Annotated in this window: 54 protein-coding genes (1 of these 54 cut by a window edge); 26 read left to right on the top strand and 28 right to left on the bottom strand. The window is 68.8% G+C overall.

Annotation, left to right across the window (positions count from 1 at the left end; genetic code table 11):
• The 3 genes in view from recC to recD are tightly spaced (each overlapping or abutting the next) and all read left to right on the top strand, a layout consistent with a single transcriptional unit that may run on beyond the window.
• A protein-coding gene (gene recC, locus N2M23_RS00270; protein ID WP_265442463.1) for an exodeoxyribonuclease V subunit gamma crosses the window boundary here: on the top strand, nt 1–2,700 show its 3' portion. 690 nt of this gene lie to the left of the window's left edge; 2,700 of the gene's 3,390 nt are visible here — the last part of the coding sequence; its start codon lies beyond the left edge, outside the window; its stop codon occupies nt 2,698–2,700.
• Nucleotides 2,697–6,065, top strand: coding sequence for a UvrD-helicase domain-containing protein (locus tag N2M23_RS00265; RefSeq protein WP_265442462.1), 3,369 nt, complete (start codon nt 2,697–2,699; stop codon nt 6,063–6,065). Before recC ends, N2M23_RS00265 begins: the two co-directional genes overlap by 4 nt.
• Nucleotides 6,062–7,858, top strand: a complete 1,797-nt coding sequence (gene recD / locus N2M23_RS00260) for an exodeoxyribonuclease V subunit alpha (protein WP_265442461.1) — start codon at nt 6,062–6,064, stop codon at nt 7,856–7,858. The genes N2M23_RS00265 and recD overlap by 4 nt, the downstream gene beginning before the upstream one ends.
• A gap of 4 nt (nt 7,859–7,862) precedes the next feature.
• Here recD and N2M23_RS00255 read toward each other — a convergent pair whose 3' ends face one another.
• From N2M23_RS00255 to N2M23_RS00240, 4 genes are all read right to left on the bottom strand, one after another.
• Nucleotides 7,863–9,134, bottom strand: a complete 1,272-nt coding sequence (locus N2M23_RS00255; protein ID WP_265442460.1) for a threonine--tRNA ligase — start codon at nt 9,132–9,134, stop codon at nt 7,863–7,865.
• Nucleotides 9,135–9,283: 149 nt separating this feature from the next.
• On the bottom strand, nt 9,284–9,598 hold the full coding sequence (locus tag N2M23_RS00250; protein WP_265442459.1) for a hypothetical protein: 315 nt from the start codon (nt 9,596–9,598) through the stop codon (nt 9,284–9,286).
• 58 nt (nt 9,599–9,656) lie between these two features.
• Nucleotides 9,657–10,364, bottom strand: a complete 708-nt coding sequence (locus N2M23_RS00245) for a hypothetical protein (RefSeq protein WP_265442458.1) — start codon at nt 10,362–10,364, stop codon at nt 9,657–9,659.
• Nucleotides 10,365–10,473: 109 nt separating this feature from the next.
• Entirely contained in the window at nt 10,474–11,586 is a 1,113-nt protein-coding gene (locus N2M23_RS00240) for a hypothetical protein (RefSeq protein WP_265442457.1), read from the bottom strand.
• Between the two features lie 48 nt (nt 11,587–11,634).
• Here N2M23_RS00240 and rfbC point away from each other — a divergent pair, with 48 nt between their 5' ends.
• On the top strand, nt 11,635–12,183 hold the full coding sequence (gene rfbC / locus N2M23_RS00235) for a dTDP-4-dehydrorhamnose 3,5-epimerase (protein ID WP_265442456.1): 549 nt from the start codon (nt 11,635–11,637) through the stop codon (nt 12,181–12,183).
• On the opposite strand, the gene N2M23_RS00230 is transcribed toward rfbC, so the two are convergent.
• From N2M23_RS00230 to N2M23_RS00215, 4 genes are read right to left on the bottom strand one after another with little or no spacing between them, the layout of a single operon-like run.
• On the bottom strand, nt 12,148–13,200 hold the full coding sequence (locus N2M23_RS00230) for an NAD-dependent epimerase/dehydratase family protein (RefSeq protein WP_265442455.1): 1,053 nt from the start codon (nt 13,198–13,200) through the stop codon (nt 12,148–12,150). The two genes, rfbC and N2M23_RS00230, sit on opposite strands and share 36 nt — an antisense overlap.
• A 46-nt stretch (nt 13,201–13,246) precedes the next feature.
• Nucleotides 13,247–13,903, bottom strand: a complete 657-nt coding sequence (locus N2M23_RS00225; protein WP_265442454.1) for a PIG-L deacetylase family protein — start codon at nt 13,901–13,903, stop codon at nt 13,247–13,249.
• Nucleotides 13,900–14,697, bottom strand: coding sequence for a sugar phosphate nucleotidyltransferase (locus N2M23_RS00220; protein ID WP_265442453.1), 798 nt, complete (start codon nt 14,695–14,697; stop codon nt 13,900–13,902). Before N2M23_RS00220 ends, N2M23_RS00225 begins: the two co-directional genes overlap by 4 nt.
• Entirely contained in the window at nt 14,694–15,962 is a 1,269-nt protein-coding gene (locus tag N2M23_RS00215) for a class I SAM-dependent methyltransferase (protein ID WP_265442452.1), read from the bottom strand. The genes N2M23_RS00220 and N2M23_RS00215 overlap by 4 nt, the downstream gene beginning before the upstream one ends.
• 432 nt (nt 15,963–16,394) lie before the next feature.
• On the opposite strand from N2M23_RS00215, the gene N2M23_RS00210 reads away from it, so the two are divergent.
• Complete coding sequence (locus tag N2M23_RS00210; RefSeq protein ID WP_265442451.1) at nt 16,395–17,258, top strand: glycosyltransferase family 2 protein; 864 nt, start codon at nt 16,395–16,397, stop codon at nt 17,256–17,258.
• Nucleotides 17,255–18,340, top strand: coding sequence for a glycosyltransferase family 2 protein (locus N2M23_RS00205; protein ID WP_265442450.1), 1,086 nt, complete (start codon nt 17,255–17,257; stop codon nt 18,338–18,340). Before N2M23_RS00210 ends, N2M23_RS00205 begins: the two co-directional genes overlap by 4 nt.
• Here N2M23_RS00205 and N2M23_RS00200 read toward each other — a convergent pair.
• Both N2M23_RS00200 and N2M23_RS00195 read right to left on the bottom strand, forming a co-directional pair.
• Nucleotides 18,253–20,427 carry a hypothetical protein gene (locus N2M23_RS00200; protein WP_265442449.1) on the bottom strand — a complete coding sequence of 725 codons (2,175 nt, stop codon included), beginning with the start codon at nt 20,425–20,427 and terminating at the stop codon, nt 18,253–18,255. The genes N2M23_RS00205 and N2M23_RS00200 overlap by 88 nt on opposite strands.
• Before the next feature lie 190 nt (nt 20,428–20,617).
• Nucleotides 20,618–21,886 carry a glycosyltransferase family 2 protein gene (locus N2M23_RS00195; RefSeq protein WP_265442448.1) on the bottom strand — a complete coding sequence of 423 codons (1,269 nt, stop codon included), beginning with the start codon at nt 21,884–21,886 and terminating at the stop codon, nt 20,618–20,620.
• 23 nt (nt 21,887–21,909) lie between these two features.
• Between N2M23_RS00195 and N2M23_RS00190 the strand changes: the two genes are divergently transcribed.
• Both N2M23_RS00190 and N2M23_RS00185 read left to right on the top strand, forming a co-directional pair.
• Nucleotides 21,910–22,764, top strand: coding sequence for a beta-1,6-N-acetylglucosaminyltransferase (locus N2M23_RS00190; protein WP_265442447.1), 855 nt, complete (start codon nt 21,910–21,912; stop codon nt 22,762–22,764).
• Nucleotides 22,761–24,293 carry a lipopolysaccharide biosynthesis protein gene (locus N2M23_RS00185; protein ID WP_265442446.1) on the top strand — a complete coding sequence of 511 codons (1,533 nt, stop codon included), beginning with the start codon at nt 22,761–22,763 and terminating at the stop codon, nt 24,291–24,293. Before N2M23_RS00190 ends, N2M23_RS00185 begins: the two co-directional genes overlap by 4 nt.
• Here the strand turns inward: N2M23_RS00185 and N2M23_RS00180 are convergent.
• Nucleotides 24,202–25,050 (bottom strand): glycosyltransferase family 2 protein, encoded by an 849-nt coding sequence (locus N2M23_RS00180; RefSeq protein ID WP_265442445.1) that lies wholly within the window; start codon nt 25,048–25,050, stop codon nt 24,202–24,204. The two genes, N2M23_RS00185 and N2M23_RS00180, sit on opposite strands and share 92 nt — an antisense overlap.
• Before the next feature lie 275 nt (nt 25,051–25,325).
• Entirely contained in the window at nt 25,326–26,333 is a 1,008-nt protein-coding gene (locus N2M23_RS00175) for an OmpA family protein (RefSeq protein ID WP_265442444.1), read from the bottom strand.
• Nucleotides 26,334–26,416: 83 nt separating this feature from the next.
• Between N2M23_RS00175 and N2M23_RS00170 the strand changes: the two genes are divergently transcribed.
• Entirely contained in the window at nt 26,417–26,878 is a 462-nt protein-coding gene (locus N2M23_RS00170; RefSeq protein WP_265442443.1) for a PPOX class F420-dependent oxidoreductase, read from the top strand.
• Nucleotides 26,879–26,945: 67 nt separating this feature from the next.
• On the top strand, nt 26,946–27,641 hold the full coding sequence (locus tag N2M23_RS00165; RefSeq protein WP_265442442.1) for a response regulator transcription factor: 696 nt from the start codon (nt 26,946–26,948) through the stop codon (nt 27,639–27,641).
• A 76-nt stretch (nt 27,642–27,717) separates the two neighbouring features.
• Here N2M23_RS00165 and N2M23_RS00160 read toward each other — a convergent pair whose 3' ends face one another.
• From N2M23_RS00160 to N2M23_RS00145, 4 genes are all read right to left on the bottom strand, one after another.
• Nucleotides 27,718–28,590, bottom strand: a complete 873-nt coding sequence (locus N2M23_RS00160; RefSeq protein ID WP_265442441.1) for a glycoside hydrolase family 16 protein — start codon at nt 28,588–28,590, stop codon at nt 27,718–27,720.
• Nucleotides 28,591–28,725: 135 nt separating this feature from the next.
• Nucleotides 28,726–30,306 carry a DHA2 family efflux MFS transporter permease subunit gene (locus tag N2M23_RS00155; RefSeq protein ID WP_265442440.1) on the bottom strand — a complete coding sequence of 527 codons (1,581 nt, stop codon included), beginning with the start codon at nt 30,304–30,306 and terminating at the stop codon, nt 28,726–28,728.
• A 108-nt stretch (nt 30,307–30,414) separates the two neighbouring features.
• On the bottom strand, nt 30,415–30,975 hold the full coding sequence (locus N2M23_RS00150) for a dienelactone hydrolase family protein (RefSeq protein ID WP_265442439.1): 561 nt from the start codon (nt 30,973–30,975) through the stop codon (nt 30,415–30,417).
• Nucleotides 30,972–32,363: an MFS transporter gene (locus N2M23_RS00145; RefSeq protein WP_265442438.1), complete on the bottom strand. Its 1,392-nt coding sequence runs from the start codon at nt 32,361–32,363 to the stop codon at nt 30,972–30,974. Before N2M23_RS00145 ends, N2M23_RS00150 begins: the two co-directional genes overlap by 4 nt.
• A gap of 119 nt (nt 32,364–32,482) precedes the next feature.
• Between N2M23_RS00145 and N2M23_RS00140 the strand changes: the two genes are divergently transcribed.
• Nucleotides 32,483–32,830 carry a hypothetical protein gene (locus N2M23_RS00140; RefSeq protein WP_265442437.1) on the top strand — a complete coding sequence of 116 codons (348 nt, stop codon included), beginning with the start codon at nt 32,483–32,485 and terminating at the stop codon, nt 32,828–32,830.
• Between the two features lie 7 nt (nt 32,831–32,837).
• Here the strand turns inward: N2M23_RS00140 and N2M23_RS00135 are convergent, their stop codons facing one another.
• A complete protein-coding gene (locus N2M23_RS00135; RefSeq protein WP_265442436.1) occupies nt 32,838–33,860 on the bottom strand; it encodes an ATP-dependent 6-phosphofructokinase in 1,023 nt (340 codons plus the stop codon).
• 58 nt (nt 33,861–33,918) lie between these two features.
• Between N2M23_RS00135 and N2M23_RS00130 the strand changes: the two genes are divergently transcribed.
• Nucleotides 33,919–34,440, top strand: coding sequence for an 8-oxo-dGTP diphosphatase (locus N2M23_RS00130; protein WP_265442435.1), 522 nt, complete (start codon nt 33,919–33,921; stop codon nt 34,438–34,440).
• Nucleotides 34,441–34,507: 67 nt separating this feature from the next.
• Nucleotides 34,508–35,332 (top strand): alpha/beta fold hydrolase, encoded by an 825-nt coding sequence (locus tag N2M23_RS00125; protein WP_265442434.1) that lies wholly within the window; start codon nt 34,508–34,510, stop codon nt 35,330–35,332.
• A 97-nt stretch (nt 35,333–35,429) separates the two neighbouring features.
• Here the strand turns inward: N2M23_RS00125 and N2M23_RS00120 are convergent, their stop codons facing one another.
• Nucleotides 35,430–36,200, bottom strand: coding sequence for an alpha/beta fold hydrolase (locus tag N2M23_RS00120; protein ID WP_265442433.1), 771 nt, complete (start codon nt 36,198–36,200; stop codon nt 35,430–35,432).
• Between the two features lie 83 nt (nt 36,201–36,283).
• Between N2M23_RS00120 and N2M23_RS20850 the strand changes: the two genes are divergently transcribed.
• Entirely contained in the window at nt 36,284–36,934 is a 651-nt protein-coding gene (locus N2M23_RS20850) for a GNAT family N-acetyltransferase (RefSeq protein ID WP_265442432.1), read from the top strand.
• Complete coding sequence (locus tag N2M23_RS00110) at nt 36,927–37,418, top strand: OsmC family protein (protein WP_265442431.1); 492 nt, start codon at nt 36,927–36,929, stop codon at nt 37,416–37,418. Before N2M23_RS20850 ends, N2M23_RS00110 begins: the two co-directional genes overlap by 8 nt.
• 49 nt (nt 37,419–37,467) lie before the next feature.
• Here the strand turns inward: N2M23_RS00110 and N2M23_RS00105 are convergent, their stop codons facing one another.
• On the bottom strand, nt 37,468–37,971 hold the full coding sequence (locus tag N2M23_RS00105) for a rhodanese-like domain-containing protein (RefSeq protein ID WP_341870567.1): 504 nt from the start codon (nt 37,969–37,971) through the stop codon (nt 37,468–37,470).
• Nucleotides 37,968–38,438: a cysteine dioxygenase gene (locus N2M23_RS00100; RefSeq protein ID WP_265442430.1), complete on the bottom strand. Its 471-nt coding sequence runs from the start codon at nt 38,436–38,438 to the stop codon at nt 37,968–37,970. Before N2M23_RS00100 ends, N2M23_RS00105 begins: the two co-directional genes overlap by 4 nt.
• 252 nt (nt 38,439–38,690) lie before the next feature.
• On the opposite strand from N2M23_RS00100, the gene N2M23_RS00095 reads away from it, so the two are divergent.
• Nucleotides 38,691–40,082, top strand: coding sequence for a glucose-6-phosphate dehydrogenase (locus N2M23_RS00095; protein ID WP_265442429.1), 1,392 nt, complete (start codon nt 38,691–38,693; stop codon nt 40,080–40,082).
• Nucleotides 40,083–40,144: 62 nt separating this feature from the next.
• Here N2M23_RS00095 and N2M23_RS00090 read toward each other — a convergent pair whose 3' ends face one another.
• Nucleotides 40,145–41,359, bottom strand: a complete 1,215-nt coding sequence (locus N2M23_RS00090; RefSeq protein ID WP_265442428.1) for an MFS transporter — start codon at nt 41,357–41,359, stop codon at nt 40,145–40,147.
• A gap of 30 nt (nt 41,360–41,389) precedes the next feature.
• Between N2M23_RS00090 and N2M23_RS00085 the strand changes: the two genes are divergently transcribed.
• Entirely contained in the window at nt 41,390–42,346 is a 957-nt protein-coding gene (locus N2M23_RS00085) for an ArsR/SmtB family transcription factor (RefSeq protein ID WP_265442427.1), read from the top strand.
• 115 nt (nt 42,347–42,461) lie between these two features.
• Here the strand turns inward: N2M23_RS00085 and dhaM are convergent, their stop codons facing one another.
• From dhaM to dhaK, 3 genes are read right to left on the bottom strand one after another with little or no spacing between them, the layout of a single operon-like run.
• Nucleotides 42,462–42,884, bottom strand: coding sequence for a dihydroxyacetone kinase phosphoryl donor subunit DhaM (dhaM, locus tag N2M23_RS00080; RefSeq protein ID WP_265442426.1), 423 nt, complete (start codon nt 42,882–42,884; stop codon nt 42,462–42,464).
• Nucleotides 42,885–42,933: 49 nt separating this feature from the next.
• On the bottom strand, nt 42,934–43,569 hold the full coding sequence (gene dhaL / locus N2M23_RS00075) for a dihydroxyacetone kinase subunit DhaL (protein WP_265442425.1): 636 nt from the start codon (nt 43,567–43,569) through the stop codon (nt 42,934–42,936).
• Nucleotides 43,569–44,564, bottom strand: coding sequence for a dihydroxyacetone kinase subunit DhaK (dhaK, locus tag N2M23_RS00070; protein ID WP_265442424.1), 996 nt, complete (start codon nt 44,562–44,564; stop codon nt 43,569–43,571). Before dhaK ends, dhaL begins: the two co-directional genes overlap by 1 nt.
• A 183-nt stretch (nt 44,565–44,747) precedes the next feature.
• Between dhaK and N2M23_RS00065 the strand changes: the two genes are divergently transcribed.
• Complete coding sequence (locus N2M23_RS00065; protein ID WP_265442423.1) at nt 44,748–45,377, top strand: DUF4190 domain-containing protein; 630 nt, start codon at nt 44,748–44,750, stop codon at nt 45,375–45,377.
• A 3-nt stretch (nt 45,378–45,380) separates the two neighbouring features.
• On the opposite strand, the gene N2M23_RS00060 is transcribed toward N2M23_RS00065, so the two are convergent.
• Both N2M23_RS00060 and N2M23_RS00055 read right to left on the bottom strand, forming a co-directional pair.
• Nucleotides 45,381–46,535 carry a geranylgeranyl reductase family protein gene (locus N2M23_RS00060; protein ID WP_265442422.1) on the bottom strand — a complete coding sequence of 385 codons (1,155 nt, stop codon included), beginning with the start codon at nt 46,533–46,535 and terminating at the stop codon, nt 45,381–45,383.
• Between the two features lie 22 nt (nt 46,536–46,557).
• On the bottom strand, nt 46,558–48,195 hold the full coding sequence (locus N2M23_RS00055; RefSeq protein ID WP_265442421.1) for a long-chain fatty acid--CoA ligase: 1,638 nt from the start codon (nt 48,193–48,195) through the stop codon (nt 46,558–46,560).
• 157 nt (nt 48,196–48,352) lie between these two features.
• Between N2M23_RS00055 and N2M23_RS00050 the strand changes: the two genes are divergently transcribed.
• The 6 genes from N2M23_RS00050 (at nt 48,353) to N2M23_RS00025 (ending at nt 54,128) form a co-directional block, all read left to right on the top strand.
• Nucleotides 48,353–49,885: a flavin-containing monooxygenase gene (locus N2M23_RS00050; RefSeq protein WP_265442420.1), complete on the top strand. Its 1,533-nt coding sequence runs from the start codon at nt 48,353–48,355 to the stop codon at nt 49,883–49,885.
• Nucleotides 49,886–49,889: 4 nt separating this feature from the next.
• Nucleotides 49,890–51,119, top strand: coding sequence for a glycosyltransferase family 4 protein (locus N2M23_RS00045; RefSeq protein ID WP_265442419.1), 1,230 nt, complete (start codon nt 49,890–49,892; stop codon nt 51,117–51,119).
• Nucleotides 51,116–51,841 carry a class I SAM-dependent methyltransferase gene (locus tag N2M23_RS00040; protein ID WP_265442418.1) on the top strand — a complete coding sequence of 242 codons (726 nt, stop codon included), beginning with the start codon at nt 51,116–51,118 and terminating at the stop codon, nt 51,839–51,841. The genes N2M23_RS00045 and N2M23_RS00040 overlap by 4 nt, the downstream gene beginning before the upstream one ends.
• The gene (locus N2M23_RS00035; RefSeq protein WP_265442417.1) at nt 51,841–52,908 is read left to right on the top strand and encodes a prenyltransferase; all 1,068 of its coding nucleotides are present in this window, start codon (nt 51,841–51,843) and stop codon (nt 52,906–52,908) included. The genes N2M23_RS00040 and N2M23_RS00035 overlap by 1 nt, the downstream gene beginning before the upstream one ends.
• A complete protein-coding gene (locus tag N2M23_RS00030) occupies nt 52,908–53,519 on the top strand; it encodes a class I SAM-dependent methyltransferase (protein WP_265442416.1) in 612 nt (203 codons plus the stop codon). The genes N2M23_RS00035 and N2M23_RS00030 overlap by 1 nt, the downstream gene beginning before the upstream one ends.
• 102 nt (nt 53,520–53,621) lie before the next feature.
• A complete protein-coding gene (locus N2M23_RS00025) occupies nt 53,622–54,128 on the top strand; it encodes a hypothetical protein (RefSeq protein ID WP_265442415.1) in 507 nt (168 codons plus the stop codon).
• A 72-nt stretch (nt 54,129–54,200) separates the two neighbouring features.
• Here N2M23_RS00025 and N2M23_RS00020 read toward each other — a convergent pair whose 3' ends face one another.
• Nucleotides 54,201–54,953: a dienelactone hydrolase family protein gene (locus tag N2M23_RS00020; RefSeq protein ID WP_265442414.1), complete on the bottom strand. Its 753-nt coding sequence runs from the start codon at nt 54,951–54,953 to the stop codon at nt 54,201–54,203.
• 234 nt (nt 54,954–55,187) lie between these two features.
• Here N2M23_RS00020 and N2M23_RS00015 point away from each other — a divergent pair, with 234 nt between their 5' ends.
• Nucleotides 55,188–55,454: a hypothetical protein gene (locus N2M23_RS00015; protein WP_265442413.1), complete on the top strand. Its 267-nt coding sequence runs from the start codon at nt 55,188–55,190 to the stop codon at nt 55,452–55,454.
• 101 nt (nt 55,455–55,555) lie between these two features.
• On the top strand, nt 55,556–55,774 hold the full coding sequence (locus tag N2M23_RS00010) for a hypothetical protein (protein ID WP_265442412.1): 219 nt from the start codon (nt 55,556–55,558) through the stop codon (nt 55,772–55,774).
• Between the two features lie 40 nt (nt 55,775–55,814).
• Here the strand turns inward: N2M23_RS00010 and N2M23_RS00005 are convergent.
• Nucleotides 55,815–56,323, bottom strand: a 509-nt coding sequence (locus N2M23_RS00005) for an HNH endonuclease signature motif containing protein (RefSeq protein WP_265442411.1), incomplete at its 5' end; no start/stop codon positions are given.

Genomic DNA, 56,323 nt, shown 5'->3' with positions numbered 1-56,323 from the left:
CCCGCAAGCGAGCTGGAGATCTTGGCCGCCCTGGGTGAGCAGCGTGACGTGCACCTGTGGTTGCCGCAGCCGTCCGCGGTGCTTTGGGCTCGTCTGCACGAGGCGGGCGCGCGAGGCGTCATACCGCGGGCCGACGACCGAAGCGCGGCGCTTGCCCGGCACCCTTTGCTGGCGTCGCTCGGGCGCGACGCTCGTGAGTTGCAGCGCACGCTGCCGGACGCCGAGGACGTGACGACGGCGAGTGCGGACCCATCGGCTCCGACGACGGTCCTGCAGCGGCTGCAGACCGACCTGCGGGGCAACCGCGCGCCGGATGCCGCCGAGCGTGCCGCGCGCGCGGTCTCGCCCGACGACCGCTCGGTCCAGGTGCACGCATGCCACGGCCCGGCGCGTCAGGTCGAGGTGCTGCGCGAGGTGCTCACCGGACTGCTGCAGGATGATGCGACGCTCGAACCTCGGGACATCCTCGTCATGTGCCCCGACGTCGAGGCATACACCCCGCTGTTCCAGGCGGCTTTCGGTCTCGCCGCCGCCGGTGACGGTGGGCCGGGCGCGGGGCACCCGGCGCACCAGCTGCGGGTCAAGCTCGCCGACCGGGCCCCGGCCGCAACCAACTCGCTACTCGAAATCGCCACTGCGCTGGTCGATTTCACCTCCGGCCGGGTGACCGCGAGTGAGGTGCGATCGCTGATCGCGGTCGAGCCGGTGCGACGGCGCTTCCGATTCGACGACGACGAGTTGGAGCGCATCGCCACCTGGGTGCAGGAGGCCGAGATCCGCTGGGGCCTGGACGCCGACCACCGATCCCGTTTCGCGTTGCAGCACGTCGCGCAGAACACTTGGCGGTTCGGGCTGGACCGGATGCTGCTCGGTGTGACGACCGACTCCGAGCACGGCACGACACCCGGTGACACGCTGCCTCTTGACGACGTCGCGAGTGGCGACATCGACCTGGTCGGCAGATTCGCCGAGCTCATCGACCGACTCGCTGCGTGCGTCGCTGCCCTCGACGCCGCCAGCACGGTGCGCGAGTGGACCACGGCCCTGGTCGAGGGTGTCACTGCGCTCGCCGAGGTGAGCCGCGAAAATGCCTGGCAACAAGCGCAGTTCGAGGGCGAGCTGGCAACGGTGCAAGAGCTCGCCGCTGCCGACGCGACGCTGCGGCTGAGCGACATCCGGCACCTGCTGCGGACTCAGCTGCGCAGCCGGGCGACCCGGTCCAACTTCCGCACCGGCACCCTCACGGTGTGCACGATGATGCCGATGCGGTCCGTGCCGCACCGGGTGATCGCACTGGTGGGGCTGGACGACGGCGCGTTTCCACGGCTCGGCGCGGTCGACGGCGACGATGTGCTGGCCCGGCGGCCACTGACCGGCGAGCGAGACGTGCGCAGTGAGGACCGGCAGCTGCTGCTCGACGCGGTGCTGGCGGCGCAGGACCACCTCGTGGTCACCTACTCCGGCGCCGGTGAGCACACCGGCGCACCCAAACCGCCTGCGGCGCCACTGGGCGAGCTCATCGACGCGGTGCGCGCGACCGCCACCTTCCCGGCGGACCGCGCAGTGGTGACGCGGCATCCGTTGCAGCCCTTCGATCCCCGCAATCTGACACCCGGTGCCCTCGGATCACCGCACGCGTTCAGTTTCGACCGGCATGCACTCGCGGGTGCCCGCGCCGCACGTGGTGAGCGCACCGAGCGGGGGCCGCTGCTGACCGCGCAGCTGCCGAAGGTGCCCGGTGATCAGCTCGAGCTCGCCGACCTGCTCGGCTTCTTCGCCGACCCAGCACGGCATTTCGTGCGTCGCCGGCTCGATGTCGCGCTGCCGTTCGAGCAGGACGAACCCGGCGACGCAATGCCGATCGAGCTCGACGGACTCGGCAAGTGGCAGATCGGCGATCGTGCCCTGCGCGAGTCGCTGGCCGGTGCCACCCCCGACGCGGTCGCGCGCATGGAGCAACTGCGTGGCGCCATACCTCCTGGAGAGCTGGGCCGCGGCATCGTCTCCGAGGTCATCGACAGTGTGCGGCAGGTGCGGGAGAAGGCCCTGCCGTTGCTGCAGCAGGACGCGACCAGTCTCGACGTCGATTTGCTGCTGCCCGACGGGCGCCGATTGACCGGCACGATCACCGATCTGCACGGCGATCGCGTTGTCGCAGTGACTTATTCAACGCTGCGCGCCAAGCAGCGACTGGCGTCCTGGATCCAGCTCGTGACGCTCGCGGCCGCAGTGCCTGATCGGCCGTGGCAGGCGGCGACCGCAGGTTTCGTCAAGCCCTCCTACCGTCCGAAGGTGCCCGGCGGCTACCTCGCCGGGCCACTCGATCAGCAGGCGGCGATGACGATCCTCATGCAGCTGGTCGACGTTTATGACCGGGGCATGCGCACGCCGATTCCGTTGCCGCTGCGGACCTCCCTCGCCTACGCCGAAAAGCTGCGGCGCTCCCCGGACAAGACCGTCACCGCAGCCAGCGCTGCCCGACGCGACTGGGAATCCTCCGGATTCGGTGACCGGCGCATCGCCGGCGAGCAGGAGGACGAGGCCCAGGTGCTGATCCGGGGCGGGGTGATCGACTTCGCGGCGTTGCAGGCCGAGCGGCCGTTGCCCGAGGAGGCGTGGAACGCCGCGACCAGCCGTCTCGGCCAGTACGCCCTGCGCGTGTGGAGTCCGCCACTGGAGGCCCAGCGGGTGGTGACATGACGAATCACTCGGTGGAGACGGCCTTCGACATCCGCGGACCGCTGCCGACCGGCACCACCGTGCTCGAGGCGAGCGCCGGCACCGGCAAGACGTGGACGATCGCGGCGCTGGTGACCCGGTACGTCGCCGAGGGGGTGCACACCCTCGACGAGCTGCTCGTGGTCACCTTCGGCCGGGCTGCTTCCCAGGAGCTCAGGGAGCGGGTGCGCGAGCAGCTCGTCGCGGCCTGGACCGCGCTCGACGACCCGGCACAGGCCGGCGACGACCCGCTCATCCGCCTGCTGCTCGACACGACGCCGGAGGAGCAGCGTGCTCGCGCCGGGCGACTCCGGCAGGCACTGGCGTCGTTCGACGAAGCGACCATCGCGACGATCCACCAGTTCTGCCAGCGGGTGTTGGACGGCCTCGGCGTGGCCGGTGACACCGACGCCGACGCCCAGTTGGTCGACGACCTGGACGATCTGCTGGTCGAGGTCGTCGACGACCTCTACGTCCGCGGTTTCGCCGGGCAGGCTGGCACGCCCGAATTCAGCTATCGGGAGGCGCTGCACATCGCTCGCACGGTCGTCGGCGACCCGGAGGCCGCGTTACTGCCCACCGACGCCGACCCAGGCACTGTCGCCGCCCGCCGCGTCGGTTTCGCGTCCGCGGTGCGCGCCGAGATGGCGCGTCGTAAGAGGCGACTGGGCCTGCTCAGCTATGACGACCTGTTGACCGGCCTGGCCGGTGCGCTGCGCGCCGAGGACGCGCCGGCGCGCGAGCGGATGCGCCGCCAGTGGAAGGTCGTGCTCATTGACGAGTTCCAGGACACCGACCCGGTCCAGTGGGAGGTCTTCGACCTGGCGTTCAACGGCCACGCCACGATGGTGCTGATCGGCGATCCGAAGCAGGCGATCTACGCCTTCCGTGGCGGCGACGTCGTCACCTACCTCCAGGCGGCAGGCAGCGCCGGGGTTCGCCATACGCTCGCCACCAACTGGCGCTCCGACCGGCCGTTGGTCGAGGCGGTCGGCGTCCTGCTCGGCGGTAGCGCCCTTGGTGACCCGCAGATCCGGGTGCACGACGTGCAGGCCCACCGTGCCGACAGCCGACTGTCCGGCGCGCCGGTCGCGCACCCGATCCGGCTGCGGGTCGTCGACACCGCCCAGGTCGGCACCGGCCTCAGTCGCGACGGTGACACCGTGCTGGTCGATGCGCTGCGGCCGTTCCTGGCGCGCGACGCGGCCCGGGACATCGCCCGGCTGCTGAGTTCTGGTGCCACGTATGACGATGACGCCGGACCGCGCCCGATCCGCCCGAACGACATCGCGGTCCTCGCCGCCACCAACGCGCAGCTGGCGATGGTCCAGGACGAACTCCGGACGGTCGGCATCCCGGCTGTCGTCAGTGGCGCGGGCAGTGTCTTCCACACGCCTGCCGCGCGCGCGTGGCGCACCCTGCTGGAGGCGATGGATCAGCCGCACCGATCCAATCTGGTGCGTGCCGCAGCACTGACGCCGTTCTTCGGGGTTCGGGCGGCCGAGCTCGACGAAGGTGGGGAGCGGTTGACCGACGAAATCGCCGCCACTCTGCGAGTGTGGGCAGCGATCTACGGAAAGCGAGGCATAGCAGCTGTTTTCGAGGCAGCGGGTGCGCGAGGGCTGCCGGCGCGGGTATTGCGCCTCGTCGGCGGGGAGCGCGAACTCACCGACCTGCGACACATCGCCGAGTCACTACACGCCGCTGGGCTGGACGGCGCCCGCGGGCTGCCCGCCCTGATCGGCTGGCTGCACGAACAGTCGCAGCATGACCGGCCGGCCAGCGGAGACGCCCGCGCTCGCCGGCTCGACAGCGACGCGCAGGCGGTGCAGTTGTCCACCATCCACGGCAGCAAGGGCCTGGAGTATCCCGTGGTCTACCTGCCGTTCGCCGGTGACCGCAGCGTGCCGCGCAAGCTGAGCGTCCCGCTGCTGCACCAGACCGGTGAGCCGCCGATCCGGTCGCTGGACGTCGGCGGTGAGGACGGCCGGCTGGAGTCGCTGGCCCGTGCGGAAGACGCCGGGGAGTCATTGCGCTTGTTCTACGTCGCGGTGACCCGCGCCAAGTCACAGGTCGTCGTCTGGTGGCCGCGCGGATCGACGGTCACCGCGTCCGCGCTGCACCGGCTGCTGCTCGATCGCCAACCGGGAGACCAAGATCCGGACGGCCGCATCAACGACGTGGTGGCACTGCCCGACAGCACGCGGATGCGGCAGGTGCTCGACGCCTGGGCGGTCGCCGGCGGCCCGCGGTGGGAGTTGGCGGACGACCTGGTGCAGGAGCGGGTCCGGATGCCCGCCGTCGAGGTCGAACTGGCCGTGCGCGACTTCACCCGCACGATCGACGCCGAATGGCGACGCACGTCATACAGCGCACTGAGCCGGGCGATCGAGGACATCCCGCTGGTCGACGGGGTGAGCAGCGAGCCGGAAGTCCAGGTCAAGGCGGACGAGCCCGAGATCGTCCTGCCGGACCGGATCGACCGGTCCGCCCCGGGCACCCACCTGCCATCCCCGATGGCGGATCTGCCGGTCGGGGCGACGTTCGGGTCGTTGGTGCACGCCGTGCTCGAGCTCGCCGACCCCGAGGCGACCGACCTGCGCGCCGAGGTGGCCGCGCGGGTACGCGAAGAGCTGTTGCGTTGGCCGGTCGACCTCGAGCCGGCCGCGCTGGTAGACGCGATCCTGCCGGTCTACGACACTCCGCTCGGTCCCCTCGCCGCGGGACAAAACCTGCGCATGATCGGCCGAAACCGGTTGGCAGAGTTGGACTTCGAGATCCCACTGGTGGGCGGTGACGACCGGGATCGGGTTGCCGAACGAGTCACTCTCGGCGAGCTGGCAGCCATCCTGCGTCGTCACCTCCCGGCGGGCGACCCGCTGCTGCCCTACGCAGATCTGCTCGACCACGAGGTCGTCGGCGGACAGGTGCTGCGCGGCTATCTGACCGGTTCGATCGACGTCGTGCTGCGGGTGGGCGATCGCTATCTGGTCGCCGACTACAAGACCAACTGGCTGGGCGCGGCCGACCAGCCGTTGCTGCTCGGTGCGTATGGTCCCGACCAGCTGGCCGCCGCGATGGGGCACTCGGACTATCCCCTCCAGGCGCTCTTGTATGCCGTGGTGCTGCACCGCTATCTGCGGTGGCGACTGCCCGACTACGCACCCGGACGCCATCTCGGCGGGGTGCTCTACCTCTACCTGCGCGGTATGGCGGGGGAGGCGACCCCGATGATCGACGGTCAGCCGACCGGTGTCTTCTCCTGGCAGCCGCCGGTTGCTCTCGTGCTCGAGATCTCGGACCTGCTCGACGGCCGGGTCGATGGCCGGAAGGAGCAGGAGCGATGACCGCGCACCCGTCTGCGTATGACGCCAAGGTCGCCCGGCGGGCGGACCCGGCATTCGGTCCGGCGCGCGACGCGGGCGTGCTCGAAGCCGCCGACATTCACGTGGCAACTCGGTTGGGAGTCCTTGCAGGGGAGCAGGATTGGCTTCCCCTGCTGGCGCTGGCGCTCGCCGTGCGCGCCGTGCGCAAGGGCTCCACGTGTCTCGATCTCGGCGAGGCCGTCGGCATACCGGACGAGGTGCGTCGCGCCGGCGAGGAGACCGAACTGCCCGCACCTTCGTTGCCGGAGTGGCCGGCCGATGCCGACGGGTGGCGGGACGCGGTGTCGCGCAGTGCGTTGGCGGCGGCCGGCGTGCTGGTGGTCGAACATGACCTGGTCTATCTCGATCGCTACCGACGGCAGGAGGTGCAGGTCGCTCAGACACTGATCGACCGGTCGCGCGCGACGGCACCGCGGGTGGTCGAGGACGTGCTGGCCGAGGGCCTGCGCAGGCTCTTCCCGGCCGACGGCTGGGCGGAGCAGTCGAGCGCCGCGGGTCGTGCCGTCCGGCAGTGGACCACCGTGCTGACCGGTGGACCGGGCACCGGCAAGACCACGACCGTCGCCGGGCTGCTCGCGTTGCTGGCCGAGCAACACGAGGCCCTCGGTGGGTCCGGACGCCTGCGCGTCGGACTCGCCGCGCCGACCGGCAAGGCGGCAGCCCGCCTGCAGGAGTCCATCGCGAGCGCCTCCACCGTCTTCGGCGCGGCCGACCAGGCCCGGGTCGGCGGTTTGGAAGCGTCGACCCTGCATCGGCTGCTGGGCTGGAATCCGCGACAACGCAACAAGTTTCGGCACGGCGCGGATAACCGTCTGCCGCACGACGTGATCGTGGTGGACGAGACATCCATGGTCGACCTGACGATGATGGCCCGCCTGCTCGACGCGGTCCGCCCGCAGGCGCGGCTGGTGCTGGTGGGAGACCCCGACCAGCTGGCGTCGGTCGACGCCGGGGCAGTGCTCGCCGATCTGGTCGATGGTTACCGGCAGGTCGCGCCGGACACGGTTGCCCGGCTGCTCGTCTCGCGTCGATTTGACGAGGCGATCGGTGCCGTCGCCGCCGCGGTGCGGGACGGTGACGCCGACCGGGTCGTCGAGCTGCTGCGCGATGGCGGCTCATCGGTCGACTGGATAGAGGACGGCGACCCGGCCGAGGTGCTGCGGCCGCGGCTCGTCGAGCGGGCCCTGCGACTGCGCCGGCTGGCGGTCGACGGAGAGGTGACCGCAGGGTTGGCGGCCCTCGCCGAACACCGGCTGCTGTGTGCGCGACGCACCGGACCGCGCGGGGTCGTCGGGTGGAATCGCCTTGTCGATCAATGGCTTTCGGAGGCGATCGGCGACCCGCTCTGGGATCCGATGTATGTCGGTCGCCCGCTCCTGGTCACGCGCAACGATTATGGACTCGGTCTGCTCAACGGCGACAGTGGTCTCGTCGTGGCAGGTGAGAACGGTGTGCCGACCGCGGCGATGGTCACCGCCGCAGGAGTGCTGCAGCTCGGCGCCGGACGGCTCTCCGACGTCGAGACCATGCACGCGATGACCGTCCACAAGAGCCAGGGGAGCGAGGCACCCGAGGTCACGGTCCTGCTGCCCGATGACGAATCACCCATGTTGGTGCGGGAATTGCTCTACACAGCAGTCACCCGTGCCGGTAGTCGGGTCACTGTTGTTGGCAGCGAGCAGGCGATCCGCACCGCGGTCGGCAACCGCATCCGGCGAGCGAGCGGACTGCGGGAGCGATTGCAGGCTCTCTAGCGGCTCACCGCCAGCTCGGCTCGCGGCGCTCGGCATACGCACGGCGGAGTATTTCGGTGAGCCCGTCGATCGGGAGGGCACCGCGGAAGCCGGACGCCACATGGGTGACGGTGGCGACGCCGTCGGCCACTTCGCGTTCCCCGACGACCACCATCACGCTGTCGCGTCGGGCACGGCTGGCCCGGATGCGGGCGGCGAGCGAGCCGGCCGGTTCGAACCGGACACGCAGCCCGGCACCGGTGAGGCCATCCGCGACGTCCCGGGCTGCCGAGTCCTGCGCCTCGCCGACCGGCAGCACGCACACCTGAACCGGCGCCAACCACAACGGAAGTCGGCCGTCATACCGCTCCAACAGTGCGGCGGTGACCCGCTCCATCGAGCCGACGGTGCCTCGGTGGATCATCACCACCCGCTGCCGGGTGTCGTCGGCGGCGTCGTAGGTCAGGTCGAAGCGTTCGGGTTGCACGAAGTCCAGCTGCACGGTCGCGATGGTCTCCTCGTGTCCGTTCGGTCCGGTGACCTGCAGGTCCAGCTTCGGGCCGTAGAACGCGGCCTCGCCGGTGGCCTCGAGGAGTGACAGGCCCCTCGCCGAGAGATCGACCGCGTCGGCCGCGCGACGGAGCGCTTCGGCCGCGTCGGACCACTGCTCCGGCGACCCCAGCGGGCTGCCGTCGTCGGCCGGGAGGGACAGCCGCACGTAATCCACTGGTAGCCCGAGCACGTCCTGGGCGTGCAGCGCCGACCGGAGCGCGTTCTCGGCCTCCCGAGCGACCTGATCGGCTCGGCAAAAGACGTGGGTGTCGTCGAGGTTGATCTGCCGCACCCGCTGGAGGCCGCTGACCACGCCGGACCGCTCCGCGCGGAACATCGACGCCAACTCATTGAGGCGGATCGGCAATTCGCGGTAGGAATGTCGTCGCGCCGCGTAGACCATCGCATGGTGCGGGCAGTTGGCCGGTCGCAGGACCAGCTCGTCACCGGGCAGCTCGTCGCCCAGCCGCATCGGCGGGAACATGTCGTCGGCGAACTTGGCCCAGTGCCCGGATCGCTCGAACAACGCCCGCTTGCCCAGCACCGGGGTGTGCACCGTCATACAGCCGTCCGCGCGGGCGATGTCGGCCGCCAGTCGGGCGAGTTCGCCGTAGATCACCGCCCCGTCCGGCAGCCAGAGCGGCAGACCGGAGCCCACCATCGGGCTGCCGGCGAAGACGCCGAGCTCGCGGCCGATGGCGCGGTGGTCGTGGATCGAATCATCATGCGGGTCAGCGGTTTCCATGGCTCTCCTGGTATCGGCTGGAGCCGCACGGGAGACGAAGAAACCCCGGAGCACGGCTCCGGGGTGACTGGTGCGAATGCAGCAGAACTAGCCGGAGTGGTCCGGCGTCGTCGTCTGTCGCAGCTGCATGTGAGTGACCTTAGCGCGGATCAGTGGCGGTCGACCAGCGCGTATGACGCGGCGGCGCTCACGGCGGTGACGGCCAGCACCGACGGCCAGGCGCCGATCTTCTTGGCCAGCGGGTGGGAGGCACCGAAGCCGCCCACGTAGAGCGCGCCGAGCCCCGCCGCGACCTGCGGGCCGCCCTTGGCCAGCCAGGTGCGTCCGGCGAAGACACCCGCGGCGCCGAGCACCACACCGCCGAGCGGGCGAATCCCGGTCTCGCGCGCGGTGAGGTAGCCGCCGAGCAGACCGAGCGCGGTCAGCGGCGCCGTCTGGACATCGAGTGCGTTGCGAAGGGCCATGGGGAGCATGGTAATTCGCCAGGCTGGAGAAATTCTGCGGACCCTGGCCGGCGACTGGTCAGCCCTCGCTATGGACCGCGAGCGCGTGGTCCCGCAGTGCGATGAGGTCACGGCGCACCGACGAGATCAGCAGACCGGGCCGGCCGAGACGGAGGAGTCGAAGCACCGGCTGCTCAGCGCGCCCGAAGGTCGACCAGGGCGACAGCGGCTCCGGCATACCCAACGGCCGGAGGGCGTCGGCGACACGATGACCTTGCTGGGAGATGTAACCGTCGATGCCGAGCCGGGTGAGCACGTCCCGCTGGGTCGCGGCCCGTCGCGGGCCGAGCAGACCGTTGGCGTGGCCGACCGCCCAACAGATGGAGGCAGCGAGCAGTGCCGGTGAGAAGTCCGTAGCCAGCGCCGGGTCACGACGGTCGGCCAGCGCCAGTGCGGTGCGCAGTGCGATCGACGCCTCCTGCGGGAACCACTGGGCGGCGATGTCGGCCAGCAGCTCGGCTGCGGCGGCACCCCCCGCAGGAACCGGAGGCATGGCGGTCAACGGCCGGTCATGCAGGTTTCGCAACGTGGCGGCGCCGCCCACGGTGTCGGCCAACTGCTGCAGCAGCGTGTCGGACTCGCGGGGTTCGCGCCGCGGGACGAAGGGTTCGGTGCGGCCGATCAGATCTGCGCCGGAGCGCCGGCCCGCGGTGGCCGGCCATTCGAGGACCACCCGTCCACGGTGCACGATCATGCGCCGCATCCGCGGCGGATCGATAAGACTCATACACGCTCCTGGGCTGTCACCGACGAGGTATGCCGGTTCGAGCGACGCTCGCACGTGAACCCGCGCAGCGAAGATTACGGTTTCGTATCGGAGTTGAGGTTTTGGCCCATTAGGAGAGACATTCTGTTCCGCCATGTGAGAGCAGCGTCTGGACCGGGACCAACCGATCCGCAAGGGCCGGGTGGGCGGCGGCCACCTCGGCGAGAAGTTCGGGCAGGAAGACGATCACCTCATCGGCCGCGGCGTCCGGGAGTGCTGCCGGGTCAATGATCGGTATATCAGTGGCGGGCATGCGGTGTCCGTGCTTTGCGGTGCTTGCGTCGGCAACCGAGGCCAGCAGCCTGCTGTCCACCCCGGCCGCCGCCAGCAACGCTACCGCCCGCGATGCCGCGCCGTAACCGTGCACTCTGCGTCCCGCCTCGGCGCGGGCGGTCAGTGCCGCACGCAGCAGCCGCACCTGCCGATCGAAGTCGACCTGCAAGCGACCGACAGTGTCGGCGTTGGTGATGTCGAGGTCGGCTTCCTGTTGCAGCTGCCGGTCGACCGATGGATCGACCGGCCGATCGTCCTCGATGCGGGTCGCGACGACCAGGAGCGTCCCGCCATACAGCGGAAACGGCCAAACCTGGTTGACGCGCAACCCGGCAGCGTGCAACAGGGTCCGCAGCGTCGTCAGGCTGTAATAGCCAAAATGCCCGTGTCGCAACGCATTCCACTGACCATCGCCGACGATCGAGCCAAGCGTCTGGAACTGCAGGATCAGGATCCCTCCGGGTGCGAGCAGTCGGGCGCGCACGGCCAGCGCGGCCGCCTGATCGGCTTCGTGCATCAGCCCGAAGCTGTCGATCAGCACCTCGACCGGGCCGCAGCCGGGCAGTCGCAGGCCGAGCGCCTGGGCGTGCGCGAGCCAGCTGCCGCCGTGCGGTGAGGGAAACTCCAGGGCGCGGGCACCGGGTGTGGTCCAGCCCGCCATCGCGACCGCGGTCATCGCTCTCGCTGCCTGGTCGATGAGTGCTCGCGGCTCCACCCCGCGCGGCTCCTCCACGGGCGGCCCACCGCTCGCGAGTTGCGCCAGACCGCATGGACCGCACAGCCACATCGCCAGGGGGTGACGGGTGTCGGGGCCGGGGTCGTCGAGCGCCGGGAAATCATCGGCCGCCGGCTGCTGGCCGAGATCGAGCACGATCCGTCCAACACCGGAACCGCAGCCACGGCAGTTCATTTCGCCGATCCCACACTGCGACCGGATCGCACTTGGCACGATGGCGGCATGGAGATCGAGGAGCTCACCATCCCCGGGGTGCTGGTCTTTCGGCCGCAGCCCCACCGTGACGAACGCGGCTTCTTCACTCGCACCTTCGACGCCGAGGTCGCGGCACGTCGGGGGTTGGACACGACCCGATTCGTGCAGGATTCGCAGTCGCGTTCGTCATACGGGGTCATCCGTGGGCTGCACGGCCGTCGCGGCGCCGGCGAGTCGAAGCTGGTGCGGTGCGCGCACGGCGCGGTGCTCGACGTCATCGTGGACGTGCGGCCGGACTCCGATGCCTTCGGCACGGTGGTCACCGTGCGCCTCGACGATGTCGACTTCGCGCACGTCTACCTGCCGGCTGGACTGCTGCACGGGTTTCAGGTGCTGACCGAGACCGCCGACGTGTGTTACCGCATCGATCGACCGCACGATCCGTCCGAGGATGTGGCGGTGCGGTATGACGACCCGGAACTCGCCGTGCCCTGGCCGTTGCCGTCACCGGCGTTGAGCGAACGTGACCGCGCCGCAGCGTCATTCGCCGACCTGCGCGCTCAGCTCGGCCGCTGACTGTGGCCGGAAGGTCGGTCCGAGCTCGCCGGTCCGCTGACGCCGGCGCAGCGTGGCGAGCCTGACGAACGTCTCCTCGAAGCCGGCCGTGGTCAGCGGCGCCGAGCGGTAGGCCTCGGCCAGCTCCGCGGCGCCGTCGGCGACACTCCACCGTGCGTCGTAGCCGGGCAGTGCGGAGCGAATCGCGCTGAAGTCCACCCGGTATGACCGCGGGTCGGCACCGGTCTCGCCGGTGATCTCGAGGTCGGAGCCGGGCACCGCCTCGACCACCGCGCCCGCGATCTGCGCAACCGTCAGGTTGTTCGCCTCGGTGCCGACGTTGAACGCCCGCCCGTGCACCGCCTCGCGGGGCGCGGTGAGGCAGCGCAGGAACGCCTCGCCGATGTCCTGGGCGTGCACCAGCGGACGCCACGGGGTGCCGTCGGACAGCACCCGGACCGTGCCGGTCAGCACCGCATGGCCGACGAGGTTGTTGAGCACGATGTCGGCACGCAGCCGCGGTGAGAAGCCGAAAGCCGTTGCGTTCCTTAAGAACACGGGTGTGAATTCGGAGTCGGCGAGGGCGTGCACGTCGTGCTCGACGCGCACCTTCGACTCGGCGTATGGCGTGACGGGTCGCATCGGCGCGTCCTCGGTGACGGCTGCCTCGCCGGCCGCTCCGTAGACCGAGCAGGTCGAGGCGTAGAGGAACCGGCGCACCCCGGCCTCCTTCGCCGCACGGGCCAGGCGCACCGAGGCGTGGTGGTTGATGTCGAAGGTGGTCTGCGGGTCGACCGAGCCGAGCGGGTCGTTGGACAGCGCGGCGAGATGGATCACCGCGTCGAAGCCCTCCAGGTCCGCTGCGGTGACATCACGCAGGTCAATGGCCAGGGTCTGCGAATCGCGCGGTGGTGGGCCCAGCACGCAGTCCCGGAAGAGCCCGGTGTCGAGGCCGACGACCTCATGTCCGGCGTCCTGCAGCATCGGTGACATGACCGACCCGAGGTAGCCCAGGTTGCCGGTCAGCAGTGTTCGCACGGTGATTCCCCTTGTGGTCGAGTCGGGTGGTCGAGTCGTGGCGACGTCAGCGGGTAGCCCCACCGACGTCGAGGTTGAGCTTGTCGGTGACGAACCCCTCGGCATACGGCGCGTGGCACTGCACGCCCCGGATCCGCGCGAGTCCGCGAAATGCCTCGTCGTCGAACCAGTCGTGTGCCGACTGGCTCGGGTAGCAGTCGCGCAGGACCGCCAGCTTGGTCGCGAGGTCGGTGTCGGTGAGCGGCTGATAGGTGGTGACCCGTGGCAGATCGCTCTCCCACTTCAGGACCTCGTAGCCCAGGATCAGGTGGTCGCGGAAGATCGTCGGTGCGATCTCGCCGAGCAGCCGGTGATCCTGGTGCGCGTCCCCCGGTTGCGGCGCGAAGACCAGATCGACGTCGCTCCCGTCCCGGAGGGCGGCGACCGCCGACTTCACCTGGACGAAGTGGTCCGGCAGCAGGCCGTCGGGTAGGTCGAGCACGGTCAGCCGCAGTGTTGCGTTGCCGCACAGCCGGGCAAGGGCCTCGTGTTCCTCCGCCTCGCGCGCGGAACCTCCGCCGGTGCACACCAGCGCATGCACGGTCAGTCCGGGCTGTGCGCGGCACAGCAATTGCAGCGTTGCCCCGCACGCGATGGCGATGTCGTCGCAGTGTGCGCCGAGGAGCGCGATCTCCCACAACGGTCCGGGTCGCAGTGGCGTCATCCGGGCAGCACCTGGGTCGGCTGCTCCCGCCATACCGCCCACGGGGCGTCGCCGCGCTCCCACTCCTCGTCCAGTTGGGCCCGCTCCTTGAAGGTGTCGGCGGGCTTCCAGAAGCCGCTGTAGGGATAGGCCTTCAGCCGGCCCTCGCCGGCGAGTTTGACGCAGACGTCCTCGACCAGGTCGCCGTTCTCCGGCAGGTAGTCGAAGATCTCTGGGCGCAGCACGAAGTAACCGCCGTTTTCCCAGATCGCCATCCGACCCACCTGGTCGACCTCGTTGACCCGGTGGTCGTCGTCGAATTGCACTACGTGGAAAGAGGATTGGGGCGGCACGGCCATCAGCGACGCGGCGCAGCCAGAGTCGGTGAACTCATCGATCATCTGGTCGAGCGGCGCGTCGGTGAGGACGTCGGCGTAGTTGGCGAGGAACATCTCGTCGTCGCCGAGGTGCTCGCGCACCTGGCGCAGCCGCTCACCGATGGGCGAGTGCAACCCGGTGTCCACGAAGGTGATCGTCCAGTCGGCGATGTCGTGGGACAGCAGATCGACCTCGCCACCGCGCAATACGAAGTCGTTGGAAGCGGTTTCGTCATACCGCAGGAAGTGCTCCTTGATCTGGTTCGCGCCGTAACCCAGGCACAGGATGAACTCCTTGTGGCCGTAGTGCGCGTAGTAGCGCATGACGTGCCACATGATCGGGCGCGGGCCGACCAGGTGCATCGGCTTGGTGAGGATGTCATCGGCGCTGCTGCGCATGCGCATGCCGTAACCACCGCAGAACAGAACAACTTTCATGACGGGACTCCCTGGACAACTTCGACTGCCGGATCGACGACGGTGAGGGTGGGGAGGGGAAAGACGAGGCGACCGCCCCAGGCAGCCACATGGCTCAACTGGTCGGTGAGTTCGGTGCGCAGGTTCCACGGCAGGACCAGCACCAGATCCGGGCGGTCCGAGTCGAGGTAGCCGGGCGTCTCGATCGGGATCCGCGTTCCGGGTGTGAATCTGCCCTGTTTGTAAGGGTTTCGGTCGACTGCGTAGGCGACCAGGTCGGTGCGGATGCCGCAGTAGTTGAGCAGCGTGTTGCCCTTGCCCGGCGCGCCGTATGCCGCCACCCGCAGCCCGTCGGCGCGCGCTTGCAGGAGAAATCGCAACAGCTCCTGACGGAGGCGTTCGGTGCGTGGTGCGAGGTCGGCATACCCCTCGGGCGAGTGCAGGCAGGCGTCCCGCTCCACCTGCAGGATCTGCTCGACCGCGGGGGTTGCCTGCGCTGCCGACTCGGTCGGTGCCGCCCAGATGCGCAGTGAGCCACCGTGCGTCGGCACCAGCTCGGCATCGATCACCCGCAGGCCGCCGGAGTCGAGGGCGCGCATTGCCGACAGCAGCGTGTAGTACTGGAAATGCTCGTGATAGATCGTGTCGAACTGCGCGTGACGCACCAGGTTGAGCGCATGGTGCACCTCGATGCACACCTGCCCGTCATCGGCGACGAGTGCACGCAGTGAGCGGGTGAAACCGACCACGTCGGGGATGTGCGCGTAGACGTTGTTGGCCACCACGAAGTGGGCCGGACCGTGCTCGGCACGCACCTGCTCGGCGACCGTCTCGTCGAGGAACGCGGTAAGCGTCGGCACGCCCTTGTCGCGGGCGGCCTCGCCGACGTTGACCGAGGGCTCTATCCCGAGCCGCCGGATGCCGGCCGGCACGTGCTGCAGAAGGTAGCCGTCGTTGGACGCGACCTCGACCACCAGGTCGCCGTCGGTCAGGCCGAGCCGGTCGACCGCGGTGTCCACCAGCCGGCGGGCGTGCTCCACCCACGAGTCCGAGTACGACGAGAAGTAGGCGTAGTCGACGAAGGTGTCCTCCGGGGTGATGAGCGGCGGCAGCTGCAGCAGCAGGCAGTCCTCGCACAGCCGCAGGTGCAGGGGGAAGGTCGGCTCCGGGTCGTCCAGCTGGGCTCGGGTCAGGAACGACTCACACGGCGGGGTGGCGCCCAGGTCCAGCACGCCGTGCAGCGCCGTACTCCCGCACAGTCGGCAGTGGATATAAGGGCTATTCATCGACAATTCAAACTCTCATTTTTCCGGAACGAGTCGTAGGTAAAGACGGCTCGATGGACAACCGTCCATTAAGCGGAAGGTTGCGCAATTTCGCTCAATTGAGCGCTTCTGGCATGACGTCGTCAGGCCGCGCTCGATGCAGCCACGGTTCCCCCTTCGTGCTTCGGACTCCCCCAAGACCGTTGGTATCACAACAAGTTCTACTCTCGCCCTGGCCACTTGTCCACACGGTTTGCCAGAACCACCAGTTTTGGCCAACCGAACTTGACGACTGACAGAACAACGGTATCGTACACACTCGGGCATCGGGGATGGCGCCATACTTTCAGGAGGATCGAGGGCATTTAGACGCCCGTATGATGATGGTTGTTCGAGGATGCCTTCGTGGTAGGAAACGGCGCGTGGGGGCGCCGTCATTGGGGTGGGGGATCGATGTCTGACCAATCAACTGAGTCAACCGAGGCCGTCGGTGATCGCCGGTCTCGGGTCACCGTCGTCATACCGGCGTTGAACGAGGCTGCGAACCTCAAAGCGGTGCTGCCGACGCTGCCGCCGGTGCACGAGGTGATCCTCGTGGACGCCGGCTCGGTCGACGGCACGGTGCAGGCGGCCCTTGAGGTGATGCCGGACATCCGGGTGTTCACCCAGGCGCGGCGTGGCAAGGGCAACGCGCTCGCCTGTGGTTTCGCTGCGGCGACCGGAGACATCATCGTGATGTTCGATGCGGACGGTTCGGCCGATCCTGCCGAGATCCCGCGTTTCGTGCGCGCCTTGCTCGACGGCGCCGACTTCGCCAAGGGCAGTCGCTTCATCGAGGGCGGTGGCAGCGAGGACATCACCAGATTCCGACGCGCCGGCAACGCCGGACTGCACCTGCTGGTGAGTGCAGCTTTCGGCCGGCGTTTCACCGACCTGTGTTACGGCTACAACGCGTTCTGGACCAGCCTGGTCCCGCAGTTGCAGTTGCCCGACCCGCACCTGCCCGCCAAGGGCAGCCCGATGCTGTGGGGCGACGGATTCGAGATCGAGACGTTGATCACCTGCCGCATGTTGCAGGCCGGTGTCCGCATCGCCGAGGTCCCGAGCGTCGAGCGGTTGCGGCTGCACGGCGCGAGCAACCTCAACGCGGTCTCTGACGGCATTCGAGTGCTGCGCACCATCGTCGCCGAGCGGATGAGGCAGCCCGCGGTGGCGGTCGTTCCGACCGACCCGACCCCGATGACCGAGCCGGAGCCGGACCCGGCCCGCAGGGCCGCTCCGGTCACCGTCGACCCCGAGACCGAGCTGAGCGCATGAGCATGACGGACGGCGCCGCGCTCGCACCGTCGGTGTCGGTAGTGATCTGCGCCTACACCGAACATCGTTGGGATGACTTGCGATCCGCCGTCGAGTCCGTGCTCGGCCAGACGCATCACCCACTCGAGCTGATCGTCGTCATCGACCACAACGAGGCGCTGCTGGCCCGCAGCAGTCACGCATTCAGCTCCGTCCCGGAGGGCTACATCCGGGTGCTTGCCAACGAGCGTCGGCGTGGCCTGTCCGGCGCCCGGAATACCGCCATCGCGGCCGCGTCCGGGCAGGTCGTGGCGTTTCTCGACGACGACGCCGTGGCGGCGCCGGACTGGCTCGAGTCGCTGCTGGTGCACTACTCCGATCCGAGCGTCATGGGAGTCGGCGGCGTCGCCCAGCCGCAGTGGCCGGACCGTCATACCCGCCCGGTCACCCTGCCGGCCGCGCCTGGCGCGCTCGGCGAGCTCGATTGGGTCGTGGGTTGTTCCTATGCCGGCCTGCCGACGTCGGTGGCCCCGCTGCGCAACCTGATGGGTTGCAACATGTCGATCCGCGCCGCGGCCTTCGAGACCGTCGGCGGCTTCCGGGAGACCATCGGCCGCATCGGCCGCACCCCGCTCGGCGACGAGGAGACCGAGCTGTGCATCAGGGTCCGCCAGCAGCTGCCGGGCTCGGAGTTCATCCACGAGCCGGCCGCCCGGGTCGTGCACCGGATGACGGCGGACCGGCTGACCTGGCGCTACCTACTGCACCGTGGGTATGCCGAAGGTCTCTCGAAGGCAGCGATTTCCAGCATGGTCGGACCGGACGACGCGCTCGCCAGCGAGCGAACGTATGTCGCGTCGGTGCTGCCTCGCGCCGTGCTGCGCGAGCTGCGGCGCTGCAACCGGGCGGGTGCGCTGGGTGCGGCGGCGGTGCTGGCAGTCGGCGCGGTGACCGCGTTCGGCTACGCCCGCGGGCTCGCGCGGGTCCTGCGGTCCGCGACGACGAGTCGTGAGGTTCAGCCGGCCGCGCCGGTGCCGAGAGCGGACCACGCCGAGGCCCCGGCCGAGTTGGCGAAGATCACCGTGCCGTCGGCGGCCCGATAGACCGGGCGCCATCCCGATCGGGTGAAGTGCCCCTCGATCGAGGCGAAGCTGCCGGGCGTCATCTTCCCGTACTGCAGGGCGTTGATGCGCATCGAGCGGGAGATCACGACGAAGTAGGGGCGGTTACGCGCCTGCTGGCCGACGGCGTAGGTGAGGTCGTCGACGGGCGCCGGGTCGCTGCCGTCGGTGCCGGCATACAGGTTCTCGATGCCCCAGGTCTGATCGACCACGAGCGGGCTCCGATCGCGCGGGACGTAGCGCCACGAGACGTTCGCGGGCATGACTCCCGGGACCAGGTAGGCGATATTGCCCCGGACGCCCGCAGCGCGGTCGAGGCGTTTGGCAAGAGCGACCTCGTCGCCGGTGATGATGCCCTGGTACCAGTTGCCCCAGGTGCCCTGCGCGCCCATGGCGGTGACGACGAGCGCGCCGAGGATCGCGAGGAGTGCCCGGCGGCCGGGAAAGCAGAGCAATTTGGTCAGGTATGGCGCAACCAGCACCGCCATGCTCGGCAGCGAGAAGAGGTAGACGCGGAAGATCGCCTCGCCGCCGTAGTTGGTGGCGAGCAGGGCGAACGGCGAGAAGCCGACGACGGCCAGCCCGAGGGCGTCCTTGCGCCGGGTGGCCGATTGCGCCCGCCATACCTGCAGCAGCGCGGCGCCGAAACCCGCGCCCCAGACGAGGGCGGCCAGCAGGTGCACGGTGTTGCTGGTGAGCTGCTGACCCGGGGAGCCGCTCATCGGCACGTTGCCCGCGGAGTTGGCCACGACGTCGGTCGAGATGCCGGTGGAGTTGCGCACCAGCGAGTCGAGGTTGACGCCCAACATCAGGCCGAACATCCCCAGCACGCCGATTGCCGTCCACAGCGGCCGGAGGAAGCCGACGAGGACGAGCGCGAGGGTCGCGCCGACCAGCCAGGTGGCGGTCAGCTGATGGGACCAGGCGATGCCGGTGTAGATCACCAATGCCGACACGCTGGCGGCCTGGGCGAAGCGGTGGTCCCGTGCCACCTGGAGCAGGGTCACCAGGACGATCGCGAGCAGGAACGCTACTGCCTGCGGCGACAGGTAGTCCTGCCCGACCCAGTTGACCGCCTCGACCAGGAATGCGGCGACTAGTGCCTCGGTCGGGGTGCGGCGGAACGCCCGCGCCATGAGGTAGACCGCGACGATCGTCAGCAGGTGGCATACCAGGATGAACCCGTGGGCCAGCGAGAAGCTCGAGAACGCGGCCGAGTCGCTCAGCCACGCGAAGAACGCCAGCGTGCCCGCCCAGTTGGAGTAGACGTCGACATCCCGGGCGAGAGTGCCGGAGTGGCCGAACCAGTCGATGACCCCGAGGTGGGTGTAGGTCCATGGGTATGGCGCCGCGGAGGTTGCGAACAACGTGCCGCCGCGCAGCACCAGCACCGTTGCCACCAGACCGAACCAACCGGCCGCCAGGTGGCCTGCGCGAACGGCGAGCAGGAGGCCGAGGACGGTCGCGCCCAGTGCCACAGCCATGCTCGGTGTGGACACGATCAGGCCGTATGACGAGTAGCTGCTCCGGTCGAGCGACGGCAGTGAGCCAAGCCAGATCAGCAGTCCGACGATGACGAGGGCGACCGGCAAGCGCGTTGGGGAGGCGCGCAACCACTGAAGGGTCGAGCGCCTGGCGCGGGCGTGGATCTGCCGGATCCGCGCCCGGCCCGGCGGACGAAGGAGCGCTGTGTGGGCATCCCCGCGCAGTCCGCGGAGGAGTATCCCGCCGGCGACGCAGACCGCCGACACGATCAGGGTCGTGACACGCGGCTCGTAGGCACCGATCGCGAGCGTGGCCGTGACCGCGAGAGACAGCGTCGAGACGCCGATCGCCGGTATCGCCGGTGCCACGACGAACCGCGGCAACGGGCCGAGACAAGCCACGATCAGGCCTCCTGGTCCGAGCAGCGCCAGCACCAGCAGCAAAACCAACCGCAGCCATCCCGGCAGGACCGGCAGGAGGCTGCCCATGCCGGCCAGCCCCGCCACCGCCGCTCCCAGCGCGTACGAAGCGGGCCGCCCCGACGTCTGCCAGCGGGTGCGGGACGCCGGGCCGGAGTCGGGCACAACCGGACGCACCCGTGCGCGATGGCGCCCGACCGGACGCGGCTCATAGCCCCAGCGCCGGATGATCGCCGGTGGTGCTAACCGGTTACCCAATGGCCGTCTTCACCCCTCGTGCCGATCCGGACCGCCCTCCTGACAGATGTCCAGCATGCCAGGTCGTGGCGGACCCGACCCGTGCAACGTGGCAACCTCACTCCCGCAGCAGCCACGGCGCGAGGTATGACGCAGGCCCGCCGAGGACCGACCGTCGTTCGAGCCGCAGGAGCCGGTCGGTGCCGGGCAGCGGGTCCAGCTGGTCGGGGCCGTCCGGGCCCTCGCCGGTCGCCGGCGCGCCGCCGCGGCCGCGGCGGCGCCGGTTGCGTCCGATGGCGACCAGGCCGGTCAGCAGGTCGCGCGGTGAAAGCGTCAGCTTGGTCAACCAGGCGGCCAGGCCGCGGCCGTAGCCCACCGACTGGGTCTCCAGCGCGCTCAGCGTGTCGCGATGGCGATGCCAGACGAGGGCCGAGGGCTCATACGCGAGCAGGTGCCCGCGCACCACCACCCTGTAGAAGAAGTCGATGTCTTCGCCGCCTCGAGTCGGAGTGCCCGCCCCGAGCCGGACGTCGAACCCGCCCAACTCCTCGAGCACCCGCCGGCTCGTGGTGAAGTTCGCCCCGGTGCCATAGGCGCCCACCTGGAAGGGAAACAGGGGCAGTTCGGGTGGCGGCCGCCGGATGTCGAAGACACGAGGCAGCAGGAATTTGTTCCAGCTGACTCGTCGGTCGAACCACGCCTGGGCGGCGGTCCGAAGCTCGGCCGTCGCGACCGGGCCGGTCACGACCCCGACCTGGGGACCGCCGGCGCCGATCGCGCGCGCGACACCGCGCAGCCAGCCGGGATCGACCACGACGTCGTCATCGGTGAACGCGATCCAGTCGTGACGTGCGCTCGCCACCCCCGCGTTGCGTGCCCGGGAGAGACCGGGAACCGGCTCCGTAGTGACTCTGATCCGTGGATCAGCAATGTTTGCAACGGTGTCCGTCGTTGCGCTCGTGGTGGGCGCGTTATCCACGACAACGATTTCGAAGTCCGGGTAGTCGAGCCCGATCAGAGAGCGCAGCGCCATCCGGAGGTCGTCCGGGCGATCCCGGGTGCACAGCACGACGCTGATCGGCACGGCTCTCGGTGCGTCGGCCGTGACGTCGGCGGGCGGGAGAGCGGCGACGCCGGCGTGCAGCTCGGCCGGGTCCAGGTGTCCGTCGATGAGGGTGGGGGTGAGGTAGCCGCGGATCCGATCGTGCTCGCGAACGAGCAGCCGGACGTGCCGGTAGTCGCCGACGTCGGGCACCTCGAGGGGCGCCCCGGCTGGGGCGGCGGCGAAGTCCCCGACGAGCAGCTCTCCCACCCAGGACGCACCGGCCCAGTCGGGGGGAGCTGTTGTGGGCAGGACCGGTCCTCGGATCGATAGTTCCGGAAGCACCCGGCGAATCCTAGTATGGACAGGTGTCAAGTGCGGTCGCTGTTGTCTTGGTTGCTTTCGACCGGCCGGATCATCTGCGTCGGCTCATCGCCGCGCTCGATCCGCTGCCGGTCTACCTGCACATCGACGCGGGCACTCCGCGCGCGACTTTCGACCGGATGGTCGCCGACCTACCGTCGCGCGTCCGCCTGTTGCCGCGGCTGCGCTCGCGATGGGGGTCGTTCGAGGTGGTCCGAGCCGAGCTCAGCGGATACCGGGCGGCCGCTGCTGAGGTCGACTTCGAGCACGTCGTGATGCTCAGCGGCGCCGACTACCCGTTGACGACGGCCGATCGGTTGCAGCAGTTCCTCGCCGCGGCCCCGGGCAGGTCCTTCCTGGAGTTGCAGCGTCTGCCGCTTCGCCGGTGGGGGATGTTCGCCGGTTACGACCGGTTCGCGCTGTGGCAACGCGCGGTCGACCGGCGGCGGGTCGCCCTTCCACTGCCCTTGCTGAAACCTCGTGGACTCCGGCTGGCCGGCGGGTCCACCTGGAAGATTCTGTCTCGTCGGCATGCCGACCTCGTGCTCGACGCGTTCGCGACGGATCACCGGTTGGCGCGCTACTTCAGCAGGTGCTGGATCCCGGAGGAGGTCGCCATACCGTCGGTGCTGCTCAGCCCGGCACGGGGCGGGGACGCGGACACCGGTGCGTTCGGGCCCACCCCCTGGGTGGTCAACTGGCGCGCCTCCGCGGGCAGTAGTCCGGCGCCGTTCGCCGACCTCGAGGAGATCCTGCAGGTCGCCGAGTCCTATCCGACTCCCGCGTTGTTCGCTCGCAAGTTCGATGACTCGTCGGGGCCGTTGCTGGACCGGATCGACCAGGAATTGCGCGTTTCATGACGGCGGCCGAAACCGGTGAAGGCACCCAGCCCGCGACAGCGTTCAACGGGTTGTTCGGCCGCGGGCTGCTGTATGTCGTCATCTGGTCGCTGCAACTGCTGGTGGCCACGATCGTCTCCCCGGTGCTCGCGCACACCCTGACCATGAGTCAGTTCGGCGCGCTCGCGGCGGCAATCGCCCTGTACCAACTCGTCATCGTGCTATGCGTGTTCGGCATCGATCAGGCACTCGAAGTGCAACGCGTCGAGGACGGCGTCGACGACCACCGGGCGCGCGGCTTGCTCGCAGTGGGCATGGTGCTCGGCTTCGTAGTCACTGGTGTGCTGCTGCTGACGTTGCGCTGGTGGGCGCCGGTCTTCGGCTTCGACGAGGGCCTGTCGCTGGTGCGCGTGACGCTGCTGTGGACCGCACCAGGGACGGCCGTCCTGCTGGTGCTCTCGCTGTTGCAGGCCGAGGATCGCCTGCGCAAGTTCACGGTGGTCAGCCTGATCTCGACGGTCGGCGCGCAACTGCTCGAGCTCGCGCTGCTCTTCGGCGTACGGCGGGACCCGGTGACCTACGCCTGGGGCGGTGTCATCGGGCAGTCCATCGCGTTCGCGATCGGGGTCTGGTGGGCCCGGCCGCGTTTGGCAGGTCTGCGCGCGCACGACGTGACCGTGCGCGCGCTCCGGCTCGGAGCCCCGTTGGTCGTCGCCGGACTGTCCGAATTCATCCTGGCTGCGGGCGACCGGCTGATCGTGCAACGCTGGCTCGGCGCTGAGGCGGTCGCCAGCTACCAGGTCGCCTTCGTGGTCGGCAACGTGGTGACGCTGCTGCTGTTGTTTACCAATCGCGCCTGGCTGCCGCGGCTGATCGGCATCGGGGACGACGCGCAACGCTGGCGCACCATCGCCAGGGCGCGCGACGGGATCTATTGGCTCGTCGGCTGGTCCCTGATCGGGGTGACGGTTGCCGCTCCCGCGCTGCTGCGCGTTTTCGTCCCGGCGAGCTACGACCGGGTGGACATGACCCGGATCGTTTTCATCGTCGGTTTGTGCGCCCTGCCGGTTGCTGCGATCGGTGCGACCTCGCGGATGCTGATTTCAGTCCGTTGGTCGACTCCGATGGCGTGGTCGTCGGCGGTCGCCGTGCTCGTGAAGGTGGCGATGACGATCGGGCTGCTCAGCGTGTTGGGGCTGTCGGGGGCGGCACTCGGCACCCTCGCGGCGCTCGTAGCTCAGGCGGCCTTCCTGCGGGAGGCAGTCGCCCGTCGGCATCCGGTCATTCGGTCGTCGCGCGGCAGTCTCGGGTTCCTGGCCGCGGCGGTGGCGGTGTCCGGAGTGTCGGTGCTCTTGCCGATGACCCCGGCCTGGGACCTGGGCCGCACCGTCTTCGGCGCGTTGTGTCTCGTGCCGTTCACCGGGTCGATCAGGCTGTTGCAGCGTGGCGAGTTGCCGATCAGGCCGGCCGGACGACATCGAGCCAGCGCGCGCCGGGTGAGGTCGAGCGCTTCCGCAGCGGCCACGCCTCCCAGCTCGCGCGGCGTATGACGGCACCGGCCGCCCGTTCCCGCAACGGCACTTCCCAGCCCGCCGCCACCTGGCGGCTGAAGCTGACGTACTCGGCGTACTGATCCTTGGAATGCGCTGCGGAATGGGCGGATTGGCTGGTGCGGAAGGCGGCGAGTTCCTCGTGTTGCCCGAAGAGGTTGCCGCGGCGCAGCAGGCGGACCCACAGGTCCACGTCCATCGGGTGCACCCGTTCGCCGTCAAAGCCGCCGACCGCGTCGTAGTCGGAACGCCGGAACAGCACTCCGCAGGGTTCACCGATGGGATTGATGCCTCCGCGACGCACAATGGCGCGAGCCACGAGCGAGCCGGTCTGCACTCCGGTAAGACCACGTAAACCCATGTGACGCAACAGGACTCGGCTATCGCTATCGACGAGGGCACGACGCGAGGCGACGATCGCGACGTCGGGATGTGCGTCGAGCAGGTCGGCCTGCTGGTTGAGCGAACCCGGTGCGATCAGGTCGTCCGCGCAGACCAGCTTCACGTAGTCGCCCGTCGTGGCTTCGACGGCCTTGCGCCAGTTGGTCGGCAGGTCGACCGTCTCGGGTGCGGTGATCACCTGAAGTCGCGGGTCGTCATACGTCCGCAGCAACTCCGCGGTCCCGTCGGTGCTGGCGTTGTCCCGCACGACGACTTCGAGATCATCCCGATCCTGGGCGAGCACCGCGTTCAGCGTCTCGCCGAGGAAGCGCGCGCCCTGATAGGTCGGTATGCACACCGACACCCTCGCCCCCATATAACGAGGGTAACCAGTGCGGTCGGCGTCGCGCGATGAGGCGCCGGACTCGTTGCAGGACACTGCCTCCCGAGGACGGGCGGTAACTTGCGCAACCACAGAGCTCGTGAAACGCGCAGTCGGTGCCGGCGCGCAGGTGCGTGTGTGCCTCGTGTGGATGGCCGCAGACACACGGTGCTGGCGGCGGCATCCTGGGGTGGTCTCCTCGTGCGGTGGACGTGCGGTGGTCGGCAGCATCATGGCAGACGTCGAAGCTTGGGCCGCACCGCGCCGCGCTAGTTGGCGAAGGAGATCGTCACCCGCCGGTTCTTGGCTCGGCCGCTCGGATTGTCACTACCGTCGGCCTTGGTGTTGGCGGCCACCGGTTGGGTCTCGCCGTTGCTCGACACCTTCAGTTGGATCCCGGGGAGCTTGCCGCGTAGCTCCGCGGCGACGGCGTCGGCGCGACGTTGCCCGAGCTGTTTGTTGAAGTCGGGCGTGCCGACCGAGTCGGTGTTGCCGACCACCGAGACCGTCTTGCTAGCGACGCGCGACTGGATCGTCGCCGCGGTCTGGTCGACCACTTGCTTTCCGGCGGGCGTCAGCGTGGAGCTGCCGAAGTCGAACAGCACGTCGGCGAACAGGTCGATGGTCGAGGTGTTCCCGACGCTGCAGACCACGAAACGACCGGCCAATTTGCCGCCCTTGGGCGCGGTGCCGACAACGGTCTTCTTGCCGTACTCGTCGAGATAGAACGCGCCGCTCTTGGTGGCGGCGGCCTTGCGGCCGTCGGAGCCGACGAACTGCAGTCCCGCCTTGTTGGCACAGGTCACCGAACCATCCGGGAGGACAGCGATCACGCCACTGCCGTCGGCGACCACCCCGGCACCTCGGACATCGACCGATGACGGCTTGCCGTCGGCGCTCACCCAGGTCGCCCGACTGGCCGACAGGGTGAGCGTGCCCTTGTCGGTGCGCAGCTTGGTGTTGCGAATGTCGCCGATCGTTCCGCCGGCGTCGAAGCTGTAGCGGACGCCGTTGTTGTAGACGAAGGTGACCGTGTTGCCCTCGGCGTACCACCCGCCGGCATCGGTCAGGGCACCGTTCTTCTCCGGGCCAGGTCGAGAGCTCTGAGAGCCCGAACCACTAGCTGACGCAGCCGATTTCGCGGCCGCAGGAGCGCTCGAGCCCGCCGGGCCACCGGTGGTCACCGATGCAGCTTCCTGCTCCTGGTTGCATGCCGTGAGCAGTGTCGCCGCCGCGACGACGGCGATCGCCGCAGATGTCGTCCTGGTCCGCTTCATGGTCCCGGTCCCCTTCCGGCCGAACGTTGCCGGTCAGTATGACGCGCCTGCTCGCGCATCGGCTCCGGTCTAACCTGGCGGACATGCCACGCCGTATCGCGACTGCCGACCGCGTCGATCGCGACGCCCTTCTCGACTTCATCCGCCCACGCCACCGAGCGACGCTGGTGACGCACAAACGGAACGGCTCACCGCAGCTGTCTCTGGTCACCTGCGGCCTCGGGTCGGACGGCCGGGTGCTGATCTCGACCTACCCGCAGCGGGCCAAGGTTGCCAACATCCGGCGCAACGCGAGTGTCTCGCTGCTGATCCAGTCCGACGACTGGGATGACGCCTACGTGCAACTCGATGGCGAGGCGGAGGTCATCGATCTGCCCGAGTCGGTGGAGCCACTCGTCGACTACTTCCGCAACATCTCCGGTGAACACCCCGATTGGGCGGAGTACCGCGAGGCGATGCGCACGCAGGGCAAGTCGGTGATCGCGGTGACGATCACCGACTGGGGGCCGGTCGCGACCGGTGGATTCCCGCCCGAGCACGCCTGATCGCGGGTTACCGGCGGGTTCGCCACATCGCAGGGAATGTGCAGGCCGCGGCCCTACACTTGTTCGTATGCTCCCTTCCGACATGCAGCGGCCAGTGCGCGTCGCCCTACGCAACGATTACGAACTCGTGGTCGTCGGGCTCGCTGAACTCCTGGCGCCGCACGCCGACCGCGTCGAGGTCGTGGAGGCCATGGCCACCGTCGACGGAGATCTGCCCGTCGACGTCACGCTCTACGACACGTTCTCCCAGACCCAGGTGGACGGTAGTGACATCGACGAGCTGCTGTCCGACTCGGCAAGCGGCAAGGTCGTCATCTACACCTGGAACACCGACCCCAGACTGATCGACATCGCGACCCAGAAGGGGGTGCACGGTTACCTGCCGAAGAGTCTCAACGGCAAGCAGCTGGCCGACGCACTGGTCGACGTGATGCGCGGTCAGGTGGTGGTGATGACCAACAATCCCCGCGTGCCGCTCAACGACGAGCAGGACCAGATGGAGCGCCACGGCTCCTGGCCCGGGAAGGTCTACGGCTTGACTGCCCGCGAGGCCGAGGTGATCGCCCTGATCACGCAGGGTCTGCGCAACCAGGAGATCGCCGACCGTGCTGCGATCTCGATCAATTCGGTGAAGACCCACATTCGCGCGGCCTACCGCAAGATGGGCGTCAAGTCGCGCTCGCAGGCAGTGCTGTGGGGCGTGGAGCACGGCATGTTGCCGGACGCGGTGCGGTTGTCGAAGCCGGCGCTGCAAGGGCCCTGAACACCTCCGGTGCGCAACCGACCGCAGCGTCGCCACGGTCCTGCGGTCCTCCCGCGCAAACCGTGAGGTCGGCCGGTCAGGTGTGCGTCCAGCTCCTGACCGATTCACAGATCAATTCGGATGGCCCGGCGGCGGCATTGGTCGTGGAATAGCCGAGCACGATGTAGTGCGCATCGGTTTGCACCTGATCGAGCACCGATCCGGCCAGCCGTCCGTCGTAGTAGAAGTCGATCCGGTCCGGCTCCCAGTGGGCTGCGAAGGTGTGCCAGCCGGTGTAGGTGCCCGGAACGTTGTGTCCCGGGTTGAGAGTGGGTCGACCGGGCTGTGTACCCCAGTGATAGTGCCACGCGGCGTAGCCGCGGAGGCCTTCGACGATGTCGATCTCGCCGAACTGCGGCCAGACCCTGCCCGGGCGGTCATAACCGTTGAGCCAGAAGCCTGGCCAGTCGGTGATCTTCCCGCCGGTGCCGGGCAGGTGCAGCCGCGCCTCGATCCAGGTCCGGGGATGGACGTCGTGACGGTACATGCTGGTGATCACCGCACCGGCGCGCGGATAGTTGGTGCCCGAGCCGTCCAGTCTGAGGACGCGGGTGGGGGTGGCGGTGAGGCGGAAGTGCGCACCGGACTTGTCCAGCACGATGTTGCGCGGATGGTATGCCGCCTGTTCTCCCTGGTTGATCGGCCCCGAGACCGCTCCTGCAGACGCCGGGAACCAGCCCTGTCCCCACAGTTTCGGATCGAGCGCGGACATCGTGGTGAAGGGGCTGTTCAGCGCCGGGCGCCAACCGAATCGTCGGCGCACAGCCGCCGGCATGCTCGATGCAGTGGCCGGTGTCGCCGAGTAGCCCTGCGAGCGCTGATCTGCGAGAAGGAGGGCCGCACCGGTGACGGGGATGCTGGCGAGGACGGCGCGGCGGGAAGGACGGGGGAGGTGGTCGGTAATTCTCATGGTCCGACGCTACGCGCCAACTGGACGACTGTCAGGCTTTAGCACGCATCGAGTGAAGCCCACGCCACGTGATCGGGGCGAGGCTTCGCCCAGCGGCTCAGCCTCGCCCCGATCGTGGTCTGCGTGTGGCGTGCGTCAGTGCATCATCATCGGCGCGGACTCCTCGCCGGCCGGCGACTCCGGCAGCGGCTTACGCGGTAGGAAGAACGCCGGGATGATCGTCAGCAGACAGAGGATCGCCGCCACCCAGAAGGTGGTGCTGAACGCGCCCGCCATGTCGGAGGCGACCTGCGCCATGAACGACTTCTGACCGCCGGCCTGGGCAACGACCTGCATCTGCTCCGCGGTGGGCGGGAGTGGCGGCTTGTGCTGCTGCCGCTCCATGATCGCCTGCCCCGTCTGCACCAGGTCGGACGACTTCAGGCGGTCGGTGAGCACGGTCGACATGATCGCGACGCCGACCGATGAACCGATCTGCTGAATGATGTTGATCAGCGTCGAACCGCGCGCTACCTCGTGATGGGTCAACGTCTTCAGCGCCGACGTCATGATCGGCATCATCGTGCCGCCCATGCCGAGGCCCATGATGAACAGCACCGGGATGATGTAACCCCAGTAGCTGGTGTCCGGGCCGATCTGGGTCAGGCCGAACATGCCGGCGATGATCAGCACCAGCCCGAACGGCACGATGCGACCGACCGGGAACTTGTCGACCAGAGCGCCCGCGATCGGCATGGTCAGCATGGCGCCGATGCCCTGCGGGGCGACCAGCAGGCCCGCGTCGAGCGTCGACTCACCGCGCACCTGCTGGAAGTAAGTCGGCACCAGCAGCAGGCCACCGAAGAACGCGGCGACGAACAGGAACATGGTGATCGTCGAGACCGAGAGCAGCCGGTTCTTGAACAGCCGCAGGTCCAGCAGCGGGTGCTCCGGCCGGAACGCGTGGAAGATGAACGCGACGATCAAGATGATGCCGAGAATCCCGGTGATCAGCACCTTCGCCGAGCCGATGCCGTCGGTCGGGATCGACGAGACTCCGAAGAGGAACAGCGCCAGTCCTGGCGACATCATCGCCATACCGAGGAAGTCGAACGACTCCGACGGCACCGGCTTGTCGTCCTCCAGGGCGAAGTAGGCGTACACCAGCGCGATGAGGCCGATCGGCAGGTTGATCAGGAAGATCCAGTGCCAGCTGGCGTGCTCGATGAGGTAGCCGCCGAGGATCGGGCCGAGGATGGGGCCGAGCAGCATCGGCACGCCGAGGATCGCCATCAGCCGGCCCATCCGCTTCGGGCCGGCTGCGTGGGTGAGGATCGTCATACCGAGCGGCATGAGCATGCCACCGCCGAGGCCCTGCAACACCCGGAAGCCGATCAGCATGTTGATCGAGTTGGCCGCCGCACACAACGCCGAACCGGCGGTGAACAGCAGGATCGCGAGCATGTAGAGGCGCTTCGGGCCGAACCGGTCGGCGGCCCAGCCGGTGAGCGGGATAACGGTCGCCAAGGCGAGGGTGTATGCCGTGACGGTCCAGGCAACGGTCGAGTAGGCGACCGGTGAACCGCCGTCGGAGAAGACATTCTGAAAGGTCGGCAGTGCGACGTTGACGACGGTGATGTCGAGGATCGACATGATCGCCCCGAGCACGACGACGCCGGCGATCTTGAGGACCGCCCCGTCGATCTCCTCGGGGTAAGTGGGTGCGGCCTGAGACACGCGGCCCCTCCTTAAGGGTGAACTTGTGCAGCACCTGAGCGTATCGCCGCGCGCGGACAAGGCTCCACCGCGTTTCCCGGACAGCGGACAGTCCGCGTCCGCAGGTGTTCAGCGCAGCAGGGCGTCGATCCGGTCGACGGTGGTCGCGGTGGCCGCGGCGTTGCCGTCGGGCAGGTCGGTGTCGGTGAACAGGTGCCCCTTGCCCGGGGTGACGAAGTCCTCGAAGCTCGCGCCGGACCCGCGCACCGCCTCGCCGAGCGCGACCAGGTCGGACTCGGTGACGAACGGGTCCTCGGCATAGCGGTGCACCTGCACCGGCTGGCCGGACCACTGGTCGTTGCGGGGTGCGGCGACCGAGTGCATCAGGATCACCGCTCGCGCGTCCGGCCGGTCCGCGGCGAGCCGCTGCGCGAAGGCGGCGCCGAGCGAAAACCCTGCCAGCACAGCGTCGTCCGGTAGCTCGTCGACGACCGGGCGCACTCGCTTGAGCAGCTGCGCCGGGCCGATGTCGTCGCGGTGCGACAGGCCGGCGTTGGTGTCGTCGAAGACGTTGCCGGCGTAGTAGTCGGGGCTGACCACGTCATACCCGCGCTCACGCAGCTGATCGGCGAAACGGGTCACCGCGGGCCGCAGGCCGAGCGCGGAGTGGAGCAACAGGATGGTCGTCATACCTTCACCTCTTGTGCGGCGGTCTCGTCCTTGGCGGGTGGCAGGGTCTTCAGGATGACGGCGAGCACGCCGCCGAGCACCATCGCGATGCCGACTGCCCACAGGCCCGGCTTCTGGGAGCCGGTGCCGTCCTTGAGCCAGCCGGTGATGTATGGCGCGAGGAACCCGGCCGAGTTACCGACCGAGTTGATCAGTGCGATCCCGCTCGCGGCGGCCGCGCCCGAGAGGAAGTTGGTCGGCAGCGCCCAGAAGGTCGGTAGCGCGCTCATGATGCCGATCGCGCACACCGAGACCGCGACCATCGCCGCGAACGGGCTGCCCAGATAGAGCGCGACCGGGATGGCGATGCCGCCGACGATGCTGGGCAGCGCGACGTGCCAGACGCGTTCGCGGGTGCGGTCGCCGTGCAGCGCCCAGGGGATCATCGCGATCGCGCCGATCACGTAGGGGATGGCGTTGATCAGCCCGCGCTGCATGATCGAGTAGTCGGCGCCGTACTGCTGCGCGAACCCGGCGATGATCGTCGGCAGGAAGAACCCGAGCGCATAGAGACCGTAGACGACCCCGAAGTAGACGAATGCCAGCGCCCACACCCGGGGCCGGGTGAGGGACTCCAGGATCGTCACCTTGTATGCCGTCTCGCGCGTGCGCTGCTCGGCGTCGAGCGTGCGCTGCAGCGCGTCCCGCTCGGCGGGGGCCAGCCACCTGGCCGCCTCAGGCCGATCGGTGAGGAAGAACCAGGTGACGACGCCGAGCAGCACCGCCGGCACCCCCTCGGCCAGGAACATCACCCGCCACCCGTCGAGCCCGAACCAGCCGTGGCCGTGCTCGATGAGCAGCGACGACAGCGGTGACCCGATGGCCGTCGACAGCGGTACGGCGACCATGAAAAGCGCTGTCATCCTTGCGCGTTCGCGCTGCGGAAACCAGAACGTCAGATAGAGGATGATGCCTGGGAAGAACCCAGCCTCGGCGACGCCGAGCAGGAAGCGCAGCAGATAGAGCGTGCCGGCGTTGGGCACGAAGGTCACGAGCGAGGCGATGATGCCCCAGGTGACCAGGATGCGGGCGATCCACCGGCGCGCACCGAAGCGGTGCAGCGCCATGTTGCTCGGCACCTCCAGCAGCAGGTAGCCGAGGAAGAAGATGCCGGACGCGAAGCCGAACATCGGGCCGCTCAGCCGGAGCGCGTCGTTCATCCCGCCCGGGCCGGCGAAGGCGATGTTGGTGCGGTCCAGGTAGTTGACGAAGTAGAGCAGCGCCACGAACGGCACGAGCCGGCGCACCGACTTGCGCACCGCGCTGCGCACCAGCGGATCCGTGGCCGCATCCACCTCGACGCCCGGGGTCTTCGACAAGTCCGGCCCGGCGCCGCTGCGTTGCGTCATACGGCCAAGCTAACGGGGATAGGAGTAGAACTGGTGCCGTGATCGAAACAGAGATCTGGCACGTCCGGGACGGTGAGTTGGTCGGCGATCGGCCGGAATCATGGATTTACATTTGGCGGTTGTCGGAGGGCTCCGACCCGAGCGCCGACGTGCTCTTCGTCGGCGTCACGAACACAGCGCCGGCGTTGCGCAGCTGGCTGCAGTTGAACTCCTCCGACAAGGAGCTCGGCCGGGTGGGCAAGCGGTTTGCGCGGATCTCGACCGAGCCGGTCGACATCTACGCCTATCGAGTGCCGCCGGAGCTGGATCGGCCGCACGTGAAACATGCTCTGCTGCATGCGCTTTCGGACGCCGGCCGGATCGCGCCGGAGTATGTCGGCTTCCCGATCGAGGGGGTGCTGCACCCCGACGAGGCCGTCGAGGCCTACGTGGGGGAGGTGATGGGGCAGCTGTATCCCACCGGCTGAGTCTGCCTCAGCCGAAGAGGATCGCGGCCTCGTCCCAGCGTTCGCGCGGCACGGTCTTGAGCACGGTCGTCGCCGAGTGCAGGTCCACCGACTCGATGTCGGTGCCGATCAGCGACACCATCGACCCCCACTGCTTGTCGACGACGGCGTCGACGGCGGCGGTGCCGAAGCGGGTCGCAAGCACCCGGTCGTATGCCGAGGGGACACCCCCGCGCTGCAGGTGACCCAGGGTCGCCGAGCGCGTCTCGATGCCGGTCTTCTCCTCCAGGGCCGGCGCAAGCTGCTCGCCGATGCCACCGAGGCGCGGCCGGCCGAAAGCGTCGAGTCCGCGGGGCGCGTGCACGTGCTCGACCCCTTCGGGCACGAAGCCTTCGGCGACCACGACGACCGGCGCACGACCGCGGTCGCGGGCCATCTCGACCCATTCGCAGATCTGCTCCAGCGACACGTCGACCTCGGGGATCAGGATCGCGTGCGCGCCCGACGCGATGCCCGCGTGCAGCGCGATCCAGCCGACGTGCCGGCCCATGACCTCCACGACCATGCACCGGTGGTGCGACTCCGCCGTGGTGCGCAACCGGTCGATCGACTCGGTGGCGATCGACACCGCGGTGTCGAAGCCGAACGTGTAGTCGGTCGCGGACAGGTCGTTGTCGATCGTCTTCGGCACCCCGACGACCGGGATGCCCTCGTCGGACAGCCGGCGGGCGGCGGTGAGCGTGCCCTCGCCGCCGATCGCGATCAGCCCGGTCATCTCGTGCCCCGCCATCACCTCACGCACGCGGGCCGCGCCACCGTGGTCGAACGGGTTGGTGCGCGACGTGCCGAGGATCGTGCCGCCCAGCCGGGAGAGGCCGCGCACGTCATACCGGGGCAGCGGCTCGATGTCGTCCTCGACGAGGCCACGCCAGCCGTCCTTGATGCCCACGAACGACTCGTGGTGGATGCGGTCGCCCTTGATGACCGCGCCGCGGATCACCGCGTTGAGGCCGGGGCAATCGCCGCCGCTGGTCAGGATTCCGATCGTCACGCGCCCCATCGTTGCGGTTACCGGCCAGTGCCGGAAACCGTCGGGCATGCTGTCTCAGGTGACGAAATCGATGTGCCTGACGTATCTCATCCGCAACGAGGGCACCCCGCAGGCGCAGGTGCTGCTCGGGCACAAGCGGCGCGGCTTCGGCACTGGCAAGGTCGTCGCGCTCGGCGGCCACGTGGAGCCGGGCGAGACGACCCTCGAGGCCGCGGTGCGCGAGACCCATGAGGAGTCCGGATTTGTCGTGCTCCCAGCTGATTTCGCCGCCGCGGGGCAGGTGCGCTTCCGCTGGCCGGACAAGCCGTCGTGGGACATGGACGTGGACCTGTTCCGGGCAACCTGGTGGACGGGCGACCTCGAGGCGTCGGACGAGTTGGAGCCCGAGTGGTTCCCGGTCGACGGTCTGCCGCTGGAAGAGATGTGGGACGACGCGCGCATCTGCGTGCCGTTCGTCCTGCGCGGGGACGCCATCGACGCCGAGATCGCGTATGACGCCGCGAGCGAGCGCGTCGTCGCGGTCGCGTTGCGGGTGCTGGAGAGGTCGCAACCCCTACCCGGCGGCGTTACCGACGGGTAAGGTGAGCTGGCGAACTCGCGGAACGCCCGCTGTCGGACGTGGCACGCCATACATGAAGTGAGGCTCGATGAGCACCATCAGTTATTCGCGCAAGGGCTCGGGTGAGCCGCTGGTCCTGATCCACGGGATCGGCCACCAACGCACCGCGTGGGGTCACACCTTCGACCTGCTCGCCGAGGACTTCGACGTCATCGCGGTCGACCTGCCCGGCTTCGGCAAGTCGCCGAAACCGGCGAAACCGGCGAGTTATCGGATGAGCAGCTACCTCGACCAGTTCGAGGAGTTCTTCGCCGACCTGGGGCTGGGGCGACCGCACGTGGCGGGCAACTCCCTCGGTGGGCTGCTCGCGCTTGGCCTTGCCGCGCGCGGGTCGGTGCGCACCGCGACCGCGCTGTCGCCGGCTGGCTTCTGGGGTCCGGTGGGCCTGGCCAACGCGATCGCGAATCTCGCGGTGCTGAAGGCCTCCACCTATTCGCCCGGCCCGGTGCTGAAGCTCTTCGCCGACAAGACCGCGCTGCGCAAGATCAGCATGGGCTCCCTCTACGCCCACCCCGAGCGGGTCGACCCGAAAATGGCGCTCGACGACACCTACAACCTGCGGCGGTCGCCGGGCTTCTTCCCGGTGGCCTGGCAGGTGTCCCGCGAGCGCTACCGCGACCGGCCGGTTGTGCCGGTGACGATCGCCTGGGGCACCAGGGACCGGTTGCTGCTGCCGTCGCAGGCCGTCACCGCTCGCGAGCAGCTGCCGACTGTCGGACACGTGTCACTGCCCGACTGTGGGCACGTGCCGATGATCGACAATCCCGAGCTCGTCGCCGGCGCGATCGTGCAGACGATCGCCCAGGCCGCCGATCGCGCGGGTGACACGATCGGCCTGCACGCGGCGGGCTGACCGGCCGCGCCCGCGCCGAGTGACGTCGCAACCAACGAGTGACGTCCGTGCAAGGACGTCACTCGTTGCGCCGGACGTCAGTCGGTGTTGACCGACGTCAGCCGAGATGGTCGGTGGCCATCTGCGCCCAGGCGTCGCGCTGCCCGGGTGTGTGCGCGACGTTGAGTTCCACGACCGGCAGCAGGTCGAAGAGCCGCTCGGCCGTCTCGGTCGGATGGCCCGGGTCGTCCGCCCACGCGAGGATCAGCGTCGGCTGCTCGAGCTGCGAAATCGCCTCCGGCGCGGGCAGATCGGAGACCGCGGCTCCCCGGAACGCCGCCGCCAGCAGCTTGTCGGGTATGTCGGGGGCGACTCGCTCGGGCAGGTCCGCCTGAGCGGGCGGCAGCGGCAGCAGCCGTGCGGCGCGGGCCAGCGCGCGGGAGCCCTGTGCCTCCACCAGGTCTGCGCCGTCGCGGTAGACGTCCGCCTGGGCGGCACGGGTCTGCCATGCGGTCGGTGGGATGACCAGCACCAACCGCCGGAAGCGGTCGGGGTGCGTCGTGGCCGCGTGCAGCAGCGTGCCCACGCCCATCGACACCCCGAGCGCGTCGACCGGCTCGTCCGGGTGCAGGTGGTCGATCAGCGCGAGCAGGTCGTCCGCGAGCTGCGGCCAGCGGTAGTCGTCCGGCTCGGTGCGGCCGGTGGACCGGCCGTGACCGCGTGCGTCATACGCCGTGACGGTGTGGGTGTCGCGCAAGCTGCGGAAGTCGAGTCGATTGCGAATCTCGTTCTCGCGACTGGATGTCAGACCGTGCAGCATGACGAGCGGCGGGCCGGACCCGTCCGTTGCGTAGTCAAGCTCGGCCCCGGGGACGGAGAACGTCGGCATCGGGCACCCTTTCGGCAGGGAAATCGGCCGCGGTGAGCATATTGCGTCGCGTTCGGTCGCCCGCCATACCTAAGCTCGTGGGCGTGTTCGTCGACGAAGCCGTGCGGTGCTACCTCGACGGCTGGGTCGGCGGCTGGGCCCGGTCGAAGCAGATCGCCGCGCCGACCCCGACCTCGACCGGGTGGTATCTCGCGACTCGCAACGACCGGGAGTTCGAGCGGTTCGTGCTGACCCGCGGCGACGAGCGGGCGGTGCGCGACGTGCTGGACGCGGTGACCGAGCCGCGGACCGCGGTGAAATTCGTCGGCGATCCGGCGCAGTGGAGGCCGGTCTTCCCGAAGGAGTGGGTCGACGAGGAGCCCGGCTGGTTGATGTTTCGCACGCTTCGTCCTGGTCCGCTGGTGCCGGTGCCTGAGGGCTACGTGTCTTCGACCGACGTCCGGGACGATGTCGTTTATCTCCAAATCCACACCCGCGACGGCGAACTCGCGTCCTGGGGCCAGGCCGGCATCGCAGACGGCTGGGTCGTGCCGGACCGGATCAACACCGCGGCCGAACACCGCCGCCGTGGGCTCGGGCGGGCGTTGATGACCGGTCTCGAGCAGGCGGGTGTGCTGGGCGGGGCGCGCCGTGCGGTGTTGAGCGCGACCGCCGATGGGCGGGAGCTCTACCGGTCGCTCGGCTGGCAGGAGGTCGGCCCGCTCGTCGCGTCGTACTATCAGGGTCATGGCTGAAACCCACTCGTATCCGGTGCGATTGACCTGGTCCGGGTCGACGGGCGTGGGGTATGACGAGTACGGCCGCGCGCACGAGGTCGCGCCGGGCGATCTGCCTGCTCTTCCGATGTCGGCCGACCCGCATTTCCGTGGCGACTCCTCGCTGGTCAACCCGGAGCAGTTGCTGGTGATGTCCGCGAGTAGCTGCCAGCTGCTGTCGTTCCTCGCCGTCGCGTCCCGCTCGCGGCTGGACGTGCTCGACTACGTCGACGATGCCGAAGGGTTGATGCCCGAGTCGTCAGATCCTATGTGGGTCAGCGAGATTCGGCTGCGGCCGACCGTGACCCTGGCGCCCGGCAGTCGGCTGGACCGGCTCGAGCGGCTGGTCACGCTCGCGCACCAGCAGTGCTTCATCGCCAACTCGCTGCGCTCCCGGATCACCGTAGATGCCCGGTTCGTCATCGACGGCGCCGAGGTCGCTCGCGTGCAGTGCGCCGAGTGACGCTGATCGAGTAGCCCGGAGGAGCGAAGCGGGGGAGGGCGTATCGAGATCAGGAGGGCGCATCGCCGGCAACCGGCAGGCCGAACGCGCGCCACGCGGCGAAACCGCCGATGACGTCGGTGGCCCGCCATACGCCGATGCGGGCGAGAGAGTCCGCGGCCAGCGACGAGGTGTAGCCCTCCTGACAGAGCACGATGACGCGCAGGTCGGGGTGGGCGAGCGGCAGTCGCGCCTCGTGGCGAGGGTCGAATCGCCATTCGAGCACGTTGCGTTCGACGACGAGCGGCGCCAGCGACGGGGCGACCTCGCCCTCGGCGGCACGTTGCGCGGCGGGCCGGATGTCCACGAGCACGGCGCGTTGGTGCAGCACCTCCTGGAAGGCAGCCCGCGGACTGATCCGGTGCAGTCGGCTACGGGCGTCGGTGAGCTGGTCGTCGATGCCGTCGTATGTCGGGGCTTTCGACCCTCGTCCGGGCCGCGGGTCGTCGTAAGGCACCGTGGAGGACGCGAAAAGCTCTGACTGCCAGGTGATTTCGTCGGCGAAGGTGCTCACCACGACTCTCCTTCGGTGTCGACGCCGGTGAGCACCAGCTCGCCGCCGACCAGCGCGTAACGGTTCATCTCCTGCAGCACCGGGAAGTAGGCGTGCACGGAGACCGCCCACTCGTCCGACTCGTTGCGGACGTCGTGAATGTGCTTGTCCGTGAAGTGCTTTCCGCGACCGGCATTCAGCTCGCTGATCGTTTCGTAGCCATGCCAGGCGTGTTCGCGCAGTCTCCCGCGCACCGTGACGAAGGCGCCGGATGCGGTGCCGTGATCGTGCCAACCGGTGGAGCTGCCGGGCGGCCAGGCGATCGCCCAGACCTGCACCTGATCGGCGGTGGTGAGTGCGGTCCACTGGCGCTCGGCGGAACTCTCGTCATACGCGAAGTGGAGGGCTTCGTCGGTGAAGAGGTGGGCGACGCTGAGTAGTTGGCGTGGAGTGAGCGCGGTGGAAACAGTGTGCGTGAGGGTGGTCATGGCTGCGAAATCCTTCGGTGCTCGTGAGTGGCTGGTGAATTGCTATCTGGCAGAGGTTGTTTCGGCCCGATCGCTGCCCGATTGGCAGGTCAGGCCGACAGACAGCAATGCCGGGCGGCCGGTCGCGACACCCGCATCAAGTCACGTTGCGTGATGGATTGCATAACGTGAAGTTAGAACAACGGTCGTGATCGGCGCAACTGGCGTGTCCGCGATGTGGGCCGGGCAGGCTCTCGTGCCATGCTCGGCCCCATGGCCGATGACGCTCCTGTGACTTTGTTGATCCTCGGTGCCGGTGGCGACCTCACCCACCGCCTGCTGCTGCCCGGGCTCGGCAGCCTGCTGACCGCCGAGCCGAAGCGGAAGGTGCAGGTCGTCGGCGCCGACCGTGAGTCGATGACCCCGGCACAGTGGAAGAAGCTGATCGAGAAGGCGTTCGCCGACGTGCCGGTGCCGGCGCGGCCGACCCGCTCCGTGGTGTCGAAGGCGCGCTACGAGCAGACCGACCTGCTTGACCCGGAGCAGTTGGGCCGGCTGATCGGCTCGTGCAAGGGGCCGCTCGTCATCTACTTCGCGCTTCCCCCGTCGGTGTCGATGAAGGTGTGCCAGCTGCTGGAGGACATCGAGCTGCCCCAGCCGACCCGGCTGGCGCTGGAGAAGCCGTTCGGGACCGACGAGAAGTCGGCGCGTGACTTCAACGAGCAGTTGCACAAGCTGGTGCCGGAGGAGCAGATCTTCCGGGTCGACCACTTCCTCGGCGTCTCCACCGTGCTCAACCTGATCGGGCTGCGCTTCGCCAACCGCATCCTGCAGCCGATCTGGAACGCCGAGCACATCGAACGGGTCGAGATCCTGTATGACGAGGACCTGGCGCTCGAGGGGCGCGCCGGTTACTACGACGGTGCGGGTGCGCTCAAGGACATGCTGCAGTCGCACCTGCTGCAGGTGCTGGCGATTTTCGCCATGGAGTCCATCGCCGAGCTTTCCGCGCAGGAGCTGCAGGATCAGAAGGCGCAGGTGCTGCGCTCGACCCGCCTATGGGGCAACAGCGCGAAGCGGGCGAGCAAACGGGCGCGCTACACGACCGGGTCGATCGGCCGGCGAAAGGTCCCGTCATACGTGGATGAAGAGGGGGTGGACCCGAAGCGGAACACCGAGACCCTCGCGCAGGTGCAGGTCGAGGTGCGCAACAACCGGTGGGCCGGGGTGCCGTTCACGCTGCGCAGCGGCAAGGCGCTCGGCACGGCGCGAAAGCAGATCGTCTGCTACTTCCGCCCGGTCGGGCACGTGCCGACGGGCTTTGAGAACACCAGCCCGCCGGACAAGCTCATCATCGATCTCAAGCCCGGTGCGGTGTCGTTCGTGCTCACGATGAACGCCGAGGGCAGTCCGCTCGACCTGGAGCAGAAGACCCTGCGCGCCGAGCTCGCCGCCGGCCGGATGCTGCCGTATGGCGAGGTGCTGTCCTACATCCTCGACGGCGATCCGCTGCTCTCGGTGCGCGGTGACTCCGCCGAATCCTGTTGGCACATCGTCGAACCCGTGCTCAAGGCATGGGCGGCCGGCAAGGTGCCGATGGAGGAGTATGCCGCGGGCTCCGAAGGCCCGGAGGGCTGGTTGCCGAAGGACTCGGTCGTCGGCTGAGTCGATCTCGCGCCGAGGTAGCACTCGTTGTCGCTATGAGCCGCCGATAACGGCAGCGACTGCTACCTCGTGGGCGACCGTCGGACCTGCGGATTCGATCGCCGCAAACCGGGTGCGATCGCGCACGTGGCGGCGATCGACAGCACCGCCATAGCCGTCATCCCGTTTGCCGGGCCGATGAGCTGCCCCACGGTGCCGGCGAGCAGTGCGCCGACCGCCTGCCCGACCGCCAGCCCGGCGCCCGCCAGGCCGAAGGTCTGGCCCTTGATGTCCGTGGCCACCCCCTGAATCAGCCGCTCCTGCAACGCGAGCGAGCCGGTGTAGCCGAATGCTGCGACGACGCCGAGTAGTGCCGCGATCGGCACGGGCGGTCGAAACGCCAGTAGGAGGAATGGAGCGGCGAGCAGCAGCCGCAGGTGGACGACCGTGCGTTGCCGGAAGCGTTCGGTGACGAAGCGGCCCATCACGATGTCGCCGGTCAGCATTCCGGCGGCGGTCGCCGCGAAGAGGTAGCCGGCGCGCCCGTGCGCATAGGGGATGTAGAGGGCTTCGCAGCCGACGATCAACCCGTTCGGAATCCAGTTCATCAGGAGCACCGGCCGTATGACGGGGGACCGCAGCAACTGTCGGTTGACCGTCCGGGTCCGCTTTGCGACCGGGCCGCGGGCTCGCGGTGGATGGTCGGCCAGTCCGATGCGGGCGACGACCACCGCGGCGAGCAGCGCGACGGCGGAGATCGCAAAGAGGTGGACTGGTGCGACAACCAACAGGAGCAGCGCGCCGATCCCGTTGCCGATCACCTGGATGCCACCGACCGTGATGTTCATCGTCGCCCGGCCCAGCACGAAGGCTTCGGTCGGCACGATGTCCGAAATCAGCGCAATCGCAGTGCCGCTCGTCGCCGCGCTGACGACATAGACGCAGGCGACCAAGCCGAAACGGGCGGGCCACGGCAAGCCCGGAAGGAGTTGTAGCGCATCGACGATCGCTGCTACCGAGCCGGTGACGACGAGGGCGGTGCGTGGGCGGAGTAGGTCGCTTGCCGCCAGGAGAAAGTTGCTGGTGATCAACTGCACCATGGGACCACCGAACATGGCCAGGGCGGTGAGCACCGGGGAGTCGGTCGCGTCATACATCACGGTGCCGAGGGCGAGGCTTCCGACAACGACGCCGACCATCGAGCAGGCGCGCGCGAGGAAGAGCACTCGGAACTGACCGATGGCGAAGAGGCGGCGGTATGTCGTCACGGTCGGCAACTGTGCGAGGCTCTGCGGCATACCCGCAAACAATTCGTGTGGAGGCGAAACATGGGGCTCTGGGAGATCCCGAGCGACGTGCTCGCTGGTGCACAGTTCGCGGTGTCGCCGATGGCTGAAGTGGTCGGCGCGCTCGGCTACTTGACCGGGGCCCGGAGTCGACCGGACGAAGTCTTCGCAGCTCGGCATCGGGCGGCATTCCACGCCATGCTCGACGAGCATCCGATGCGGGCGGCGGTGCTGGACAACCTGTGGCACCCGTCCTGGATGGCCGACTTCCTCAGCATTCCCCCGCCGACGCTGGCGCCGAGCTTCACCGAGGAGCTCGAACAGGTAATGCGACTGGGGGACAAGGTGATTCGAGCACACCTGCGCGAGTCGACCCCGCACAGGCTGCCGAAATCGCTCGAGCGGCCCGGCCTGACTGAGCACGTCGTCGGACTGCTCGAGTGGACCTGGACGCACACCGTGGCTTCGGACTGGCCGCGTCGTGAAGGTGTCCTGCGCGCCGACATCACGACGCGCACGCATCGATTGGCCGCGCATGGATTTGCGGGTGTGTTGCGAGATCTCGGAAAGCGTCGTGACTGGGAGCGCGGACACCTGCGGATCAACAACTTCGATCTGCCGACCCGCCGACTCTCGCCGCAGGCGCGGCTGCTGCTCGTGCCGGTGCACGCCGGCGGCAGCTGGGTTGGCTGGGACGAGCCGCACCGGTATGCCGTGTACTACCCGGTGGGCGGGGCACTGGCGCAGACCGGCGCCACGACAGCCGACGGTCTGGACCAGCTGCTGGGCCGCAATCGGGCGCGGATTCTGCGTCTTCTGCAATCCCCGCAGACCACAAGTGGATTGGCGGCTCAGACGGGGTTGCCACTGGGCGCGGTCGGCAACCATCTGCGGATCCTGCTGCGGTCAGGGGCGGTGCTGAAGAGGCGTTCCGGACGTGAAGTCATCTACTGGCGTACGGCGCTCGGCGACGACCTGGTGGCGGCGTCGTCGGCATGACGCCAGGACGACAAGACGGCTGAGCCCCGCGCCGAGGTAGCACTCGTTGTCGCTATGAGCCGCCGATAACGGCAGCAACTGCTACCTCGGCGCGAGTGTGGACGCGCTGCGCGGCTCAGTCCGCCGCCAGCTGCGACTGCTTGGGCTGCAGGGCACCGGAGGCATCTGCGGCGACGCGCTCGCGGGGAGTGCCGATCGAGGCGTTGATCATCGCGACCACCAGACCCTCGACCAGTGGTGCGGGCGAGACGATCGTGCGATCGCGCACATCGCCGGGCACCAGGTCAAGAGCGAGCTGGGTCGACAGGATCGCGCTGCCGAGGTCCAGCAGGACCACGACCCCGGCTCCGTCCGAGGCGCCGTCCGCAGCCTGGATCGCGGCCGCGATCTCGGTCGCGTCGGTGCCGAAGGACATGTCCGGAGCACCGGCGGCGACCCGCACGGGCACCGAGCCGGCAGGAACCATCTCGGCGGCGAGCGCCACCGCAGCGTCGGCCAGTGCACGACTGTGCGAGACGACGACGATGCCTACGGTCATTCGGCGCCCCCGCGAAGTATCGAGCGCCAGCGAGAACTTCGTGGGGTGATCATGCGAATACCTTTGCAGCCGTTTCGAAAAGCAGCGTCATCGAGGTCGCACCGGGGTCCTGGTGGCCGACGCTGCGCTCGCCCAGATAGCTGGCCCGCCCCTTCTTGGCCTCCATCGGCGTCGTCCCATCCCGGCCCTGCGCCGCTGCCTGCGCCGCGGCGGTCAACGCCGACACCATCGGACCACCGTCGGCGGCGACCTCGTCATACGCCCGCACGGCAGGCAGCATCGCGTCGACCATCGTCTTGTCACCCGCCTGCGCCTTGCCGCGCTGCACGAGACCGTCGAGTCCGGCCTGCAGGCACTCCCCAAAAAGCTGTATGGCGAGGGTCTCTGCCGTGCCGGCCACGGTGCCCATCCGCAGGAACAACGTCCCGTAGAGCGGACCGCTCGCGCCACCGACATTCGAAACCAGCGACATACCAACGGTTTTGAAGAATGCACCACAGTCTGCGGGCGGCGCGTCCGTGACCGCCGAGACGGCGGCGGCAAGACCGCGTTGCATATTGCTGCCGTGGTCGGCGTCGCCGATCGCCGAGTCGAGCGCGGTCAGCTCCTCACCGGCCTGGTCGACGGCATCGCGGAAGCCGGTCAACCACTGCGTCAGCAGCGGCACGTCCCATGCGTCGGCCATCACTGGCCCCACCGCAGGCCGGGAGTGTTGACCGGCGCGTCCCACCAGCGCAGCAGCTCGTCGTCGGCGGTGAGCAGGGTCAGCGAGCAGCCGGCCATGTCAAGAGAGGTCATGTAGGACCCAACGAGTGTGCGGGCGACGGTGACTCCTTGATCGGTAAGGATTTTCGCGACCTCGCCATACATCAGGTAGAGCTCAATCTCGGGTGTCGCGCCCATGCCGTTGAGGAATGCAATGGTCTCGCCCTGCGTGAAGTCGGCGTCATCGAGGATCGGCTCGACGAGCATCTGCGCGACCTCGTGCGCGGGCGCAAGCGGTTCGCGACGGCGGCCCGGCTCGCCGTGGATGCCGATGCCGACCTCCATCTGGTCCTCGGGCAGATCGAACGTCGGCTGCCCCGCCGCGGGCACCGTGCCGGAGGTGAGCGCGACGCCCATGCTGCGTCCGCCGTCCGAAACCCGTTGTGCCAGAGCGGTTATCGAGGTCAGGTCAGCACCGGACTCGGCTGCCGCGCCGACGATCTTCTCCAGCAGCACGGTGACTCCGACACCTCGCCGGCCGGCGGTGTAAGTGCTGTCCTGCACCGCGACGTCGTCGGCGGTCACCACGGTGGCGACCTCGACGCCGTCGGCCGCGGCGAGCTCGGCGGCCATCTCGAAGTTCATCACGTCGCCGGTGTAGTTCTTCACGATGTGCAGCACACCGGCGCCGTTGTCGACCTCCTTGGTCGCGGCCAGGATCTGGTCGGGCACCGGGGAGGTGAAAACCTCACCGGCGCACGCGGCGTCGAGCATCCCGGCGCCGACGAAGCCGCCGTGCATGGGCTCGTGCCCGCTGCCCCCGCCCGACACCAGAGCCACCTTGCCGGCGCCCTTGGGTCGGGCTCGGTAGACGATGCGCTGCTCGACGTCGACGCGCAGCGAGGGATGAGCTGCCGCCATACCGGTCAGTGCCTCGGTGACGACGGCGGACGGATCGTTGATGAACTTCTTCATCGGGCTCCTCGCGGGGGTCGCCGTCGGCACGTGCCGGCGCTGACGAATGTGACCTACCTGACACTAGTGCGGTGCGGGCAAAGTTACTGGACAGGTCGCTTCGCGCCTGACCAGTAACTTTGCCCGTTCCGCGCGTGTTTATTTCTGACTCAAGGCATTGGTGCGTTCCCTACGATGGTCCCTATGTCTGATCCGTATGGCGAGCGCCCCGACCGCCAGCAGCCCACCGGCCCCAACTACGGCCAGCCGCCGAGCGACCAGCCGGTGCACGAGCAGGAGACCCGCGCACAGCGGATCCCCGAGCAGCCGCAGCAGACCGGCCAGGGCTACGGCCGCGGCTACGGGCAGTACGGTTCCGGCGTCTACGGGCAGAGCAATCAGACCGCCGGCAATCAGACCCCCGGCCCCAATCTGGACAAGCAGCCGAGCACCCCGGTCTACGGGCAGCAGCCGATTCCCTACGGCCAGTACAACAGCGGCCAACAGAGCCAGCCGTACGGCCAGCAGTATCCCCAGCAGCCGGGTTACGGCGCGCCCTACCAGGGCGCCAGCCCCTATGTCGCCTACCAGGAGTCGCCGAGCAACGGCCTGGCGATCGCCTCGCTGATCACCAGCATCTGCGGGCTGTTCCTGTGCTTCATCGGCTCCATCGTCGGCATCGGGCTCGGCATCGCCGCGCTGGGCCAGGCCAAGAAGACCGGCGCGGGCCGCGGCATGGCGATCGCCGGCATCGTGATCGGTGCCGTCGAGATCGTGCTCGGCATCGTCCTGGTGGTCGCGATGATCGCAACCGGCAGCAGCAGTTCGAGCTGAGCGTCACCAGCGGTTCATCGCGGCCAGTCCGACCGCAACCGACCGGTGCCGCACCACCCGCGCGAGGGTCGTCTCGCCGCGGGTGATCCGGGTGAAGACCCGCCACCCGAGAGGGGTGCGCAGCATCGCGTGGAAGCCGCGCGGGTGCCGCTCGAAGGCGCGCAGCGTGTGCTCGCCGGCGGCCATCTCGACGCCGAGTTCGCCCGCGATCCCGCTCTCGTATGACGCGAGCGCCCGCCCGGCGCCGACCCCTCCGGACCCCATGGCCGCGGCCGCCGCACCGGCCAGCGCGCCGGACCGCACGGCGTAGGAGATGCCCTCGCGGGTCCACGGCTCCAGCAACCCGGCCGCGTCACCGGCGACCAGCACCCGGCCGCGGCCGAGCGGCGAGTCCGGCTCGCGGCACCGGGTGAGATGCCCGCTGCTGCGCACCTGCGGCAAGTGCGAAAGCCCTTGCTGCTGAGTGAAATCGACGAGGTACTGCTTTGTCGCAGCGGGTTCGCCCTTGGCCTGGATCACCCCGACCGTGAGCACGTCGCGTTTGGGGAAGACCCAGCCGTAGGAGCCCGGCGTGGGGCCCCAGTCGATGTGGATGCGCCCGGTGAAGGCCCGCGCGGCGCGCTCGTCCGGGGCGAGCTCGACCTCCAGCCCGAGGTCGGTCTGGCGCAGCCGCACCCCGACATACCGCCCGATCCGGCTGGCCGACCCGTCCGCGCCGACGACGGCGCGCGCCAGCAGCTCACCGTCGCCGGTCGAGACCCGCACCAGGTCGTCTGCTTCGGCGATCTCGGTGACGGTCACCGCGGTGCGGACCTCCACGCCCGCCTCGCGCGCGGCATCCAGCAGGGCGGCGTCGAAGTCGGCGCGGTTGACCAGGCTGAGGATTCGCCCGCCCGCGTCCCGCTCGAAGAGCGCATGCCCGCGCAGGCTGAACGACGCACGGTGGATCTCCTGCTGCACCGGCACGTCGACGCCGGCCGGCAGCGAGCGCAGCGTCGGGCCGATGAGGCCGCCGCCGCAGGTCTTGTAGCGCGGGAAGTCGGCCCGGTCGACCAGCAGGGTGTGCGCTCCGGCGGCCGCCGCCGCGCGGGCCGCGCTGCTGCCGGCGGGTCCGGCGCCGACGACCAGCACGTCATACACCTGCGTCTGCGCGTCCACGGTGCTGGATGCTAACGACGCCTCAGAGCTGCTCCACCGTGAGGTCGCCGTCCTGGAACCGCGCCCGCAGCCGCTTCTTGTCGAACTTGCCGACGCTGGTCTTGGGCACCTCGTCGATGTATGCCCAACTGTCCGGCAGTTGCCACTTGGCCAGATGCGGTGCGAGGTAGTCGCGCAACTGCTCGGTGGTCGTGTCCGAGCCGTCCTTGAGCACGACCGTCATCAGCGGCCGCTCCTGCCACTTCTCATCGGGTATGGCGATGGCCGCGGCTTCCACGACATCCGGGTGACCCATCAGAACGTTCTCCAACTCCACCGACGAGATCCACTCGCCGCCGGACTTGATGACGTCCTTGGCGCGGTCGGTCAGGGTGAGAAAACCGTCGGGGGTGATCCGGCCGACGTCGCCGGTGCGCAGCCAGCCGTCGTCGAAATTGGCTTGCAGTGCATCGGATTGGCCGTCGGGTGAGTAGTAGGAGTCGGCGATCCACGGACCGGTGACCTCGAGTTCGCCGACCGCCTCGTCGTCCCACGGCAGCACCGAACCGGCGTCGTCGACGATCCGCGCCTCGACGCTTGCCGGGAACTGTCCCTGACCGGTGCGCAGTGCCCACGCCTCGTCCCCCGTCGCCCAATCGGGCACCCGCGCGACACTGCCGAGCGGCGAGGTCTCGGTCATCCCCCACGCCTGGATGACCGGCACGTCGTACTTCTCCTCGAAGGCGCGCATCAGCGACGGCGGGCACGCCGAACCGCCGACGATCACCTCGCGCAGGTGACTGATGTCCTGCGGGTGCTGCTCCAGCTGGGCGTTCAGGCCCTGCCAGATCGTCGGCACCGCCGCTGCGAAGGTCGGCCGCTCCGCCTGCATGATCGCGGCGAGCGGCTCCGGCTGCAGGTAGCGGTCCGGCATCACCAGCGACGCACCGCTCATCATCGCGGCGTACGGCAGCCCCCACGACATGGCGTGGAACATCGGCACCACCGCCAGCACGTTGTCCCTCGCGGTCAGCGCCATGGTCTGCGCGGCGCACACCTGCATCGAGTGCAGCCAGATCGACCGATGCGAGTAGGCGACGCCCTTCGGGTCGCCGGTGGTGCCGGAGGTGTAGCAGAGCGCCGCGGCGGAGCGTTCGTCGAGCGCCGGCCAATCGGTCTGCGGTTCCTGGGCGTCGAGCAGTTCGTCATACCCGTGCACGGTGATCCCGGCGGGTGCATCGAGTGCGGCCGGGTCGCCGTTCGCGACGATCACGTGCTGGACCGACGTCATGGCCGGCAGCACCGGCGCGAGCGCCGGCAGGACGCTCCCGTCCGCGATGATGACCGAGTCCTGGGCGTGGCCCACCACGTAGGCGAGTTGTTCGGGAGACAGGCGGATGTTGAGCGTGTGCAGCACCGCGCCCATCGCGGGTATGCCGAGGTAGGCCTCCAGGTGTTCGTTGTTGTTCCACATGAAGGTCGCGACTCGCTGGTCGCCGTCGATGCCCAGCGACCGGAGCGCGTTCGCGAGCTTGCCCGCCCGCTCCGCCACCTCGGCATACGTCTCGCTGCGGGTGCCGGTGCCGGTCCAGGTGCGGACCGTGCCGCGGCCCTGGACGCTCCCGCCATACCGCAGGAGCCGGCCGATCGTCAGATCGCCATCCGCCATAGTGCTGTGCACGGGTGATCACTCGCTTTCGTCGCGGGGCTGCGCTTTGAGGATGTGACCATCCAACCCCGAACTGGCCGGGCTGATCCAGGTTCTGTCTGGCAAAGAAGTTAACCGGCGAGTAACTTAGACCCGTTGCCCGCGGTCCGGACCCACCCCGAGGAGAGTCATGCCGCAGCTGAAAGATCACTACGACGTCATCATCGTCGGCGCCGGCCTGTCCGGCATCGACGGCGCCTACCGGCTGCAGACGATGTGCCCCGGCAAGGACTACGCGATCCTCGAAGCCCGCGACTCGCTCGGCGGCACCTGGGACTTGTTCCGCTACCCGGGCATCCGCAGCGACTCCGACATGTTCACCCTGGGCCTGCCGTTCGAGCCCTGGACGGGGGAGAAGTCGATCGCCGACGGTGCCGACATCCTGCAGTACCTCAAGGACACCGCCGCCAAATACGGCATCGACAAGCGGATCGTCTACCGCACCAAGGTGACCGGCGCCGACTGGTCCAGCGCCGATGCGCAGTGGACGCTCCAGCTGGAGACGCCGGACGGCCCGCGCGAGGTGACCGCCGAGAGCGTCTACCTGTGCGCCGGCTACTACAACTACGCGGCCGGTTACCAGCCGGATTTCCCCGGTCGGGAAGACTTCACCGGGCAGTTCATCCACCCGCAGTTCTGGCCGGAGGGGCTCGACGCCGCCGGCAAGAAGGTCGTGGTGATCGGCTCCGGCGCCACCGCGATGACGATCGTGCCCGCGCTTGCCAAGCAGGGCGCCCAGGTCACCATGCTGCAGCGCTCGCCCACCTACGTGCTGTCGTTGCCGGCGCGGGACCCGATCGCCAAGCTGCTGCGCCGGACGCTGCCCGCCCAGCAGGCGTATGACGCCATACGCATGAAGAACGCCGTGACCGCGGTGGGTTTCTACGAGTTCTGCCGCCGCGCCCCGGGCGCGGCCAAGAAGGTCATCCTCGGCGGGGTCGCTCGTCAACTGCGTGGGACCGACGTGGGTATGACGGCGTTCACGCCCCGATACCAGCCGTGGGACGAGCGCCTGTGCATCGTGCCCGACAGCGACTTCTTCAAGGCGATCCGCCGGCACTCGGTGGACGTGGTGACCGACGGCGTCGACTCGGTGCTGCCGCACGGGATTCGCACGGCGTCCGGCAAGGAGATCGACGCCGACATCATCGTCAGCGCGACCGGTCTCAACATGCAGATGGCCGGAGGTGCGACGCTGCGGGTCGACGGCGAGCCGGTCGAGCTCGGCGAGCGCTACATCTACCGCGGGATGATGATCGAGGGCATCCCCAACGCCGCCGTCTGCATCGGCTACACCAACGCCTCCTGGACGTTGCGCGCCGACCTCACCGCGAAGTACTTCTGCACCTTCCTCAACCACCTGGACGCCAAGGGCTACGCCTACGGCTACCCGACGGCCGACGAGGCGATGCCGACCCGGCCGGCGCTGGACCTCGCCTCCGGCTACGTCCAGCGGTCGATCGCGCTGCTGCCCAAGCAGGGCGACCGTAAGCCGTGGTTCCTCAAGCAGAACTACTTCTACGACCGTCGCGACTCCAAGCGGGCCGACGTGACGCAGGACATGACGTTCGTCCGCCCGGGGGAGGTGCGCCTGCCCCAGGGCGACCTGCATGACGCCGGCGCGAAGGCGCAGCCGCGGTCCGAGCCGGTCGAGGTCGCTTGACACGATGAGGGTCGCTCTTGCGTCATACCGCAGCAAGCCGCACTCGGGTGGGCAGGGCATCTACGTCCGCAACCTGTCCCGGGAGCTGGTCGCGCTCGGTCATCAGGTCGAAGTGTTCAGCGGGCAGCCCTACCCGGAGCTGGACCCCGGGGTGCGGCTCACGCCGGTGCCGAGCCTCGACCTCTATCGCGAGGACGACCCGTTCCGACGGCCTGGACTACGTGAATTCCGTTCTGCGGTAGACATTTACGAGTTCGCCGCGATGTGTACGGCGGCGTTCCCCGAGCCGCGCACCTTCGGCATGCGGCTGAGCCGCTTGCTGCGCGACCGACTCGACGACTTCGACGTGCTGCACGACAACCAGACGCTGGCACCGGGCATCCTCGACCTGGAGCGGCGCGGCCTCCCGCTGCTGACCACCATCCACCACCCGATCAGCAGGGACCGCAGACTCGAGATCGAAGCGGCCCGCGGATGGGGTCGCATCACCAAGCGTCGCTGGTATGGCTTTGTGCAGATGCAACGGCGAATCGCCCAGCGCAGCAAGCACATTCTCACCGTGTCCCAGGTGTCCGCGCAGGACATCGCCAGTGACTTCGGGGTGCCGCGAGACCGCATGCGGGTCGTGCCGGTCGGTGTCGACGTCACCCGGTTCCGTCCGCCGCAGACGCCCAGGGTGCCCGGGCGCATCGTGACTATCGCCAGTGCCGACGTGCCGCTCAAGGGTCTGTCGGTGCTGATCGACGCGCTCGCCGGGCTGCCGGCCGGCGCGTGGGGTGAGCTCGTCGTCGTCGGGTCGGCCAGCGAGGCGACCGGCAAGCGGCTCGCGCAGGCCGGGCTGCTCGATCGCGTCACCTTCCGATCCGGTCTCACCGACGAGGAGTTGGCGGCCCTCATCGGCTCGGCGCAGGTGCACGCGATTCCGTCGCTCTACGAAGGGTTTTCGATCCCGGCGATCGAGGCCATGGCGTGCGCGACCCCGGTCGTCGCCTCCGAGGTCGGTGCCCTGCCGGACCTGCTTGCCGGCGACGTGGGCCGGCTCGTGCCGGCAGGTGACGCAACCGCCCTCGGGCGTGCGCTGGCACAGGTGCTGGCCGACCCGCGCGAGGCCGAGCGGATGGGTGCGGCGGGCCGGGAGCGCGCGGCATCGACATACAGTTGGGCGGCGGTGGCGCGCGCAACGGCCGATGTCTACGCCTCCGTGATCGCAGATTCGAAGGAGCAGACTCAATGATCACCATGGATTTCGACTCCGCTTTCCCGGTGGCACCGGGCATGACGGTGCTCGATGTCGGAGCCGGTCAGGGCCGGCACTCCTTCGAGGCGTTGCGACGCGGCGCCGTCGTCACTGCCTTCGACATGAACGAGTCGGACCTGGCGGACGTCAAGACGATGTTCGGCGCAATGGAGGTGGAGGGCGAGGTGCCCGAAGGCGCCTCCGGCACCGTCATGCACGGCGACGCGCGCTCGATGCCCTTCGCGGACAACAGCTTTGACCGCGTCATTGCGTCCGAGATCCTGGAGCACATCCACGAGGATGAAGCCGTGATGGCCGAGATCTTTCGGGTCGCCAAGCCCGGCGGTCTGGTCGCGGTGTCGGTGCCGCGCAACTGGCCGGAGCAGGTCTGCTGGAAGTTCTCCGACGAGTATCACGAGGTCGAGGGCGGCCACATTCGCATCTATCGGGCCAGCGATCTCGTCGCGAAGCTGCAGCGGGCGGGACTTGCGCCATACAAGCAGCACCACGCGCATGCCCTGCACTCGCCCTATTGGTGGCTGAAATGCGCTGTCGGGACTGAGAACAACGACAATCCGGCGGTGAAGGCCTACCACAAGCTCCTCGTCTGGGACATGATGCAGGCACCGTTCGTGACCCGCTTCGCGGAGAACGCGCTGAACCCCGTGGCCGGCAAGAGTTTCGTGGTGTATCTCCGCAAGCCGGAGGTAGCCGCGTAATGGTCACCCGGCTGCAGCTCGACGGGGTGCTGACTGCCGAGCAGGCTTCTGCGTCAGCGGATTTCATCCTTCGCCACCAGCGCACCAACGGCGCAATCCCGTGGTATGACGGCAGCCACTTGGACCCCTGGGACCACGTCGAGTCGGCAATGGGTCTGACTGTTTCGGGTCACTGGTCCGCCGCGTGGCGCGCGCTGGAGTGGTCGGCGCGCAGTCAGCGCAGGGACGGCTCGTGGCCGATGGTGCTGCGCGGCGACGAGGTCGAGGATGCAGCCGCCGACACCAACCAGTGCGCCTATCTGGCCGTCGGGCTGTGGCACTTCTATTTGGTCACCGGACGCACGGATGCGCTTGCCCGCCTGTGGCCGGCTGTGGAGTCGGCGATCAACTTCGTGATCCGGGCGCAGCTGCCGGGCGGCGAGCTCGGCTGGGCGGTCGACCCGGACGGGAACATCGGTGACTTCGCTTTGTTGACAGGCAGTTCCAGTGCGCTGCAGTCGATCGAGTGTGCGTGTTTCATCGCCTCCACCCTCGGCCACGACCGGCCGCGTTGGCGCTGGGCGGGCAATCGGCTGGCCGAGGCGTTGCGCGAACGCCCCGAGTCCTTCGCCGACCGCTCCCGTTTCTCGATGGACTGGTATTACCCAGTGCTCGCCGGTGCGCTGCGCGGTGATGCCGCCACCGAACGGATCGCCGCCGGCTGGGACGACTATGTGCGCGACGGCCACGGAGTGCGCTGCGTGAACGACCAGCCATGGATCACCTCTGCGGAGTCCGCAGAATTCGTCGCCACGCTCGACGCGATGGGCGAAACCGACCGGGCCACACAGGTGCTCGCCGATCTGCAAAGTCTGCGCGACGAAGAGACCGGCGGCTACTGGACCGGTCGCAACCTGCCCGACATGGTGCTCTGGCCGCGGGAACAGACCACCTGGTCGGCCGCGGCCGTGCTGCTCGGAGTTGATGCCGTCACACAGACGACCGGTGGCGCTTCGCTGTGGCGGGACGCCTGCTGGTCGGGCGGCGAGCTGTCCGATGCCTCCGTCGGCGATGGTGCTGCCAGCTGATGTCGATCTCTGCCGAACTCGCCGAAACCGTCGCGGCGACAACGGGTTTCATGCCGGTCGACGAGGGCGAGGCACTGCACGCCGCGGCTCTGTCGGCGGGCGCGGGGACCTGGCTGGAAATTGGCACCTACTGCGGCAAGTCGACCCTGCTCCTGGGCGACGCGGCGCGCTCGGTAGGTGCCTCGCTGGTGACCGTCGACCATCACCACGGCTCGGAGGAGAACCAGCCCGGCTGGGAATGGCACGACACGGCACTGGTCGATCCGCGCAGCGGTCGCCTCGACACCTTGCCGCACTTCCGTCCAGTGCTCGACTCGCTCGCCGACGTCTGCTCCGCAGTCGTCGGCGGCACGGAAGTCGTTGCCAAATGGTGGAGTTCGCCGGTCCAGTTGCTCTTCCTCGACGGCAACCACACCGAGGAGACGGCGCAGCACGACTATCGCGCATTCGCTCGTCACGTCGTACCTGGCGGGTTGCTGCTCGTGCACGACGTCTTCCCGGACCTTGTCGAAGGCGGCCAGGCGCCATGGCACGTGGTGCAGGCGGCGCTTGCCGACGGTTTCGTGCAGCGATCCGTGCACGGCTCGCTGCGCGTGCTCGAGCGCAGCTGACAGCCCATCCCTTGACGACGCGGGATCAGTGCGCTTTGCTGCTAACCGGTCAAAGCGAATTAATGGTTAGTGGAGGGAAGCATGCGACACAGCGTTGTGACCATGGCGGCTGGTGTCCTCTGCGCAGCCGCAAGTCTGACGGTGGCCGGTCCCGCGACGGCACAAGGGAGCCCGTGGACGCCGTACCGCTCCTCGGATGCACTGGTGACGGCGGCCCGGTCGACCTGCGCCTTCGACGTGCAGGAGACGGTGCTCAAGGATCGCGAGGAATACCGCACGACAGCGAGCTACCCGGATGGTTCGCCGAAGGAGCAGGTCTTCCGCGGGGACTTGGTCGTGGAGTTCACCAACACCACGACCGGCAAGAGCGTCGTCCACGACTTGGGCGGCACCGGCGTCTACGCATTTGCCGCCGACGGCACCCCACAGTCACTCACGTCTCAGCATGGCCCGTTCAGCGCGACACTGCCGGCCGGCAGCACGCCGATGACCGGCATCTACGTGGTGTCCGGCAAGGGCACGAGCGTGTCCTTCAACCCTGATGGGTCCAGGACGCTCACCCTCGGCAAGCACGGCACGGCAATCGACGTCTGTGCCGAACTGAGCTGACCGCCCGCGCGCGTCACGTGAGCGATCGTGACGCCGGCGTCACGGTCGCTCACCAGACCGGCTCGGTCCGGGTCAGCGCTTGAGCTTGCGGTCGAAGAGCTCGCGCATCTCAGCGAAAGAACGCTCGGTGGCGGCCTCGTCATACACCGAGCTGTCGGCCATCGTGTAGCCGTGGCTGGCCCCGGCATACACCTCGTTGCTGGCTTGGAGCCCGGCATCGCGCAGCGCAGCGCCGAGTCGCTCGATGGCTGTCGCATCCATCGACCGGTCGCCGTCCGCGTGGCCGAAGACGAAGTCGGCCCTGGCCTCGGAGAGTCGCGCGTGCGGGCTGTCGGGCTCGTCGGTCGCCAGGCCACCACCGTGGAAACCGGCTGCGGCAGCGACCTGTTCGGGCCTCAGATAGCTCGCCCGGATGGCGAGCCGCGCACCCATGCAATAGCCGACGACCCCGACCGGCGCGGTCACCTTCGGCTGCGAGAGCAGCGCGTCGAGGTATTGCGGGATGTCGCGTTCGGCCAGATCAGCGGTCAGGCCGTGCACCCGTTGCATCGCGCCGCCGAAGAACTCCTCGCGCTTGGCGTCGGTGTCTAGCGGGCCGTCGGGAGCGAGGTCGACGGCTTTTCCGTTGCGGTAGAACGCATTTGGTGCCAGGACCGTGTAGCCCCAGGCTGCGATCCGGTCGGCCATCTCCTCGATGCGCGGCCGCAGCCCGATCGCGTCCATGAAGAGCAGCACGCCGGGCTGCGGATGGTCGGCAACGCCGGTGAGATAGGCCTCCGCGGTGCCATCGGTCATTGGGATCTCGATCACAGTCACCTGCAACATATTGGCAGTCGAAGATGTGGCGCTGATCGGCACCCGGTCTGGCAATCTCGCGTCGCATTCGCGCGAAGAGGAGGTGAGGAGACCGACCAACCACAAGATTGTCGGCATCGTCAGTTCATCCGTCACCTTCTGGAGAGTCCGATGCCCACCGACGTTGTCGACGACCTTGTCGTGCGAATCGAGAAGACAGTAGGAACCGAACTCCCACAATGGGGAGGAGGTTGGCCCGATCAAGTGGAGGCCGCACTGCTGGACGCAATCTTCTCCATTCGCGCCAGGTACGGCGGGCCGACGAACGGGGTGCGTGCAGTGGTCAATCGGTGGAGTAGCCACCGAGACGGTGAGATGAACGATTTGGCCGAGCTCGCGCGCGCCAAGCCGGCCGAGGTGGCGGCGGTCGTCGATAACCGGACAAAGGCGAGCGGCCGCCTCAAATCCGAGATCGTGGTCGACGCCGCGAACGCTCTCGTCGCCGTAGGTCCGTGCATGCAGATGATCTAGCTGTTGTTGGTCACCAACCTCCTGACCAAAAACACCTAGCGCAGGCGGACGACGCTCGGCGCCAACGATCGGCCTACCTGTCGGTGCGCGGTTGCGGCGAGGTGACGTGGTCCTACTTCGGCATGCTGCTTGGTCGACCGGACGTGAAGGCCGACACCTGGGTCGTCCGCTACGTGCGACACCAACTTCGCGACGATCGACTCTCGCCGAGCGGTGTCCGGCAGCTGGTGGTCGCCGCCGCAGACAAGATGGGACTCAATCCGACGCATCTCGACCATGCGATCTGGAGCTACGCGCGTTCGCATCCCCGCGACATCTGACACCACCCGCGGCCGCTGTCGCAGGTGGTGTCCTCGTCCGTCATGCGGCGGCGTGTGCATGCCCGGGCATGCGGCCGTCGGTGAGGTCCCAGGTGACGCCGTCGGCGCGGACTTGTGCGGTGTAGCCGTGGCGGTGGACTTCCTGGTGATGTCGGCAGCAGAGCATGGCGGAGTTGGTCAGGCTGGTGGTGCCGCCGGCCCACCAAGGGGTCACGTGGTGGACTTCGCAGAAACCCGGTGGTCGATCGCACCCGGGGAAGGTGCACCCGTTATCGCGTATGACGACAGCCGCGCGTAAACCCTTGGTGACCAGGCGTTCTCGCCGGCCCACATCCAACGGTTGACTCGGCCCGCCGAGCACTGCGGGGATCAGGTCCGTGTCACACGCGGCCCGCCGGGCCGCTCCGGCATCGAGCACGTCCCCGGTCGGGGTGGTCGCCCCACCGATGCCGTCGGTGAGCGACTTGAGGTCCATCGTCAGCAGGACCGTGGCCGCCGACCCCACCGGTACCGCTCCACCATCGGCGACGCGTGCGCCAGCGGTCACCA

It is taken from the genome of Flexivirga meconopsidis (assembly GCF_026162425.1).
Classification (GTDB): domain Bacteria; phylum Actinomycetota; class Actinomycetes; order Actinomycetales; family Dermatophilaceae; genus Flexivirga; species Flexivirga meconopsidis.
The sequence above is the reverse complement of the archived record's forward strand: the minus strand, read 5'-3'. Positions and strand labels throughout refer to the sequence as shown.

Coding starts and splice junctions, on each gene's coding strand:
- N2M23_RS00265 (WP_265442462.1), top strand. CDS start 2,697: ATGACGAATCACTCGGTGGAGACGGCCTTCGACATCCGCGGACCGCTG.
- recD (WP_265442461.1), top strand. CDS start 6,062: ATGACCGCGCACCCGTCTGCGTATGACGCCAAGGTCGCCCGGCGGGCG.
- N2M23_RS00255 (WP_265442460.1), bottom strand. CDS start 9,134: ATGGAAACCGCTGACCCGCATGATGATTCGATCCACGACCACCGCGCC.
- N2M23_RS00250 (WP_265442459.1), bottom strand. CDS start 9,598: ATGGCCCTTCGCAACGCACTCGATGTCCAGACGGCGCCGCTGACCGCG.
- N2M23_RS00245 (WP_265442458.1), bottom strand. CDS start 10,364: ATGAGTCTTATCGATCCGCCGCGGATGCGGCGCATGATCGTGCACCGT.
- N2M23_RS00240 (WP_265442457.1), bottom strand. CDS start 11,586: ATGAACTGCCGTGGCTGCGGTTCCGGTGTTGGACGGATCGTGCTCGAT.
- rfbC (WP_265442456.1), top strand. CDS start 11,635: ATGGAGATCGAGGAGCTCACCATCCCCGGGGTGCTGGTCTTTCGGCCG.
- N2M23_RS00225 (WP_265442454.1), bottom strand. CDS start 13,903: ATGACGCCACTGCGACCCGGACCGTTGTGGGAGATCGCGCTCCTCGGC.
- N2M23_RS00220 (WP_265442453.1), bottom strand. CDS start 14,697: ATGAAAGTTGTTCTGTTCTGCGGTGGTTACGGCATGCGCATGCGCAGC.
- N2M23_RS00215 (WP_265442452.1), bottom strand. CDS start 15,962: ATGAATAGCCCTTATATCCACTGCCGACTGTGCGGGAGTACGGCGCTG.
- N2M23_RS00210 (WP_265442451.1), top strand. CDS start 16,395: ATGTCTGACCAATCAACTGAGTCAACCGAGGCCGTCGGTGATCGCCGG.
- N2M23_RS00205 (WP_265442450.1), top strand. CDS start 17,255: ATGAGCATGACGGACGGCGCCGCGCTCGCACCGTCGGTGTCGGTAGTG.
- N2M23_RS00185 (WP_265442446.1), top strand. CDS start 22,761: ATGACGGCGGCCGAAACCGGTGAAGGCACCCAGCCCGCGACAGCGTTC.
- N2M23_RS00180 (WP_265442445.1), bottom strand. CDS start 25,050: ATGGGGGCGAGGGTGTCGGTGTGCATACCGACCTATCAGGGCGCGCGC.
- N2M23_RS00175 (WP_265442444.1), bottom strand. CDS start 26,333: ATGAAGCGGACCAGGACGACATCTGCGGCGATCGCCGTCGTCGCGGCG.
- N2M23_RS00170 (WP_265442443.1), top strand. CDS start 26,417: ATGCCACGCCGTATCGCGACTGCCGACCGCGTCGATCGCGACGCCCTT.
- N2M23_RS00165 (WP_265442442.1), top strand. CDS start 26,946: ATGCTCCCTTCCGACATGCAGCGGCCAGTGCGCGTCGCCCTACGCAAC.
- N2M23_RS00160 (WP_265442441.1), bottom strand. CDS start 28,590: ATGAGAATTACCGACCACCTCCCCCGTCCTTCCCGCCGCGCCGTCCTC.
- N2M23_RS00150 (WP_265442439.1), bottom strand. CDS start 30,975: ATGACGACCATCCTGTTGCTCCACTCCGCGCTCGGCCTGCGGCCCGCG.
- N2M23_RS00145 (WP_265442438.1), bottom strand. CDS start 32,363: ATGACGCAACGCAGCGGCGCCGGGCCGGACTTGTCGAAGACCCCGGGC.
- N2M23_RS00125 (WP_265442434.1), top strand. CDS start 34,508: ATGAGCACCATCAGTTATTCGCGCAAGGGCTCGGGTGAGCCGCTGGTC.
- N2M23_RS00120 (WP_265442433.1), bottom strand. CDS start 36,200: ATGCCGACGTTCTCCGTCCCCGGGGCCGAGCTTGACTACGCAACGGAC.
- N2M23_RS00110 (WP_265442431.1), top strand. CDS start 36,927: ATGGCTGAAACCCACTCGTATCCGGTGCGATTGACCTGGTCCGGGTCG.
- N2M23_RS00100 (WP_265442430.1), bottom strand. CDS start 38,438: ATGACCACCCTCACGCACACTGTTTCCACCGCGCTCACTCCACGCCAA.
- N2M23_RS00095 (WP_265442429.1), top strand. CDS start 38,691: ATGGCCGATGACGCTCCTGTGACTTTGTTGATCCTCGGTGCCGGTGGC.
- N2M23_RS00090 (WP_265442428.1), bottom strand. CDS start 41,359: ATGCCGCAGAGCCTCGCACAGTTGCCGACCGTGACGACATACCGCCGC.
- N2M23_RS00085 (WP_265442427.1), top strand. CDS start 41,390: ATGGGGCTCTGGGAGATCCCGAGCGACGTGCTCGCTGGTGCACAGTTC.
- dhaM (WP_265442426.1), bottom strand. CDS start 42,884: ATGACCGTAGGCATCGTCGTCGTCTCGCACAGTCGTGCACTGGCCGAC.
- dhaL (WP_265442425.1), bottom strand. CDS start 43,569: ATGGCCGACGCATGGGACGTGCCGCTGCTGACGCAGTGGTTGACCGGC.
- dhaK (WP_265442424.1), bottom strand. CDS start 44,564: ATGAAGAAGTTCATCAACGATCCGTCCGCCGTCGTCACCGAGGCACTG.
- N2M23_RS00065 (WP_265442423.1), top strand. CDS start 44,748: ATGTCTGATCCGTATGGCGAGCGCCCCGACCGCCAGCAGCCCACCGGC.
- N2M23_RS00050 (WP_265442420.1), top strand. CDS start 48,353: ATGCCGCAGCTGAAAGATCACTACGACGTCATCATCGTCGGCGCCGGC.
- N2M23_RS00045 (WP_265442419.1), top strand. CDS start 49,890: ATGAGGGTCGCTCTTGCGTCATACCGCAGCAAGCCGCACTCGGGTGGG.
- N2M23_RS00040 (WP_265442418.1), top strand. CDS start 51,116: ATGATCACCATGGATTTCGACTCCGCTTTCCCGGTGGCACCGGGCATG.
- N2M23_RS00035 (WP_265442417.1), top strand. CDS start 51,841: ATGGTCACCCGGCTGCAGCTCGACGGGGTGCTGACTGCCGAGCAGGCT.
- N2M23_RS00030 (WP_265442416.1), top strand. CDS start 52,908: ATGTCGATCTCTGCCGAACTCGCCGAAACCGTCGCGGCGACAACGGGT.
- N2M23_RS00025 (WP_265442415.1), top strand. CDS start 53,622: ATGGCGGCTGGTGTCCTCTGCGCAGCCGCAAGTCTGACGGTGGCCGGT.
- N2M23_RS00020 (WP_265442414.1), bottom strand. CDS start 54,953: ATGTTGCAGGTGACTGTGATCGAGATCCCAATGACCGATGGCACCGCG.